Origin of the sequence: Streptomyces cellostaticus (assembly GCF_001513965.1) — a bacterium.
Taxonomy (GTDB): domain Bacteria; phylum Actinomycetota; class Actinomycetes; order Streptomycetales; family Streptomycetaceae; genus Streptomyces; species Streptomyces cellostaticus.
Map to the genome: position 1 here is coordinate 111,446 of NZ_KQ948029.1, position 57,671 is coordinate 169,116.

The following is a 57,671-nucleotide window of genomic DNA, read 5'->3' on the forward strand; positions in this document are numbered from 1 at the left end:
GTCTTCGGTACGACGGTGATGATCGCCGTGTCACCCTTGGGGTTGGTGGCCGCGGGGCTCACCATCGCGACGTTCTTGACCTTGGCGAGCTGCTTGCCGACCTGGCTCGCCGCGGCGGCCGTGTCCTTGCCCTGGACCGTGACGGTCAGCGGGCCGTTGAAGCCGGCTCCGAAGGAGTCGGACAGCAGGTCGTACGCCTTGCGCTGGGTGGTGTCCTTCGCGTACGTGCCCTCGCTCGGCAGACCGAGCTGCATGTCGGCCGCGGGGAGGGCGAGGGCGCCGAGGCCCGCGACACCGACGAGCAGGACGGCCAGCGGGCGGCGGACGACGAACGCGGCCCAGCGGCTGCCGAGGTTCGGCTTCTGGCGCGCGGCCTGCTTCTCCGCCTTGCGCTGCTGACGGGCACTCAGCGGCTTGCCGTAGAACCCGTTGCGCTCGGCACGGGGCATGACCTTGATCGGTGCGAAGCCGAGCAGGGCGGGGACGAAGGTGATGGCGACGAGGACCGCGATGGCGACCGTGCCGGCCGCGGTGAGGCCCATCTTGGTGAGCATCGGCACGTTGACCACGGCGAGGCCCGCCAGGGCGATGATCACGGTGAGGCCGGCGAAGACGACGGCGGTGCCGGCGGTGCCGACGGCGCGTGCGGCGGCGTCCTGGCGCTCGCGGCCCTCGGACAGTTCGGAGCGGTAGCGGGAGATGACGAACAGGGCGTAGTCGATGCCGACCGCGAGGCCGATCATCATCGCCAGCGTGGTGGTGGTGCTCGACAGGCCCAGGGTGGAGCCGAGCGCGGTGATCGCGGAGGTGCCGATGGCGACGCCGATGATCGCGGTCAGCAGGGGCATGCCCGCGGCGATCATCGAGCCGAAGGTGAGGATCAGGACGAGGGCGGAGACCAGGATGCCGATGCCCTCGGCGCCGCTGCTCGCGCCCGCGTCCAGCTTGACCGCGTCACCGCCGGCCTCGACGGTCAGGCCGCTCTTGCGGGAGCGGTCCAGGGCGTCGGTGAGGGCGTCGTGCGCCTTGTCGTCCAGCTTGGTGGCGGCGACCTTGTAGGTGGCGACCGCGTAGGCGGTGGTGCCGTCCTTGCTGAGGGCGTTCGCCTTGAACGGGTCGGACACGGCGACCACTTCGGGTGCCTTGCCGAGCCGGGCGACCAGGTCCTCGACCTTGGCCTTCTCCTCCGGTTCGGCGAGCTTGTGGCCCTGGGGGGCGCGCAGCACCACGCGGGCGGTGGCGCCGTCCGCGCTCGCCGCCGGGAACTTCTCCTTGAGCAGATCGAAGGCCTTCTGGGACTCGGTGCCCGGCATGGAGAACGTGTCGGTGGGCGGCGTGGGCGCGGACGAGGCGGCGATGCCGATTCCGACGAGGACGGCGAGCCACAGCAGGGTCACCAGGCCGCGTCGCCGGAAGGCGAAGCGGCCCACTGAGGAGAGGAAGGTGGCCATACAGACTCCTGCTCTTGCGCGGATTGTGAGGGGATGGGTGGTGCTGCTGCGACCGGTCGCCGGTCACGTCCAGGGGGTGGGGGCGGAGGAGACGTCGTCGAGTTCGTGCGTGTGCACGGTGAGGGTCTCGGGGGTGATCGAGGCCTCCGCCGGGGCGGTGAGGAGGGCCTGTAAGGTCGCGTTGCCGCCGTCGCCGGGGATGTCCACGGTCGGACGGCCGGGGTTCCGGCGCGGCGGCCCGAAGCCGAAGCCGGTGCCGCGCAGGACGGCGGTGGGGGCACACCGGGCCGCGTCGGGGAAACGCAGCCGGACGAAGCCGCAGGCGGCCGGGCGCAGCAGGCCGTCCACCGGAGGATCCGGGTACGGAAGGTCCATCACCGCTGATCGCCTCCGGGTGGTCGGGCCGAGGGGCTGCCGTGGCTCGTGGCATCCATCGTCGGCGGGAGCGCTTGAGGCGTATTTGAAAGATGCTCGATCCGAGCCCCAGAGACTGTCCGTACCGAGTCCGGATTCCCCGGAGTGCTCCGGGATCCCCTCGGCGTCCCTCACCACCCCAAGGACACGGACCGGGCGGAGGCTGAGATCATGACCGTCGAGCTGGTGGGCACCGCCGAACGCACGCTGCAGAGCCAGAGGTTCGCCGCCCTGTACGCGGAGGCACAGCAGTTCTACGCGCACCAGATGCAGATCCTGGACACGCACGACACCGAGCGCTGGGCGGGCACCTTCACCGAGGACGCCGTCATCGAACTGCCTTTCCTGCCCGGGCCGGTGCGTGCCCGCACCGGGCTCGCCCGCTACGTGCGCGCCGGCGCGGCACGGCAGCGGCGGGCCGGCAGCCGCCTCGACCACTGGGTCGGCATGCTCGACGTACAGCCCCAGACGGACGGGTCGCTGCACACCCGCTGCTCGGCCCTGGTGTACGTCACGCCGTGCGGAGGCAGTTCCAAGGTCCTGTACGTGTGCGTCATGGAGGACGTCCTGGTCCGCACCCGCGGCCAGTGGCGCACCGCGCACCGCCGGGTGACCCGCGACGACCTGGCCTGAGCACTCGTGCGAGGCCGGCGGGGCCGAAGACGGTCCCGCCCGAAGATCAGGGCAGGCTGGTGAATGCGGCGAAGATGTCGTCGAGTTCGCGTGTGTGCACGGTGAGCGACACGGCCGTGATCGCTGCCGCGTCGAGGACCGCGAGCACGGCCCGGAGGGTCTCGATGCCGGCGTCGCCTGGGATCTGGAGGGTGAGCGTCGCGGGGTCGCTCAGCGCGTCGCCGAGGCCCGGGGCTGATCCGGCGCCGAAGGCGTCGCCGGCACGTTCGAGCGCGATCGCATCGGCGAACCGCAGGCGGATGAGACCGTCGGGCGGATCGTTCCGGGGCGCCCGCCAGAACTCGGGATCGTCGGATTCGGGGTCGCCGGAATCGGGGTCGCCGGCCGGTCGGTCCGGCCCGGGCTCCTGGTACGCCGGCACGATGCTCAGGCCGGTCCCGGGCCCGGTGGGGCGGTCGGACCTGTGCACGGCGGGGCGGTCGTTCTCGGGCAACGCGTCGGCTTCGATCAGGGCGCTCAGCAGTACGAGCCGGGCCTCGGGCGAGAGGGAGGCGGCGAGACGGCGGGCGAGTCCGCGGGCCTCGTCCCCGTCCCTTTCGGCTGCGACGGTCAGCTCGTGGGCGCGGGCCACCAGCTGCCGGATGAAGTCGGCCGATCCTCGGGCAGGTTGATCCGCCGCACCGGATGACCCCGGGACGAGCGGCATGCGGTGGACGCGGCCGTCGGCCGAGGCAGGAGGCCAGGGGGTGTGTGTCACGGGCACTGCCCTCGCCTTCGCTCGCGTGTCGTCGTCCGGGGGCCGGTGAGCCGGGACCGGCCGCCGCGGGGCCATGCCGAGCCGGTGGTCTGCCCTTGCCGTTGCCGTTGCTCGATCACGGCAGGACCTCCGACTCGTCCGGGTCCGGCACGATCACCGTGCCGACCCCGTCGCTGGTGAACATCTCCAGAAGGACCGAGTGCGGGATCCGTCCGTCGATCACCCGGGCCGCGCCCACGCCGCCCCGTACGGCGTGCAGGCAGCCGGTCATCTTGGGCACCATGCCGTCGCTCAGCTCCGGCAGGAGCTTCTCCAGCTCGCCGGCCGTGAGCCGCTGGATGACCTCGTCACTGTGCGGCCAGCCCGCGTACAGACCCGCGACGTCCGTCAGCATGACGAGCGCCTCGGCGCGCAGCGCGGTCGCGAGCGCTGCCGCCACGGTGTCGGCGTTGACGTTGTAGACCAGGCCGTCCTCGGCGCTGCGGGCGAGCGGCGAGACCACCGGGATCCGGCCGTCCGCCAGCAGGCTGTCCAGGGCACCGGTGTCCACGCCGGCGATGTCGCCGACCCTGCCGATGTCCACCGGCTCCCCGTCGATCCACGGCACGTGCCGCACCGCGGTGAGGGTGTCCGCGTCCTCGCCGGTCATGCCGACGGCGAGGGGGCCGTAGCGGTTGATCAGCCCGACCAGCTCGCGCTGCACCTGCCCGGCGAGGACCATCCGCACCACGTCCATCGCGGGCGGCGAGGTGACTCTGAGCCCGGCTTTGAACTCGCGCTCCAGACCGCGCCGCGCGAGCTCGGCATCGATCTGGGGGCCTCCTCCGTGCACCACCACGGGCCGCAGCCCGGCGTAGCGCAGGAAGACGACATCGCGGGCGAAGGCCGCCGTGAGGTCCTCGTCGACCATGGCGTGTCCGCCCAGCTTGATGACGACCGTCCGCCCCTGGTGGCGGGCCAGCCACGGCAGGGCGTCGCCGATGGACCGGGCCTTGGCCAGGGCCGGGTGCACACGGACGGTCATGAGAACCTCGCACGCCGGGGGACGAGGCCGCCGACCGGGCAGTTGGCGCTCATAGGCACGACTCCTTCTGTGGAGGGTGAATACCTGTCGGCCCGAGCTGTGCTTGCGCCACAATCGTCGCGCGCGGACGCGGGCCGACGAAAGTCGATTCCCGTCAACTTGGATTACGGAAATCAAGGGGAAATGCGTCCCGCAGGCCATGGATGACGATTCGTTTTCCGCTCGAAAATGAATCGAGGACGGCTTGAACGGGAGCGGAATGGGCCCCGGTGCTGCAGCCACAGCACCGGGGCCCACCCCACGGTGTGCCGCCTCAGGCGGCCGAGGGCGCGACCTCCACGGGGCAGGCACTGCCCAGCTCCCGCTCGGTGCGCCGCAGCACGATCGAATCGGCGATCTCGCCGCTGCGTATCGCGATGTTCGACAGCAGGGCCGACGACAGGCCGTGGGTGTGCTCGGTGCCGCCCTGGAGGTAGACGCCGCAGGTCAGTCCCGATGCGGTGACGAGGCGGTAGTCGCGTTCCACCCGGTGCCTGCCCGTCGCGTCGCGCAGGAAGTGCCGGTCGAAGTCGCCGAGCAGGCGGGCTGGGTCCAGGCCGTCGTAGCCGCTGGCGAACACCAGCGCGTCGACGGCCAGTTCCTCCGTCCGCTCGTCGAGCAGCGAGCGCAGGACCACGCGGGTCCTGCTCCCGGCGCGTTCGACCTCGGCGACCCGGGTGAGGTTGCGGAAGTGCAGCCGCCGGCTGCCGCGCACCTGCTCGTCGTAGGAACGCTGGTACAGGTCCCGGATGACGTCGGCGTCGACCACCGAGTAGTTGGTGTTGCGGTGATAGCGCCAGAACGCGTCCCGTGCCCGCTCGGTGCCGAAGTAGTACTCGTCCACCGCGCCGGGGTCGAACACCTGGTTGGCGAACGGGGTGTCGTCGGCGATGGAGTAGCCGTAGGACGGGATGACCGCGCTGACCTGGGCGTGCGGCAGCGAGTCGTGGAGGAACCGGGTGATCTCGGCCGCGCTCTGCCCGGCGCCGACCACCGCCACGCTCTTGAGGTCGTCCGGGGCCTGCGCGTTGAACCTGCTCAGGAACTCCGAGCTGTGCCACACCCGTTCGTCGGACGTCACGCCCTCGGGCAGGCGCGGCACCAGGCCCGTCGAGATGGCCACGTTGCGTGCGGTGACCACGCTGGTGGTGCCGTCGCTGTCGCGCACCTCGATCTCGAGGAGGTCGGGCGTGCGCGACCCGGCCTCGGTGGCGGGCCGGATCGAGGTGACCTCGGCGCCGTAGGTGACCCGGTCGCTCAGGCCGGCCGCCGCCCACTCCAGGTACTGGTGGAACTCCTGCCGGGTCGGGAAGAAGTCCTGGTTGTTCACGAACTGCACCAGCCGGTTCGAGGCGTGCAGATACGAGATGAAGCTGAACCGGGACAGCGGATTCCTGAAGGTCGCCAGGTCCTTGAGGAATGAAATCTGCATCGTCGTCGACGGCAGCAGCATGTTCCGGTGCCAGCCGAATGTGGGCTGCCGCTCGAAGAAATGAGTCCTGACCGGATGCTGCGGAGCACTCGCACCGTGCTCCTCCAAGGCGATCGCGAGTGACAGGTTGGACGGGCCGAACCCGATACCGACCACGTCGTAGATCTCTTGGCTGCGCCTGCCCGTTATGCCCATAGGAAATGCTCCCCCTTGCGTCTGGAAAACTCGGCCGGTGGCTCGAGAGACCGTTCTGCAGTGTGCTCTGGAGGATGTCTCGAAGGCAACTCGAATGTGGCATGAAGGCCGCTTGAGAGCTCCTCGAGGCGCTTGCTGTCCGAAGGCGTTGTCCTGTCGACGGGACGGCAGTATGGTCGGCGCGAATTCTCAGAATCTCCGTGTGGCGCGGCCGATGACGTAGGCGCCCGGAGTAATGCGATCAGTCATGCCCTGAGCCAGAGCCATGCCCTGAGCCGATTACCGAAAGGGTGGATCCGGATGTTCGTGCCCAGCTTCTACCGTGAACCGGACAGTTCGTGGATGGTGGACCTGATCCGTGGTAATCCATTGGCGCTTGCGGTGGCCAACGGAAGCCCCGAGGACGGTCCGTTCGCCACGCATCTGCCGGTCATCTTCGACCCCGAGACATCCGGCGACTGGTCCGGCGAGCTGCCGGGGGCCACGCTGCTCGGGCACATGAACCGGGCGAATCCGCACTGGGCGGCGCTGGAGACGGGCAGCGTCCTGCTGCTGACGTTCACCGGTCCGCATTCCTATGTGTCGCCCACGGTGTACGAGAAGACTCCGGCCGCCCCGACCTGGAACTTCACCGCGGTGCATGTCCGGGGCGTGGTGGAGAAGATCGACTCGATGGAGGAGACGCTGGGCGTGGTGCAGTCCACCGTGCGCGCCTTCGAGGGGGCGTTCGGCAACGGCTGGGACATGACCGAGTCGCTCGACTACTTCCGCAAGATCGCGCCCGGCGTGGGGGCCTTCCGGTTCACGGTGACCGGGGCCGAGGGCATGTTCAAGCTCAGCCAGGAGCAACCGGGCGAGGTGCGCGAGCGGGTACGGGAGTCGTTCGGGCAGAGCGCGTGCGCGTACAAGCGCGAGACCGCCGGGCTGATGAGCCGCCTGCCGTGACGTGCCGGTGGCCCCGGCACCGGGGCCTCAGGCGCTGATGGCCACCGGCCGGGTCCGCTCGGCGAGGCCCTCGGGCCGCGCGTTCTCCTCGGCGACGCCTGCGGCCGGCGCCTTGATGCCCTTGAGCTCGGGGATCTCCTTGTGCTCCTCCACGTTGCCGAGGTCCTCCAGGGCGCTCGCGGCCGCGCTGTCCAGGGTGCTCATCACCCACTGCTCGAAGTCGATGCCCAGCTGCTCCGCGGCCTTGTGCCACCACTGAAGACGGCTGCCGGGGACCTCCAGGCGGCGGCTCGGCTCGGTGGACGTGCGCGGCTGCTGCTCGCTCTGGCGCGCGGCGCGGATGGCGCCGCGCAGCTGCTTGGTGGTCCACTGCCGCTGCTCGGCGCGGTCGAGCCAGAGGTCCTGTTCCTCTACCGGCATGGAGGCCAGCTCGGCGTGGTGCTGGAAGCTCAGGGCGGGACGGCGCCGGGTGAGGTCGAAGCGTCGTGAGACCCACGCGTAGTTGCGCAGGGTCTGGTACGAGAGGCCGGCGGCGCGTATCCCGCGCTGGTACCGGTCGGTGTAGTGGTCCTTGCCGTATACGAGCCAGTCGCCCAGCCACCAGGAGGACGAGTCGAGGACGTCGGAGAGCTGGCGCCCGGCCCGCTCCCACTCGTCGTAGGCCATCTGGGCCGGCATCTGCAGGCCCACCTTGGTCGTGAGCACCTGGCCCCGGCGCGGCGCGGCCCCCGCAGTACGCGGCTGCCGTGGTGGGGGCTGTGGGAGAGCGGTTGTCGGGTCGTCGCACGACCCCGCGGTCTGATCGGCCTGACGTGCCATGTTGCCTCCATAAGAAGGGTGCACATAACCGGCGAGAAGTCTCGCCGGGCGGGCTGGAGCGGCGCCGTAGCGACGCCGTAGTGGCGCCGTAGTGGCGCTCGAACTGCTGTACGGCGAACGCCTTGGTGGCACGGCACCGGTCGACCGGTGGCATCATCAGACCCAGTGGCCGGGATCGTTCAGGTGACCGCCCGGGGGAGTTGTCCCGTCGACGGGACGGCACACGTCCGCCAGGGCCGCCGTGCGCTGAGCGCCTTTTTCCTTCACCGCCTCCTGGCCGGAGGGCATATTCAATTTCCTTTCCCGCCCTTTCCGAGCCCCCCGGTGTGCGTGAATCGGCCGCCTGAACCTCGGAAAAGGAACCGGTGGAAAGGTAGGAGGAGGGTCCTGTGATGGGTCTTCAACTGGTCACGGCTGACGGCATCCCGGCTCCGGTCGACGCGGTCGCCGCCGTCGCCGCGGGGGAAGCGGCCGGAAGGCGGCGGGCCACGGTGCCCGTGGACTCGCTGCTGGACTCCGACTCTCCGAGGATCAACGGCGAGAACAGCGAGCGCATCCAGCTGCTCGCGGGGCTCGAGTTCCCGCTGCCGCCGATCCTGGTGCACCGCGAGACGATGCGGGTCATCGACGGGATGCACCGGCTCAAGGCGGTGCGGCTGCGCGGCGACGACACCATCGACGTGGAGTTCTTCGAAGGCGGGGAAACGGAGGCCTTCGCCCTGGCGGTGCGGCTCAACATCACCCACGGGCTGCCGCTGTCGCAGGCCGACCGGACGGCCGCGGCGCAGCGGATCCTGCGGGCCCGCCCGTACTGGTCGGACCGGCGGATCGCCGCGGGCGTCGGGCTCGCGGCCGGCACCGTCGCCTCCCTCCGGCGTCGTTCGACCGGCCAGAACGAACAGTTGAACGCGCGCGTGGGCCGGGACGGGCGCATCAGGCCGCTGCACGCGACCGAAGGGCGGCTGCGGGCGAGCCAGGTGATCGCCGCCAACCCCGGCGCATCGCTGCGGGAGATAGCCGAGCAGGCGGGCATCGCCACGGCGACCGCCAAGGACGTGCGGGACCGCATACGTCAGGGGCAGGACCCCCTTCCGTCCAAAAGACAGCCGGTAAAGGAGAGTTCGGCCGCGCTCGAGGCGCTTCCGCAGCCGGTCGGCGGCCGGACGGCGACGCGCACCTCCGCGGCCGCCATCGCGCTGCTCCTGCCGACCCTGCGCAAGGACCCGTCCCTGCGCACGGATGCCGGCCGGATGCTGCTGCAGATGCTCAGCGCCCACTCGATCGGCGACGACGCACAGTGGCTCCGGCTCGCACGGAGCGTGCCCGGACACCGCGCGGATCTTCTCGCGCAGGCCGCGCGCCGCTGCGCCGACCACTGGTTGCGCTTGGCCAACGAGCTTGAGTCCCGGGGGATGTGACTGCTGGCGCTGTGCTTGAGTCGGGCACATTGTCCGGTGCACTCGGGACGGGACCGGGCGGCGGGGTCAGGTTGCCGTCGGCGCTTCGCGGAGCGTGCCCGGGCACCTTGCGGACCTTCTTGGGCAGGCGGCGCGCCGTTGCGCTGACCACTGGTTGTGCTTGGCCAATGAGCTTGAGTCCCGGGGGATGTGACTGCTGGCGCTGTGCTTGAGTCGGGCACATTGTCCGGTGCACTCGGGACGGGGCTGCGCGGCGGGGTCAGGCTGCCGTCGGCGTCTCGCGGAGCGTGCCCGGGCGCCGGGCGGACCTTCTTGGGCAGGCCGCGCGCCGTTGCGCCGACCACTGGTTGTGCTTGGCCAATGAGCTCGAGTCCCGGGGGATGTGACTGCGGGCGCTGTGCCTGAGTCGGGCACACTGTCCGGCGTACCCGGGACGGGGCTGCGCGGCGGGGTCAGGCTGCCGTTGGCGTCTCGCGGAGCGTGCCCGGGCGCCGGGCGGACCTTCTTGCGCAGGCGGCGCGCCGTTGCGCTGACCACTGGTTGTGCTTGGCCAATGAGCTTGAGTCCCGGGGGATGTGACTGCTGGCCCTGTGCCTGAGTCGGGCACACTGTCGGGCGCACTCGGGACGGGGCCGCGCGGCGGGTCAGGCCGCCGTCAGCCCCTCGTGGAGCGTGCCCAGGCACCTTGCGGACTTTCTTGCGCAGGCCGCGCGCCGCTCGGGCACACTGTCCGGCGTACCCGGGACGGGGCTGCGCGGCGGGGTCAGGTTGCCGTCGGCGTCTCGCGGAGCGTGCCCGGGCGCCGGGCGGACCTTTTTGCGCAGGCCGCGCGCCGTTGCGCCGACCACTGGTTGTGCTTGGCCAATGAGCTCGAGTTCCGAGGGGTGTGACTGCTGGCCCTGTGCTTGAGCCGGGCACATTGTCCGGTGCACTCGGGACGGGGCCGCGTGGCGGGGTCAGGCTGCCGTCAGTGCCTCGCCGAGGGTCTCGGACAGGGCCGCCCGGAAGCAGTCGAGGAACGTGTCCACCTCATGGTCCGACACGATCAGCGGTGGGGCGAGCCGGATGACGTCCGGCGTCACCGCGTTCACCAGGACACCCCTGTCCTGGGCCGCCTGCTGCACTCGCGCCGCGAGGTCTCCTTCGAGCACGACGCCCAACAGCAGGCCGGCGCCGCGGACTTCGCGCACCAGCGGGTGGCCCAGGGTCTTCAGGCCGCGCCGCAGCCGTTCCCCCGCCCGGGTCACGTGGTCGAGGATGTCCGCCCGCTCGATGGTGTCCAACACGGCGAGGGCGGCCGCGCACACCACGGGGTTGCCGCTGAAGGTGGAGCCGTGTGCGCCGGGCGTGAGCAGCTCCGCGGCCGCGCCGAAGGCGAGCGTCGCGCCGATGGGCAGTCCGCCGCCCAGGCCCTTGGCCAGGGTGACGACGTCTGCCTCGACGCCTTCGGCCTGGGCCGCGAACCAGCGGCCCGTGCGCCCGATGCCGGTCTGGATCTCGTCCAGGACGAGGAGGGTTCCGGTCGCCGCGGTGATCTCGCGGGCGGCCCGCAGGTAGCCGGGCGGAGGCACGACCACGCCGTTCTCCCCCTGGAGGGGCTCCAGCATCACCAGCGCGGTGTGCGGGGTGACGGCGGCGCGCAGGGCCTCGACGTCCCCGTACGGCACGTGGCTGACGTCGCCCGGCAGTGGCTGGAAGGGGCGCTGTTTGGCGGGCTGGCCGGTGAGGGCCAGGGCCCCCATGGTGCGGCCGTGGAAGCCGCCGGTGGCCGACACCATGTGCCTGCGGCCGGTGAGTCTGCCGATCTTGAAGGCCGCCTCGTTGGCCTCGGCGCCGGAGTTGGAGAAGTAGACCCGGCCCGGGCGCCCGGCGAGCTCCAGCAGGCGCTCGGCGAGGCGCACGGTCGGTTCGGCGATGAACAGGTTCGAGACGTGTCCGAGTGAGGCGACCTGCTCGGAGACGGCCCGTACGACCGCGGGATGCGCGTGGCCGAGCGAGTTGACCGCGATGCCGCCGACGAAGTCGAGGTACTCGTTGCCCTCCGCGTCCCGGACCCGGGTGCCCTGGCCTTTGACCAGAGGCAGCCGGGGGGTGCCGAAGTTGTCCATCATGACGCCCTGCCAGCGGCGGGTCAGCGCCGCGTTGCCCGCCCCGGTGTTGTCCGCGTCGTCGCTCATGCCGTCGCTCCCTCGAAGCTGACCTCGTCGTCCGGCACGACCACCGTGCCGACGCCGTCCTCGGTGAAGATCTGCAACAGGATGGAATGCTTGATCCGGCCGTCGATGACGCGGGCGGTGCGCACCCCGTTGTTCACGGCGTGCAGGCAGGCCTCCATCTTGGGGATCATCCCGGAGGCCAACCGGGGCAGCAGCGCGGCCAGTTCGGCGGCGGTCAGGCGGGGGATCACCTCGTCGCTGTGCGGCCAGTTCGCGTACAGGCCCTCGACGTCGGTCAGGATCAGCAGCGCCTCGGCGCGGAGCGCGGCGGCGAGGGCCGCGGCCGCGGTGTCGGCGTTGACATTGAGCACACCGCCCCCGGCGGCGTCCTTGTCGTCCTCGGGCCGGGCGATGGAGGAGATGACGGGGATGCGTCCGTGGTCGATGAGGTCCTGCACGACCCCGGCGTCGACGTGGGCGACCTCGCCGACGCGGCCGATGTCCACGGACCTGCCGTCGGTCTGCGCGTAGCGTTTGACGGCGGTCATCAGGCGGGCGTCCTCACCCGTCATGCCCACCGCGTGCGGGCCGTGCTCGTTGAGCAGCCCGACGAGCTCGCGCTGCACCTGCCCGGCGAGGACCATGCGTACGACGTCCATGGTCTCGTCGGTGGTCACCCGCAGGCCGCCCTCGAACCGGGACTCAAGGCCCAGGCGCCCGAGCTGTGCGCTGATCTGCGGGCCGCCGCCGTGCACCACGACGGGGTTCAGGCCCGCGTGCCGCAGAAAGAGGATGTCCTTGGCGAAGGCCGCCTTCAGGTCGTCGTCGACCATCGCGTTGCCGCCGAACTTGATGACGACGGTCTTGCCGTGGTGGCGCGCCATCCAGGGCAGCGCCTCGATGAGGGCACGGGCCTTGGGCAGGGCCGCGTGCCCGCCTAAGCGGTCGGGGCCGGATGGTCGAGGGGCTGGTCGAGGAGACGGAGAAGCGCTCATGAGGCGTACTCGCTGTTCTCGTGGACGTAGTCGGCGGTGAGGTCGTTGGCCCAGATGACGGCGGAGTCCGCGCCCGCGGCGAGGTCCACGGTGATCCGGACTTCGCGGCCGGTCATGTCCACCAGCTCGCGGTCCTCGCCCACCGATCCGTGTCTGCAGACCCACACGTCGTTGATGGCGACGCCCAGCCGGTCGGGTTCGAAGGCGGCGGAGGTGGTGCCGATGGCGGACAGGACGCGGCCCCAGTTGGGGTCCTCGCCGTGGATCGCGCACTTGAGGAGGTTGTTGCGGGCGACGGAGCGGCCCACCTCGACGGCGTCGTCCTCACTCGCGGCGCCCACGACCTCGATGCGGATCTCCTTGCTGGCGCCCTCGGCGTCCCCGATGAGCTGCCGGGCCAGGTCGGCGCAGACCGCACGGACCGCCTCGGCGAACTCTTCGTGTTCCGGGGTGACTTGGGAAGCCCCGGAGGAAAGCAGCAGCACGGTGTCGTTGGTGGACATGCAGCCGTCGGAGTCGACCCGGTCGAAGGTGACACGGGTGGCGTCCCGCAGCGCCCGGTCCAAGGCCTTGCTGTCCACGTCGGCGTCCGTGGTGAGCACCACGAGCATGGTGGCGAGGCCGGGGGCGAGCATGCCCGCGCCCTTGGCCATGCCGCCGACGGTCCACGTGCCCCGGGTGACGGAGGCCGTCTTGTGCACCGTGTCGGTGGTCATGACGGCGACGGCCGCGTCCTCGCCGCCGGACCCGGACAGCCGGGTGACGGCGCTCTCGACGCCGGCCAGGATCCGGTCCATGGGCAGCGGCACGCCGATCAGCCCGGTGGAACAGACCGCCACGTCCGCCGCGTTCACGCCGAGCCGCTCGGCGGCCTTCTCGGCGGTGGCGCAGGTGTCCTCAAGGCCCTGCGGCCCGGTACAGGCGTTGGCGCCACCGGAGTTGAGCACGACCGCGCGGATCTCGCCGTCCGCGAGTACCTGCCGGGACCACCGGACGGGGGCGGCCTGCACGCGGTTGGAGGTGAAGACGCCCGCCGCGGCACAGCGCGGCCCGTTGTTGACGACGAGAGCCAGGTCCCGGTTGCCGTTCTGCTTGATTCCTGCGGCGATGCCCGCCGCCGTGAAGCCTCGTGCTGCGGTGACGCTCACGGTGCGACTCCGATCGTGGAAAGCCCCAGTCCCTCGGGGAGGCCGAGGGCGGCGTTCATGCTCTGGACGGCCCCGCCCGCGGTGCCCTTGGTGAGGTTGTCGATGGCGCTGATCGCGATGATCCGGCCGACCGCCGGGTCGAGGGCCACCTGGATCTGCGCGGTGTTCGATCCGTACACGGCCGCGGTGCTCGGCCACTGTCCCTCGGGCAGCAGCCGTACGAACGGCTCGTCGCCCAGCGCCTTCTCGTACGCGGCCCGTACGTCGTCCGCGCCGACCCCGGGCCGTGCCGCGGCGGAGCAGGTGGCGAGGATGCCGCGTGGCATCGGGGCCAGGGTCGGGGTGAAGGAGACGGCGACCCGGCGGCCCGCCACGGCGCTGAGGTGCTGCACCATCTCGGGCGTGTGCCGGTGGCCACCGCCCACGCCGTACGGCCGCATGGAGCCCATGACCTCGGCTCCGAGCAGGTCCGCCCTGGGCGTCTTGCCGGCGCCGGACGTGCCGGACGCCGCGACGACCACCGCCTCGGGTTCGGCCAGCCCCGCCGCGTACGCGGGAAAGAGGGCCAGCAGGACCGCGGTCGGGTAGCAGCCCGGCACCGCGATGCGTCTGGAGCCCGCCAACACGGCGCGGGCGCCGGGCAGTTCGGGCAGTCCGTAGGGCCAGGTGCCGGCGTGCGGCGAGCCGTAGAACGTCTTCCAGTCCCTGGCGTCCGCGAGGCGGAAATCCGCACCGCAGTCGAGGACGAGCGTTTCGTCGCCCCACTGCTGTGCGACGGCGGCGGACCGGCCGTGCGGCAGGGCGAGGAAGACGACGTCGTGCCCCTGGAGGACGTCGGCGGTGGTGGGCTGTACCTCCCGCCCGGCCAGCGGAGTCAGATGCGGCTGTAGTGTGCCGAGGCGCTCTCCCGCGCTGGACTGCCCGGTCAGGGCCCCGATCTCCACTTCAGGATGGGCCAGAAGCAGGCGGAGGAGCTCGCCCCCCGCATATCCACTCGCTCCCGCCACGGCTGCTCGCACGGTCATGAACCCTCCCCGTTGACAGACATGTCGTTCTAACGCGATCCGGGCCCTGTCATCAATCACGTACAACATGGGCATGACAATCCTCGGAACGGCCGCGCACCCTCGGAGTTCGGCGGGGGCACGGGCCGGCGTCACCTCAGCGTGAGCGGGAAGGCGGGTCGCAGTACTCGGCGTTCAGAACGGGGAGGATGGTCTCTGCTCCCCAGGTGCTGTTGTAGTTGAACGTGAGCTGGTGGCGGCCGTCCTCGGTGAAGGCGGCCAAGGAGATCCACCCGAACGTGCCTCCGTCGTGATACCAGAGCGTGGTGCCGCAGCTCAGCGTGAGCCGTTCGATGCCGAGTCCGTAGGACGAGCCCGGGAGACCGGGGTCGTCGACGGTCGTCTTCATCTCCTTCAGCTGCCGCGGTGGCAGCAGCTTCCCGCGCATCAGGGCCCCGTAGAACCGGTTCAGATCGGCTGCGCTGGAGATGATGTCGCCGTCGCCCCAGCCCTGTGATCCGTTCATCTCGGTGACGTCGTCGATCCGGTCCGGCTGCGCGCCGAAGAGCTTGGAGTAGCCGTGACTGCTCGGCCGGGGCAGGCGGATGCTGTTGCCGGGGTTGGACGTCGCCTTGAGCCCCAAGGGCTCGATGATGCGGTCGCGCACCTCGTCCTCGTACGACCTGCCGCCGATCTTCTCCACGATCAGCGCGGCCAGGACGTCGTTGGTGTGGGAGAACGAGTACCTGGCACCGGGCTCGAACAGCGGCGCGTGGGTGAGGGCCGCCTTCACGCGCTGCTCGGGCGTCAGGGTGTCGTACCGGTGCCGGAGGAAGCCGTCGCCCAGCACATACGTGTCGTCGTACCCCTGGTCGGCGAAGTAGTCGAACAGCCCGCTGGTGTGGTGGAGGAGCTGCCGTACGGTGATCTTGCGGCCGTCGTTGCCGTTGCCCGTCACCACGCCGGGCAGATAGCGCTCGACGGTGTCGTCGAGACCGAGCTTCTTCTCCGCCTCCATCTGGAGGAGGACCGTCGCCACGAAGGTGTCGGTGATGCTGCCGACGCGGAACCGGTCGTTCTTGCCGCGCGGCGCACCCGTCTTCAGGTCGCCCACGCCCGATGCCGACTTCCAGACTCCGCCGGCATCGCGTGCTTCGGCGGTGATGCCGGGCACACCGGCCGCAACGGCCGCGTCGATCGCGCGCTGCGTCGCCTGGTGGCCGGCCGCCGCGGGAGCCGTCTCCCGTGCTGCCTGGGCAGGAACCGTGAAGGCGGCGGCCGTGATCGCGAGCGCCGCCAGACCGACCACGCCGGCCCTGGGTCTCTTCCGTATCGTCATTCCCCGCTCCTGAGAGTCGTCTGTACTTGGCTGATGCCGTGTGTGGGGTGTGCGGTGCCCGCTGTCAGGAGTGCGTCACACCCGCCGCGTCGAGCGCCGTGGTCGCGTCCCGTTCGATCTGCCGCAGCAGTGGCCCGGGATCGTCCTGGAAGTAGAAGTGACCGCCGTCGAAGACCCGCAGGCCCAGGAAGTGCTCGGTGTGCTCTTCCCAGCCGGTCATCCGCGGCGGTGAAGCGGAGTGGTCCTCGCCGCCCGCGTAGGCGGACAGCGTCACCGGCAGCGGACCGGTGTCGGGAGCGGGGCGCCAGTTCTCCACCAGGCGCAGGTCGGCCCGGATGATGGGGTTGAACAGCGCCCACAGGTCGGGGTCGGCGAAGACTTCGTCGGGCGTGCCGCCGAGCCGCTTGAGACGAGTCCGCAGCTCGGCGTCGGGCATCTCGTGGTACCCGCTCCTGTGCCCCGTCAGCTGAGGGGCGGATCGTGCGGAGACACCGACCCACACCGGCAGCGGCAGGCCCTGGTCGACGACCCGCCGGGTGATCTCGTACGCCACGAGGGCACCCATGCTGTGCCCGAAAAGGGCGTAGGGACACGTCAGTTCGGGCTCGATGCTGCGCAGCAGGAAGTCGGCGAGACGGCCGGCGTCGGTGATCCGCGGCTGGTCGAGGAGGAGGCCGTGGCCCGGGGCGTCGAGCAGCCGCACGTCCCACGTGTCCGGCAGCTCGGCCGGCCAGTTGCGGTACAGCAGATGTGAGCCCCCCGCGTGGTGCAGGACGAACAGGCGCAGGGCAGGTCGGGTGCTGTCCATCGGTCTCCCTTGGTGTGGCAGCTCTGGGGCGATCCTCAGGTGGCTCGCGGCGCGGACATGGGGCGGCAGCCATCGGGAAGAGAGCGGGGCACACGTCGGGGATCTGCCCTGGAATCCCGCGCGTGAGGGATTGACTGAACCCGAACCGAGCAGGCCCCTGACAGGCCCGTCCACGGGCACAGGTCGGCATCGTGGCACAGGAACCCGGCGGGGTACAGAGGAACCCGGCGGGGCGCAGACCCGGGAGGACGACCGGGACGCCGGCGAGCCTGCCGCCCTTGTAGCGCTGACGGTCGAGTCCTTACGGTCGTGGCAACGCCGGGGTCGCTACCGATGCCGGGTGTCCTGTCGATGGGCCCCGAGTGTCCTGTCGACCGGACAGCCGAGTGTCCTGTCGACCGGACGACCCCGATCGGCGAACCCGTGCCCGGTGCTGTCTCGCACCCGGCCTGGCGATTTCCAATCCCGAGTCATCCCATGACGGTTAAGGACGGTGCCAGTTGAGCGCGAACCCCTTCGATGACGAGGACGGCCGCTTCTACGTGGTGGTCAACGACGAGGACCAGCACTCCCTGTGGCCGGTGTTCGCCGAGGTGCCCGCAGGCTGGCGGGTGGTCTTCGGCGAGGCGGCCAGGGCCGAGTGCCTGGAGTACGTCGAGCGGAACTGGACCGACCTGCGCCCCAGGAGCCTGCGGGAGGCCATGGCGGCGGACTGAACGCCGCCCGGGTTCTCGGCACGTTGATGCGGCGGCAGCCGTCGGCACTGCTCGTGACCGACGGTGGTGATCGGTCTATGCCCAGGAAAACACTCTGAGTGGGGAGATGAAGGCTGTGACGGGGGCTGTGAGAACTGCGAGTGGTTACCAGGCGAGAAGGCTGGACAACAGCGGTGAGCCGACGCAGCGCGATGTGGTCCTGTCCTTCGTCGGGACACAGGCCAAGGTGCAGAAGTCGGGGATGATCTTCCCGCAGAACCTGTCGGAGCGGTCCTGGGAGCGCATCGGGACCAACCTGCGCGAGCTCGTGAACTCCTCGGCGTGGTGGCTCGCCGACTGGCTGATCTACGGGGAGGCCACCTACGGGTGGCGGCGGTACAAGGAGGCGATCGAGCGGACCGGGCTCGACTACCAGACCTTGCGCAACTACGCGTGGGTGGCCAGGCGGTTCGAGCACCACCGCAGGCGGGACAGCCTCAGCTTCGCCCACCACGCCGAGGTCACCCGCCTGTCGCCACCGGAGCAGGACTACTGGCTGCGCAAGGCCGAACAGCAGAAGTGGTCGCGCAACGAACTCCGCAAGGCGGTTCGCGCCAGCCTGGCCGTGCAGAACGACACGACCGGCATCCCCCCGGGCAGCGGCGACGAAAAGCAAGAGGTGCCCCAGCTGGCCACGTCGGCGGCCGCTGAAAAGCGCCGGCAGAAGGTCACCACGCTCACCATCGAGCTGTCCGCCGGCCAACTGGAGTACTACTCGAAACTGGCTGCCGCGCACGGTCTGCCCGTCGACAAGTGGGTGACCCAGATGCTCGACACCGCCGATCGCCGCACCGCTTAGAGGCGCTCCGCCCGAAGGTGCCGGCAAGCCCGTTCCCCGTGGTGCGCCGGTGGCTCGTCCGACCGGACACCTCTCACATCGGAGTCAGTTGATGATCCTTCAGGGAAAGCGGGTTGCCCTGCCCCCGGCGCCCGTCGTCCACCAGCAGTTCGAGGCGCACGCGGAGGCCACCCCCGACGCCGTTGCCGTCTTCTGCGCAGGTGAGCGGGTGACGTACGCGGAACTGAACGCGAAGGCGAACCGGTTCGCGCACTTCCTCGCCGCGCGCGGACACGGCCGGGGTGCGAAGGTCGGCGTCTGCCTCGACTACTCGGTCGACCTGCTCGTCGCCATCCTCGGCACGCTGAAGGCAGGCGCGGCCTACGTACCGTTCGACCCGGCCTACCCGGCGGCGAGACTCCAGCTGCTGCTGGGCCAGGTCCCCGATCTCGCCCTGATCGTGGCCTCCCCGGCGACGGCCGGCATGGTCGAGTCGGCGGCCGTCGAGGTCATCGATGCCGAGCAGCTGTCCGGTCACCTGGCGAGTCTCCCGGTGACCGATCCCGACGTCCCGGTCACCGGGGACGACGTGTGCTACGCGGTCTTCACGTCCGGGTCGACCGGTACGCCGAAGCTGACCGCGGTGCGGCACGAGGGCTGGTTCAATCTGATGAACTGGCTGAAGCTCGAGTACGGCCTGCACCGCGGGTCGAACAACCTGGTCGTCAGCGCGTTCGGGTTCGACCTCTCCCAGCGCGCCCTGATGACACCGCTGTTCTGCGGCGCCACCCAGTACCTGATGGCGAGCCGGAACTTCGACGCCATGCTGGCCTACCGCCTGCTGACCGACCATGAGATACGCACGGTGCACTGCGCCTCGAGCACGCTGTACCTGTTGGTGGACTGGGAGAGGGCACGTGGCGGTGACGCGCTCACCCGGCTCGACTACGTGCTGTTCGGCGGGGAGCCGCTGAAGGTCGAACGGATCGCGGACTGGGCGCGGCGCGAGGGCAACAACTGCACCCTCCTGCACCAGTACGGCGTCGCCGAGTGCACGGATGTCGCGACGTCGTACGACCTCGCCGGGCACCAGCCCGGCGAACAGGACATCGCACCGGTCGGCAGGCCGGCCTACAACACCGACATCCACCTCCTCGACGAGCAGTTGCGCGGTGTCGGCGCGGGGGAGTACGGCGAGATCTGCATCTCCGGGGCGAGCGTCGGCGCGGGCTACCTCAACGGCACGGGCCCCGAGAACGAGAAGTTCACGACGATCGTGGTCGACGGTGCGCCGCGCAGGCTGTACCGCACGGGCGACCGCGGCTACGTGACCGAGGCAGGCGAGCTCGTCGTCGCCGGCCGGATGGACGCGCAGGTGAAGGTGCGGGGCATGCGCATCGATCCCACCGACATCGAGCGCGCGCTCGGCCGGCTGGCCGGAGTCCGGGAGGCCGCCGTGGTGGTCACCTACACCGTCTCCGGCGAGGCGGAGCTGAGCGCGTTCATCGTCCCGGCCGGGGACGATCTCACCGCGGACGACGTGCGCACCCGCCTCCTCAAGACGCTGCCGCGGAACATGGTTCCGGCCAGGTTCATGAATATCCCGCGGATTCCGCTGAGCCCGCACGGGAAAGTCGACCGCGCGGCGCTGGCCGGCAGAGCTTGATGACAACCGGGAGGAACATGATGATCGCCGACCGCGTGCGCGCCATTTGGTGCCGGGAATTCCAGCGCGATGACATATCCGTCGATGACGATTTCTTCACCCTGGGCGGCCAGTCTTTGATCATGGTCAGGATTCAGGGTGCCTTCATCGAGGAGTTGGGCGTCGAGGTCACGATGGACCAGATGTTCCTCAACCCGACGGTGACATCCATTTCTGCGTACATCGAATCCCTGGCCGCGTCGGGTCAGAAAACTACCTGGTAGGAGAGGCGCCATGTACGACGTGATTGTCATAGGTGCCCGTTGTGCGGGTTCGCCGACGGCCATGCTCTTCGCGCAGCAGGGTTATCGCGTCCTGCTCCTGGAGAAAGCGCGGTTCCCGCAGGACACGTTGTCCTCGCACTACATCCACCAGCAGGGCGTGGCGCTGCTCAACCGGTGGGGGCTGCTCGACAAGCTCCGTGAAGCGGGCTGCCGGCCGATCGACCACCAGAGCTACGAGGCGCCCGGCGTCCGCATCGACGGCTTCTCCCTGCCGATCGACGGCCTGCGGACCACGTACGCGCCGCGGCGCTACGTGCTCGACCCGATCCTCGCAGACGGTGCCGTGGCGGCCGGCGTGGAGTTCAGGGAGGGCTGCGCGGTCAACGATCTGGTGTTCGAGGGTGACCGGGTCGTCGGCGTGCGGTACACGACGCCCGGCGGCGCCGAGGCGACGGACCGGGCGCGCCTGGTCGTCGGCGCGGACGGCATGCGGTCGCTGGTGGCCCGCAAGGCCGGCGCGCAGAACGTCATCGAGCACCCGCGGATGACCTGCACCTACTACAGCTACTGGGCCGGGGTCCCCGCACACTTCGAGCTGTACGAGCGGCCGGGGCGCTGGATCGGTGTCCTGCCCACCAACGACGACCTCACGCTGCTCATGGCCTACTTCCCGCAGGAGGACTTCTCCGAGGTCCGCAAGGCGGTGGAACCCGCCTACCTCGATGCCTTCCGCACGACGGCGCCCGAGCTGTACGAGCGGATGCAGTCGGGCGAGCGCGTGGAGCAGCTGTACGGCACGGGGCACCAGGAGAACTACTTCCGCAAGGCCTACGGGCCCGGGTGGGCGCTGGTCGGTGACGCGGTCAACCACAAGGACTCCATCACCGCCCGCGGTATCACCGAAGCCTTCGTCCAGGCCCAGTCGCTCACCGGACACATCGGGGAGCGGTTGCACGACGACGCCGCGCTCAAGGCGGCACTGAGGCGCTACGAGAACGACCTGGGCAACGAGGCCCTCAACCACTACCAGGGCGCCCTCAACGTGGCCGAGCTCAAGCCCGAGGGGCGGGCCGAGATGCTGCGGAAACTGGTCGGCCACCAGGACCTGATCGACCGGTACTTCTCGACGCTGTCAGGGGCGTGCTCCATCGACGACTTCTACAACGACGAACTCTTGACCCTGCTCGATCAGAGCTGAGTGACGACTTGCTCCCTGGTTCCGCCGATTTGGAGACACAATGATCCCGTTGTCGTTCGCGCAGCGTCGGCTGTGGTTCGTGGACCGGTTCGAAGGCCCTTCGCCGACCTACAACGGCGCTTTCGCCCTGCGGCTGACCGGTGAGCTGAACGTGGGTGCGCTTCGGTCGGCGCTCCGCGATGTCATCGACCGGCACGAGGTCCTGCGCACGGTGATCGTGGAGGGCGACGACGGCGTCCCGCACCAGCAGGTGCTGCCGTCCGGGGAGAAGCCGTTCGACCTGCCGGTGGTCGAGGTCACGCAGGAGGAACGGGCGGCGGCCGTCGACAAGGAAGCCAGGCAGACCTTCGACCTGGCCGCCGACGTGCCCATCCGCGCCAGGTTGGTGCGGACCGGAGCGCGCGAACACACCCTGGTCCTGGTGGTGCACCACATCGCCCTGGACGGGGAATCCCTCGGCCCGCTGCTGCGCGATCTCACCACGGCGTACTCGGCCCGCAAGCAGGACAGGGCCCCGGTGTGGGAGCCGCTCCCGGTGCAGTACGCGGACTACACGCTGTGGCAGCAGGACGTGCTCGGTGACGAGTCCGATCCGGACAGCCTGGCCGCCCGGCAACTGGCGTACTGGCGCGAGGCCTTGGCCGATCTGGCGCAGCCGCTGGCGCTGCCGACGGATCACCCGCGCCCGAGGACGACGAGCTCCCGCGGCGATCTGGTCCAGTTCCCGATCGGCCCCGACCTGCTCGCGGCCGTGGAGAAGCTGGCCGCGGAGCAGGACATCACCGTGTCGATGGTCATGCATGCGGCGCTGGCGGTGCTCCTGCACCACCTCGGGTGCGGTGACGACGTGCCCATCGGCGCGCCGATCGCGGGTCGCACCGACGAGGAACTGCGGGACCTCGTCGGGTTCTTCGTCAACACCTGGGTGCTGCGCGTCGACCTCTCCGGGAACCCGACCTTCCGCCGGCTGCTCCAGCGGGTGCGGGACCGGTCCCTCGCCGCGTACGACAACCAGGACATGCCGTTCGAGCGGCTGGTGGAGCTGCTGAACCCGGACCGGTCCACCGCCTACCACCCGTTCTTCCAGGTGATGCTCGCCTGGCAGGAGCCCCTGGGGGAGCTGGAGTTCGCCGGCCTCGATGTCGAGGCCGAGACCCTCGAGACCAGGACGGCCAAGTTCGACCTGTTCTTCAACATGATCCCGAACGGCTCAGGCGGGGCGGGAGTCCGGCTGGAGTACGCCACCGACTTGTTCGACAGGGACACGGTCGAGGACCTCGCGGACCGGTTCGTACGCGTACTGGGCCGGCTCGTGGCCGACTCGGGGCGCAGCATCGGCGGCATCGACGTGCTCGACGCGGCCGAGCGGGACCGTCTGCTCACCCGGTTCAACGACACCGCCACAGCGGTGCCCGAGCTGACGATCCCGGAGCTGTTCGAAAGCCAGGTGGCCAGGACGCCGGGCGCCCCGGCGATCGTGTGCGAGGACCGGACGCTGACCTACCAGGAACTCGACGACCGGGCGAACAGCGTCGCCCGGGAGCTGGTCCGGCGCGGTGCCGGGCCGGAAGACCTGGTGGTGCTGGCGCTGCCCCGCACCGAGGACCTGGTCGTCGGCCTGCTCGGGATCCTCAAGTCCGGTGCCGGGTACGTGCCGTTGGACCCGCAGTACCTCGGCGGACGGGCGCAGAGTGTGCTGTCCGAGGCACGCCCGCGTTTCGTGGTCACCGACACCGCAACGTCAAAGGACCTGCCGCAGAACGACATGGCGAGCATCAACCTCGACCACCGCGCGCAATGGGACTCGCCCGAGGGGGCGCCGGACGGCGCCGGCCGGATCGTGCCGCCCGGTCCGGACAACCTGGCGTACGTGATGTACACGTCCGGCACCACGGGCAAGCCGAAGGGTGCGGCGATCACCCACCGCAACGTCGTCAACGGGGTGCGGGAACTGGTGCGCGTCCTCGACGCGCCGCCCGGGTGGCGGATGCTGGCCGGCACCTCGGTCAACTTCGACGTCTCGGTCTTCGAGCTGCTGACCACCCTGTCCACCGGCGGCACGGCCGAGGTGGTGCCGAACGCGCTGGCGCTCGGCGAACGGGACAGCTGGGACGGCCACGTGATCAGCGCGGTTCCCTCGGTGCTCGGGGAACTGGTGGGGCACCTGGAGAAGACGACCGACGTGCGCACGGTCGTGTTCGCGGGCGACGTGCTCCCGGCCCGACTGGTGCGACAGGTGCGCGAGGCCCTGCCCGGCGTGCAGGTCGTGAACTCCTACGGGCAGAGCGAGAGCTTCTACGCCACCACGTTCTCCCTCGCGGCGTCCGAGGAGTGGGCGCAGAGCGACGTCGCGCCCATCGGTACCCCGCTGGGGAACATGCGTGCCTACGTGCTGGGACCGGGACTCGCCCCGGTGCCGCAGGGCGTGATCGGTGAGCTGTATGTGGTCGGGACCTGCCTGGGCCGCGGCTACCACGGCCGCCCGGGCCTGACCGCCGAGCGCTACGTGGCGAACCCGTTCGGCCCCGCGGGCGAGCGGATGTACCGCACGGGCGACCTGGCCCGCTGGAACGCGCAGGGGCAGCTGGAGTGCGTCGGCCGCGGCGACGGCCAGGTCAAGGTGCGCGGCTTCCGCATCGAGACGGCCGAGGTCGAAGCCGCGCTCACCGCGCACCCCGGGATCAGCGAGGCCGTGGTGATCAGCCGGGAGGTGCCCTCGGGCGGGCGGCGGCTCGTCGCGTACGTGGTGCACACCGGCGAGGGAGCCGTCGGTGACGACGGCGCCGGTGGTATCGGCGATGTGGATGTGCAGTCCGGAGCTTCGGCAGCCGAGCTGCGCAAGTTCGTCGCGGCACGGCTGCCCGACTACATGGTGCCGTCGGCCTTCGTGGCCCTCGGCCGGCTGCCGCTCGGGCCGACCGGCAAGCTGGACCGCTCGGCGCTGCCCGAACCCGAGTTCCTGGGCGAGGCCTACCGGGAGCCGCGCACCGAGGCCGAGGCGATCATCACCGCGGCGTACGCGGACGTGCTCGGTGTGGACCGGGTCGGTGTCGACGACGACTTCTTCGCGGTGGGCGGGGACAGCCTGCGGTCGATCCAGGTGGTGGCGCGGGCCCGGGCCCGGGGCCTGGTGCTCGGCACGCGGGAGATCTTCGAGTGCCGTACGGCGGCCCGGCTGGCCGAGGTGGCCTCCGCCCGCCGGGACCAGGTGCCCACGCTCACGGAGCCGGCGGGCGGCGGCGTCGGACCGATGCCGCTGCAGCCGGTGGCACGGCATGTGTTCGAACACGGCGGCGGGACCGACCGGTTCGCCATGTCGATGGTGCTGGAGCTGCCCGCGGGCATCGACGCGAGCGGCCTCGCCGCCACCTTGGACGCCGTGCTCGACCGGCACGACCTCCTGCGCGCGCAGCTGGTGCGCGGCGACGAACTCTCCCTCCTCGTGCGTGAGCAGGGCACCGTGCGGGCGGCGGACCTGATCCGCCGGGTCGACTGCGACGGCCGGTGGGACGAGCCGTCCTCGCTCCGGGCGGCGAAGGCGGAGCTGGACGACGCGGTCGGGCGGCTCGACCCGGAAGCCGGGACCATGGCGGACTTCGTCTGGTTCGCCGCGGACTCGGGTGCGGGCAGGCTGCTCGTGGTGCTGCACCACCTGGTAGTGGACGGTGTCTCCTGGCGCATCCTCATGGCGGACTTCGCCGAGGCGTGGCAGCAGGTCCGCTCCGGCAAGGCGCCCGAGCTGCCCGCGGTCGGCACGTCGGCGCGCCGCTGGGCGTCGGCGCTGGCGGACGAGGCGCTCTCCCCGGAGCGGGAAGCGGAACTGACGTACTGGCGGGACCTGCTCGAGGCACCGAACCCCCCGCTGGGCACGCGGGCGTTCGACCCGGCGGTGGACGTGTGGTCCACGGTCGACACCGTGCGGGTGGAACTGCCCGCCGAGGTCACCGAGGCGGTGCTGACCAGGCTTCCCGCGGCCTTCAAGGGCACCGGGACCGATGTGCTGCTCGCCGCCCTCGCCCTCGCGGTGAACCGGTGGCGCGGTGCGGACCGCTCGACCCTGGTCCGGCTGGAGGGACACGGCCGCGAGGAGGACGTCGTCCCCGGGGCCGACCTCTCCCGGACCGTCGGATGGTTCACCGGCATGTACCCGGCCCGGGTCGACGTGCAGGGCGTGGACCTGGCCGACGTGTTCGCGGGCGGCCCCGCGGCCGGCCAGGCGATCAAGCTGGTCAAGGAGCAGCTGCGCGGGGTCCCGGACAAGGGCGTCGGGTACGGACTGCTGCGCTGGCTGAACCCGGAGACCGCCGGACAGCTCGCCGACCTCCCGGTGCCGCAGATCGGGTTCAACTACCTCGGCCGGATCTCCGACGCCGACGTACCCGAGCACCTGCGCGCGGACGGGTGGGGACCGGCGTCCTGGACCGCCGAGCTGATCCCGGCGCCCGACCCGGACCTGCCCGCGCTGTCCGCGCTGGAGGTCAACTCGGTCGCCACGGACACCGCCGACGGCACCCGGTTGCAGGCCGCCTTCATGTTCCCCACCGGGGTGCTGTCCCGCGAGCGGACCGCCGAACTGGCCGAGCTGTGGGTCGAGGTGCTGCACGGCATGGCCGCGCACGCCGCACGCCCTCGGATCGGCGGGCTCACGCCCTCGGACGCCCCGCTGGTCTCGGTGCGGCAGGACGAGATCGAGACCTGGCAGGAGCGCTACGGCCGGCTGGCCGAGGTGTGGCCCCAGGCCCCGGGGCAGTCCGGCATCCAGTTCCAGGCCGCGCTCGCCGACGGCACCTTCGACGTCTACCACATGCAGTTCGTGCTGCACCTGTCCGGGCACGTGGACCCGGCGCGCATGCGGTCGGCCGGGCAGGCGCTCCTCGACCGGTATCCGAACCTGCGCTCCGCGTTCCTCGCCGCAGCCGGCGGCGATCCGGTGCAGGTCGTGGCGGAGCACGTTGCCCTGCCCTGGCGGCACATCGACATGACCGGTTGCGGCGAGGCCGAGCAGGACGCGGCGCTCGACCAGGCCCTCGCCGACGACCGGGCCGACCAGCTCGACCCCACCCGGCCGCCGCTGATCCGCCTGGCCCTGCTCACCTGCGGGCCGCAGCAGGCGAAACTCATCATCACGGCGCATCACACCCTGTTCGACGGCTGGTCGTCACCGTTGGTGATCACGGATCTGATCCGGCTGTACGCCGGGACCCGCGAGCTCGCTCCGGTCCGAAGCTACGGTGACTACCTGGCCTGGCTGTCCACGCAGGACCGGGAGGCGTCGGCTGCCCGGTGGAAGGCCGAGCTCGCCGGATTCGACCAGCCGACCCTCGTGGCCGCGGACACCCCCCTCAAGGGGGAGGCGTCCGCCCTCGGGCGGGTCGAGGTACCGCTGTCGATCGACAAGGGGCGGGAACTCGCCCGGCGCGCCGCGGAACTCGGGGTCACGCTGAACACGCTCCTGCAGGGCGCGTGGGCGATCCTGCTGGCGAAGCTGACCGGGCAGCAGGACGTGGTGTTCGGCGCCGCCGTCAACGGCCGCCCGGCGGACCTGCCCGGCTCCGACGAGATGGTCGGCCTGTTCGTCAACACCCTGCCGATCAGGGTGTTCTGCCGGCCGGACCACAGCGTGGGCGGCGTCATCACCGAGCTGCAGGACCGGCAGATCGCACTGCTCGACCACCACTACTACGGGCTGGCCGACATCCAGCGCGGCGTGGGGCTGCCCGCCCTGTTCGACACGATCGTCGTCTTCGAGAACTACCCGATCGACCGTGAGGGCATCGTCGAGGCGAACACCTCGGCGGGCTTCACGATCGACGCCATCCGTCCGTTCGCCGGCTCGCACTACCCGCTCACCCTCAACTCCTCCGACCCCTACCTGCGGCTCTCCCTCGACTACCAGAACAACCTCTACGACCGCGACGCGGCCGAGGTGATCGCCGCCCGGCTCGTCCGGGTGCTGGACCAGGTGCTCGAGGACCCGACGACGCCCGTCGGCGCCATGGATGTGCTGTCGGAGCAGGAGCGGGACTGGCTGGTGCGGGGGGTCAACGACACGGCGCACCCGGTGGCCGCGGACACCCTGCCGGGCGCGTTCGAGGCCCAGGTGGAGCGTGACCCCGACCGTGTGGCGCTGATCGGTGAGCAGGAGACGCTGACCTACGGGGAGTTCAACCGGCGTGCCAATCAGCTGGCGCACTGGCTGGCCGAACAGGGCGCGGGCCCCGAGCAGTTGGTCGCGGTGAAGATCCCTCGCTCCGTGGATCTGATGGTCGCGATCTACGCGGTGGTGAAGGCCGGTGCAGCCTATCTGCCGGTGGACCCCGAGCTGCCCGAGGACCGGGTGCGGCACGTGCTGGACAGTGCGCAGCCGCTGCTCGTGCTGGACGAAACACTTCCGGATGTGTCCGGGTACGCGGAGGCGAACCCCGAGCGCGCACTGTCGCCGGACAACGCCGCGTACGTCATCTACACCTCGGGCTCCACCGGTGGTCCCAAGGGTGTGCAGGTGGAGCACCGGTCGATCATGAACCGGCTGAAGTGGGGTCTGGCGCACTTCGACGTCGGTTTCGAGGACCGGGTGCTGCTGAGCACGACGGCGAGCTTCGATGTGTCGGTGCCGGAGCTGTTCGCGCCGCTCCAGGCCGGTGCTGCTGTTGTCATCGCGCGCCCGGACGGGCGCCGGGATCCGGCCTACCTCGCCGACCTGATCCAGCGGGAGCGGGTGACCGGCGCGGACTTCGTGCCCTCCCTGCTGGAGGCGTTCGTCACCGAGCCCTCGGCCAAGGAGTGCAGCAGCCTGCGCTGGATCGAGGTCGCAGGTGAGGCGTTCCCGCCCGCCCTGGCCAACAAGGTCGTCGACCTGCTGCCGGACTGCGGGGTGCACAACCTCTACGGGCCCACCGAGGCATCGGTGGAGGTCACGGCGTGGCAGCACGTGCCGGGTGCCGACCGGGTGCCGATCGGCGCACCGGTGTGGAACACCCAGGTGTACGTGCTGGATGCGGCGCTGCGCCCGGTCGCGCCCGGGGTCGTCGGTGAGCTGTACCTCGCCGGTACCGGGCTCGCCAGGGGCTACCTGGGACAGACGGGGCTGACCGCGAACCGGTTCGTCGCCTGCCCCTTCGGCGAGCCGGGAACCCGGATGTACCGCACCGGCGATGTCGTGCGGTGGAACCAGGACGGACAGGTCGAGTACATCGGGCGGTCCGACTTCCAGGTCAAGGTCCGCGGGTTCCGCATCGAGCTGGGCGAGATCGAGCAGGCGCTGACCGTGCACCCGGAGGTCGAGAGCGCGGTGGTCGTGGTGCGGGAGGACCGCGCCGATGACCAGCGTCTGGTCGCGTACGTGGTCCCGGCGGGCGGCAAGGCGGAGACGAGCGAGCTGGACCTCACGGCCCTGACGGACCTGGTCCGCGAGCACCTGCCGGAGTACATGGTCCCCTCGGCGATCGTGCCGCTCGCCCAGTTCCCCACGACACCGAGCGGGAAACTCGACCGGGGTGCGCTCCCCGCACCGGACCACACCGAAGCCGCGACCGGACGAGGGCCGCGCAACCACAACGAGGAAGTTCTCTGCCGGCTGTTCGCCGAGTTGCTCGGGGTGGAGGAGGTCGGCATCGACGTCGACTTCTTCGACTTCGGTGGGCATTCGCTGCTGGCCACCCGGCTGATCGGCCGCATACGCAACGAGCTCAACGTCGACGTGAAGGTCACCACGGTGTTCCGCAGTCCGACGGTCGCCCAGCTGGCGGCCCGGATCGAGGAGCTGGCCACGTCGAACCGCCCCCGGCTGCGCCCCCAGCTGCGCCCGATGAACGTGTAGGAGTGCGTCGATGATCCCGTTGTCCTTCGCTCAGCGTCGGCTGTGGTTCCTCCACCGTCTGGAAGGCCCGTCCGCGACCTACAACATCCCGTTCGTGCTGCGCCTGGACGGGCCGCTGGACACGGCGGCCCTGGCCGCGGCGGTGACGGACGTCGTCACCCGGCACGAGAGCCTGCGCACCCTGGTCGCCGAGAACGCGGACGGCACGCCGGAGCAGCGGATCCTGCCCCCGCAGGAGGCGGCCCTCCGGTTCCGGGTGGTCGACGTGGCCGCGGACGCGGTGGACGCCGCGCTGCACGAGGCCGCGTGCGAGGGCTTCGACCTGGACACGGAACTCCCCCTGCGGACCACCGTCCTCCGCGTCGGCCCGCAGGAGCACGTGCTGGTGTTCGTCTTCCACCACATCGCCGCGGACGGGGCGTCGATGGCGCCGTTCATGCGGGACCTGCTGTCGGCGTACTCGGCACGCCACCAGGGGAGTGCGCCGAAGTGGGCTCCGCTCGCGGTGCAGTACAAGGACTACACGCTGTGGCAGCGGCAGCTGCTGGGCGACGAAGAGGATCCGGAGAGCATCGCCGCGGCGCAGCTGGGCTATTGGCGCAAGGAACTGGCCGGGGTACCGCAGCCGGTGCAGCTGCCGCTGGACAGGCCGCGGCCGACGGCGGCCGGCCACCACGGCGGCCATGTCGACTTCGAGCTGGACGCGGACCTGCTCACCGGAATCGGGAAGCTGGCCGCGGAGCGCGGCGCCACGGCGCCGATGGTCGCCCAGGCCGTGCTCGCGGTGCTCCTGCACCACCTCGGCGCCGGCAACGACCTGACGATCGGCAGCCCGATCGAGGGGCGCGCCGATGAGCAACTCGACGATCTGATCGGGTTCTTCGCCAACACCTGGGTGCTGCGCGTCGACCTGTCGGAGAACCCTTCGTTCGGTGATCTGCTGGAGCAGGTGCGGGAGCGGGCCCTTGCCGCGTACGACAACCAGGACGTTCCGTTCGAGCGCCTGGTGGAGCTGCTGAGTGCGGACCGCACCACTGCGTACCAGCCGCTGTTCCAGGTGATGCTGGCCTGGCAGTTCGAGTGGTCGCAGGTCGAGATACCGGGTCTGCGGGTCACCCCCGTCCCGGCGGGCACCGGTACCGCGAAGTTCGACCTGTTCTTCAACATCGTCCCGGCCCCGTCCGGGGGTGCGTACGGGCGGCTGGAGTACGCGACGGAACTGTTCGACCACGCCACGGCCGAGAGTCTCGTCGACCGCTACCTGCGCGTGCTGCGGCAGGTGGTCGCCGACTCCGGGACGCGGCTGGGTGAGGTGGACGTGCTCACCGACGCCGAACGGGACTGGCTGACACAGCTGAACGAGACGACGGCACCGGTGCGAGGAGCGACCGTACCCGAGCTGGTCGCCGCCCAGGTGACGCGGACACCGGACGCGACCGCGGTGGTGTCCGGGCAGACCGAGTTGTCGTACCGGGAGCTGGACGCCCGCGCCAACCGGCTGGCTGCGGTACTGCGGGACCGCGGTGTCGGGCCGGACGTCCTGGTCGCCGTCGCACTGCCGCGATCGGCGGACCTGGTGGTCGCGCTGCTCGCGGTGCTCAAGGCCGGCGGCGCCTACCTGCCGGTCGACCCCGACTACCCGGCCGCGCGAGTCGACCTCCTGCTCACCACAGCCGATCCCGCACTGGTACTGACCGACTACGAAGCGGCGGCGACCGTGGCCACGTGCCGGCAGCCCGTCCTTCACCTCGATGACCTGTGCCTCGAGAGCCCCGCTCGCGAAGCCCCGGACGTCCGTATCGGGCCGGACAACCTGGCCTATGTGATGTTCACTTCGGGATCGACCGGGACGCCCAAGGGTGTCGCCGTCACCCATGCCGCCGTGGTCAACGGTGTGCGGGATCTGCGCCGGACCGTGCAGGTCGGGGCGGGGTCCCGGATGCTCGCCGCGACCTCGGTGAACTTCGACGTCTCCGTGTTCGAGATATTCACCGCGCTCACCACCGGAGCGAGCGTCGACATCGTCCGTGACGTACTCGAACTCGCGGAGCGCGGCAGCTGGTCGGGCACCACCATCAGTGCCGTACCCGCGGTGTTCTCCGCGCTGCTGGACCAGGACGTCGAACTCGACGTGCGAACCGTCGTCTTCGCCGGTGAAGCACTCTCGGCCGACCTGGTCCACAAGGTGCACAAGACCTTCCCCGACGTCCGTGTCGTCAACGCCTACGGGCAGACCGAGAGCTTCTACGCCTCTGCCTTCACGCTCCCGCAGCAGTGGACCGAAACCGGCGCGATTCCGGTCGGACAGCCCCTGGCCAACATGCGCACCTACGTTCTGGGGCCGGAGCTGACTCCGGTCCCGCCGGGTGTGGTCGGCGAACTGTACGTCGCCGGCCTGCTTGCCCGCGGCTACCACCAAAACGGCGGGGCGACCGCGGAGCGGTTCGTCCCCTGCCCCTTCGGCCCCGCCGGCACACGGATGTACCGCACCGGCGACCTGGCCCAGTGGGACGGCAACGGCCGGCTGAAATACGCGGGACGGGCCGACACCCAGGCGAAGATCAACGGCATTCGCCTCGATCCGACCGAGATCGAGACCGTCCTCGCCCAGCATCCCGCGATCGGCCAGGCAGCGGTCATGGTGCGCGAGGACCACGCCGGCAGCAATCGACTCGTCGGCTATGTGGCGCCGGTGGGTCACGCCGGTGTTCCGGCGGCGGATCTGCGGCGGTTCGTGGCGGGGCGGCTGCCGGACTACATGGTGCCCGCCCTGTTCGTGGTGCTGGACCGGCTGCCGCTGAACGCGAACGGCAAGCTGGACCGGGCCGCGCTGCCCGAACCGGAGTTCGCCGGCGCCGAGTACCGGGCGCCGCGCAGCGAGGCGGAGCGGGTCCTGGCCGAGGTGTACGCGGACGTGCTCGGCGCCGCGCAGGTGGGCATCGACGACGACTTCTTCACCAGCGGCGGGGACAGCATTCGTTCGATCCAGGTCGTCGCGCGGGCCAAGACGCGCGGTGTGCTGGTCAGCACGCGGGAGATCTTCGAGCACCGCACGGTCGCCCGGCTCGCGGAACTGGTCGAAGGCCGGGAAGAAGAGGAGCGCGTGAGCCTGGCCGAGCTGCCGGGTGGCGGCGTGGGCTGGGCTCCGCTGCCGCCGACCGCCGCGCACGTTCTCGCACTGGGCGGGGGCATCGGCCGGTTCTGCATGTCCGCGATGCTGACCCTGCCCGAGGACATCGGCCGTGCGGGGCTGCTCGCGACCGTGCAGGCCGTACTGGACCGGCACGACGCCTTGCGTTCCCGGCTCGACCGGGCGAAGCCGGGCCTGTGGATGGAGCCGGCCGGCCGTGTGGACGCCGGCCCGCTGGTGCGGGAAGTCCCCTACGCCGACGCCGATGTGCAGGCCGAGCTGGACGCGGCCGCGGACCGGCTGGACCCGGACGCGGGCGTCATGGCGCAGTTCGTGTGGTTCACCTCCGACACGGATGCGGACCGGTTGCTGATCGTGCTGCACCACCTGGTCGTGGACGGGGTGTCGTGGCGGATCCTGGTGCCGGACCTGGTGTCCGCCTGGCAGCAGCTCCGCGACGGTCACACCTCGGCCCAGGCAGGGGTGGGTACCTCGCTGCGCCGGTGGGCGCACGCCCTGGCGGACGAGGCGGCCACCCCCGGGCGGGTGGCGGAACTGCCCGTGTGGCAGGAGATCCTGTGCGCGCAAGACCCTGTGCTGGGAGCACGGGAACTGGACCCCGCGCGCGATGTCGCGGCCACCGTGGACACGGTCCGCGTCCAGGTGCCGGCAGACGTCACGGAGACCCTGCTGAACACGGTGCCCGCGGTCTTCCGCGGCGGCGCCGACGACGGGCTGCTGGCCGGGCTGGCGCTGGCGCTGGCGCGCTGGCGTCGCAAGAGGGGAGTGTCCGGGGCCTCGACGCTGGTGCGGCTCGAAGGGCACGGCCGGGAGGAGCACGTGGTGCCCGGCGCGGACCTGTCGGGCACGATCGGATGGTTCACCGCGATGTTCCCGGTGAGGCTGGACCTGGCGGGCATCGACGTGGCGGACGCGTTCGCCGGCGGTCCGGCCGCCGGACGGGCGATCAAGGCCGTCAAGGAGCAACTGCGGGCGGTGCCGGACAACGGTATGGGCTACGGCCTGCTGCGCCACCTCAACACGGAGACCTCCGCCGCGCTCGCCGGGCAGCCGGAACCGCAGATCGGGTTCAACTACCTGGGCAGGTCCTCCCGTGCGGACATCCCCGAGGAACTGCGTGGCCTGGGCTGGGCACCGGACACCACGCACCGGGGCCTGATCGCCGCGCCCGACGAGGACATGCCGGTGCTGTCGGCGCTGGAGATCAACGCGGTGGCCACCCACACCCTCGCCGGTGACGAGCTGACCGCCTTCTTCGGCTTCCCGACCGGTGTGCTCTCCCGCGGCGAGGTGAGCGAGCTGGCCGGGCTGTGGATCGAGGCGCTGACCGCCCTCGCCCGGCACGCCGTGACACCCGATGCCGGCGGGCTGACCCCGAGCGACGCGCCCCTGGTCGAGGTGGGCCAGGAGGAGATCGACACCTGGGAGGCCCGGTTCGGCAAGCTGGCCAAGGTGTGGCCGACGACACCGGTGCAGTCCGGGATGTTGTTCCACACGATGCTGGCCGGATCCTCGTTCGACGCCTACCACATGCAGCTGGTGTTCCACCTGTCCGGCGAGGTCGACCCGGAGCGGATGCGCCGGGCCGCGCAGGCACTGCTGGGGCGCCATGCCAGCCTCCGCGCGGCGTTCGTCAACCGCGCGGACGGCGATGTGGTGCAGGTGGTGCCGGAGACGGTGTCCCTGCCCTGGCAGCACCTCGACCTGACCGCGGCCGGCGAGGCGGAGCGGACCGAGACGTTCGAGCGGTTCCTCACCCAGGACCGGGCCACCCACTTCGACGTGGGCACCGCACCGCTGATCCGGCTGGCACTCGTCCTCCTCGAGCCCGGCCGGGCCGAACTCGTGCTGACCGCCCACCACGTGCTGATCGACGGCTGGTCCACACCCCTGCTGATGCGGGACCTGCTGCTGCTCTACGCGTCCGACGGCGACCCGACGGGGCTGCCCGGGACCCGCGACTTCGGCGAGTTCCTGTCCTGGCGCGCCCGGCAGGACGAGGAGGAGTCCGCACGGGTGTGGGCGGCCGAGCTCGACGGCATCGAGGAGCCGACCCTGCTCGCTCCCGGCTCCGAGGGCGCGGGCGACAAGGGCGTCGACCAGGTCGACGTCGCGCTCCCGCCCGACGAGGCGCGCGCCCTGGGCCGGCGTGCCGCCGAGCTGGGCGTCACCGTCAACACCCTCGTCCAGAGTGCCTGGGCGCTGCTGCTCGGCCAGCTCACCGGCCGCCGGGACGTGGTGTTCGGTGCCACCGTCTCCGGGCGCCCGCCTGCGGTGACGGACGTCGACTCGATGGTCGGGATGTTCATCAACACCCTTCCCGTACGCGTCGAGTACGCGCCCGGCGACACCCTCGCCGAGGTCCTCACCCGGCTGCAGAGCCGGCAGGCCGGTCTTCTGGACCACCACTACTACGGGCTCACCGAGATCCAGCAGTCCGTCGGCCTGCCGTCCCTCTTCGACACGCTGGTGGTCTTCGAGTCGTACCCGGTCGACCGGGACGCTCTCAGCGCCGCCACCGACGCCGCGGACGGGATCGCCTTCACCGGCCTGCGCCCGTCCACGGCCACCAACTACCCGCTGACCCTGATGGCGGCGGTCGACCCGCACCTCCAGCTCATCCTCCAGTACGCGCAGGGTGTCTTCGACCGGGACACGGTGGAGGTGTTCGCGGCCCGCCTGGTGCGCGTCCTGCGGCAGCTGGCGGCCACCCCCGAGCTGAAGGTCGCGCAGGTCGACGTCCTGGATCCGGCCGAACGCGACCGGCTGCTCGGCGAGTTCAACGACACGGCCGTGCCGACTGCGGACGTCACGGTCAACGGGCTCTTCGAGGCACAGGCGGCGCGGACCCCGGACGAGGCCGCCGTGGTCGCCGAGGGAGAGTCCCTCACGTACCGCGAGGTGAACGCCCGGGCCAACCGCCTGGCGCGCGCACTGGCCGGACACGGGGTGGGCCCGGAGTCGGTGGTCGCGGTGTCGCTGGCGCGGTCGGCGGACCTGGTGGTCGCACTGCTCGCGGTCCTGAAGGCGGGCGGCGCGTATCTGCCGGTCGACCCCAAGTACCCGAGCCAGCGCCTCGAGGCCATCCTCGGGGAGGCGCGGCCGCGCCTCGTCCTGACGGACTCCGCGACGGCCGCGGTGCTGCCGGAGCACGACGCCCCGGACGTCTTCCTCGACGCGCTCGACCTGTCCGGAGACGACACCGGCCTCGAACTGCCGCTCCATGCCGATCAGTTGGCGTACGTGATGTACACCTCCGGCTCCACGGGCAAGCCCAAGGGCGTCGCCATCACCCACGGATGCGTGGTCAACGGCGTGCTGCGGCTCGCCTCCCGTGTGGGCATGGAGCCGGGCAAGCGGCTCCTTGCGGGCACGTCCGTCAACTTCGACGTCTCGGCGTTCGAGATCTTCACGACCCTCGCCACCGGCGGCACCGTCGAAGTGGTCCGGGACGTCCTGGTCCTGGGCGAGCGCAAGGGGGGCTGGAGTGGCAGCGTCATCTCCACCGTGCCGTCCGCCTTCGCCGAACTCGTCGACGAGATCTCCGGTCGCACCAGCGTGGAGACGGTCGTCTTCGCCGGCGAGGCCCTGCCCGCCTCGCTCGTCGAGAAGACGCGGGACGCCTTCCCGGGCGTACGGATCGTCAACGCCTACGGGCAGAGCGAGTCGTTCTACGCCACCGCCTTCACCGTCTGCGGCGACACGCAGGGCTGGGCGGGCAGCGCGCCCGTCGGCACCCCGCTCGGCAACATGCGGGCCTACGTCCTCGGCCCCGGCCTCGCTCCGGTGCCGCCGGGCGTGGTCGGCGAGCTGTACGTCGGCGGGAAGGTGGGCCGCGGTTACCACGGCCGCGCCGAGCTGACCGCCGAGCGCTTCGTCGCCGACCCGTTCGGCCCGTCCGGCTCGCGCATGTACCGCACCGGTGACCTGGCCCGCTGGAACGGCGAGGGCCGGCTGGAGTACGCGGGCCGGGGAGACGCGCAGGTCAAGGTGCGCGGCTTCCGCGTCGAGCCCGGCGAGGTCGAGGCCGTGCTCACCGCACACCCCGGGGTCGCGCAGGCCGCCGTCATCGCCCGCGACGGGCGCGGCAGCAGCACCGGCAAGCAACTGGTCGCGTATGTCGTGCCCGCTGTCACCGGCAACGACCCGACGACCGCCGACCGCCCCGGCCTGGAGCCGAAGGAGCTGCACGGCTTTGTCTGGGAGCGGCTGCCGGACTTCATGGTGCCGTCCGCCTTCATGGTCCTCGACCGGCTGCCGCTCACCCCGAACGGCAAGCTGGACCGGGCCGCGCTGCCCGACCCGCAGTACACCGGCGCCGCCTACCGGGCGCCCCGCACCACCCGCGAGGAGACCCTGGCCAAGCTGTTCGCCGAGGTGCTCGGCGTGGACCGGGTCGGCATCGACGACGGCTTCTTCGACCGCGGCGGGCACTCCCTGCTCGCCACCCGGCTGATCAGCCGCGCCCGCGCCGAGATGGGGATCGAGATACCCATCCGCAAGATCTTCGACCTGCCGACAGTGGCCGCGCTCGCCGCCTGGTCGGAGGAATCGGCTGCTCCCCGTCGCCCCAGTCTGCGCCAGATGTTCGTAAAGGAGTGAAGCAATGATTCCGCTGTCATTCGCACAACGCCGTATGTGGCTTCTGCACCAACTGGAGGGCGGGGCGGCGACCTACAACATCTCGGCGGCGTTCCGGCTGACCGGGTCCCTGGACCAGGCCGCCCTCGTCGCGGCGATCCGCGACGTGGTCGACCGGCACGAGATCCTGCGCACCACGTACGCGACGGACGACGGCGGTGAGCCCTGCTCGCGGATCCTGGCGACGGCGGAGGCGGATCCGCAGGTGCGGGTGGTCGAGGTGGCGCCCGAAGACGTGGCCGGCGCGATCGGCGAGGCCGTTGCGCACCGGTTCGATCTGGCAGCCGAACTCCCGTTGCGGGCAAGCCTGTTGCGCTGCTCGCTCCGGGAACATGTGCTGGTCATGGTCGTCCACCACATCGCCTCGGACGGCAGCTCGAGCGCGCCGATGATGCGGGACCTGATCGACGCCTACACCGCCCGCCAGGACGGCCGGGCGCCGCAGTGGGAGCCGCTGCCGGTGCAGTACAAGGAGTACGCGCAGTGGCAGCGCGAGGTGCTCGGCGACGTGGCCGACCCGGAAAGCCTCGCCGCGGCGCAGGTCGAGTACTGGCGCAAGGAGCTGGCCGGGGTGCCGCAGCCGCTGAGCCTGCCGCTGGACCGCCCGCGGCCCGCGGAAGCGAACTCGCACGGCGACACGGTCCCCCTGGTGGTGGCAGCGGAGGTGGCGGCCGGGCTGCAGAAGCTGGCCGACGAGCGCGGGTCGACCATGTCGATGGTCCTGCAAGCCGCGCTGGCGGTGCTGCTGCGCAAGCTCGGCGGCGGAGACGATGTGACGATCGGCAGTCCGATCGCCGGGCGGACCGACGAAGCCCTGGCCGATCTGATCGGCTTCTTCGTCAACACCCAGGTGCTGCGGGCGGACCTCTCCGGAAATCCGTCGTTCACCCAACTGCTCGCGCAGGTGCGGGACAAGGCGCTGACGGCCTACGAGCACCAGGATGTGCCGTTCGATCTGCTGGTCGAGGCCATCAACCCCGAACGCTCCGCGGCGTACCAGCCGCTGTTCCAGGTGATGTTCGCCTGGCAGAGCTACCAGAAGCCGGACCTCGACATTCCCGGGCTCGAGGTGAGGTTCGAGCAGGCCATCCCGTCGACCGCCATGGTCGACCTGTTCTTCAGCCTGACCGTGGACGAAGCGGGGGCGCTGCGGGGCGACCTCCAGTACGCGACCCAGCTGTTCGACCGCGACTCGGCCGAGGTGATCGCCGCCCGGCTCGCCCGGGTGCTGGAGCAGCTGGCCGCTGATCCGGGTATGTGCGTCGGGGACGTCGACGTGCTCAGTGCAGGGGAGCGGGAGCGACTGGTCACGGAGGTGAACGACGCCGGGAACGACATTCCCGAGGCCACCCTGGTCGAGTTGTTCGAGCGGCAGGCGGCGCAGCGGGCGGACGCGGTCGCGGTGGTCCACGACGGCGCCACGCTCACGTACGGGGAGGTGAACGCCCGGGCCAACCGGCTCGCGCGGCACCTCGTCGCCCGCGGAGTGGGTCCCGAGTCCCTGGTCGGGGTCTGCCTGGAGCGCTCGGCCGATCTGGTCGTCGCACTGCTCGCGGTGCTCAAGGCGGGCGGTGCCTATCTGCCGATCGACCCCGACTCCCCGGCCGACCGCATCGCCTACATGGTCCAGGACGCCCAGCCGGTCCTGCTGGTCACCACCAGCACGACCGGCGCCGCGCAGGACCTGGCCGAGGCCCTTCCCCTGGTCCACCTCGACGGGGCCGGGGCCTTCGCCGAGGAGACGGCCACCGACCTCACCGACGCCGAGCGCCGTACGGTCCTGCGCCCCGGGCACCCGGCGTATGTCATCTACACCTCCGGGTCGACCGGCCGCCCCAAGGGCGTGCTGATCCCGCACCGCAACGTGGTCGGCCTCTTCACCGCCACCGAGGACTTCGCCTTCGGTGCCGACGACGTGTGGACCCTCTTCCACTCCTACGCCTTCGACTTCTCGGTGTGGGAGCTGTGGGGGCCGCTGCTCCACGGCGGACGCCTGGTCGTGGTCCCCTTCGACGTCTCCCGCTCCCCGGCCGACTTCCTCCGACTCCTCGCCCGCGAGCAGGTCACCGTCCTCAACCAGACGCCCTCGGCCTTCTACCAGCTCGTCCAGGCCGACGCCCAGGCTCCCGGCCAGGACCTGGCGCTGCGGTACGTGGTGTTCGGCGGCGAGGCCCTCGACCTGAACCGCCTTGCGGACTGGTACGCGCGCCACGCACCCGATGCGCCGGTGCTGGTGAACATGTACGGCATCACCGAGACCACCGTGCACGTCACCCGCATCGACCTGGACGAGCACTCCGCCGCCCGCCACCGCGGGGCCAGCGTGATCGGCCGGGCCGTCCCGGGCCTGCGCGCCTACGTCCTGGACAGCAACCTCAGGCCGACGCCCACCGGCGTGACCGGGGAGCTGTATGTGGCGGGCTACGGTCAGGCCCGCGGTTACCACGGCCGGCCGGAACTGACCGCGGGACGGTTCCTCGCGTGCCCCTTCGGCGAGCCGGGCGAGCGGATGTACCGCACCGGCGATCTGGTCCGCTGGAGCAAGGACGGTCAACTGGAGTATGCGGGGCGAGCCGATTCCCAGGTGAAGATCCGGGGTTTCCGGATCGAGCTGGGTGAGATCGAGCAGACGCTGGCCGGGCATCCGGGTGTGGCGCAGGCGGTGGTCGTGGTCCGCGAGAACCAGGAGGGCGACAAGCGCCTCGTGGGTTATGTGGTGCCCGAGCCCGATGCCGCGGCGGCCGATGCCGGTGAGCTGTCCGAGTACCTGCGGGGGCGTCTGCCCGACTACATGGTGCCGTCCACGGTGATCTCGCTGCCGGAGATTCCGCTGACCTCGAACGGGAAGCTCGACCGACGAGCACTGCCCTCCGAGGACACGGACACCGTGGTCGGCCGAGAGCCGCGCAACGCCTACGAGGAAAAGCTGTGTGCCCTCTTCGGCGAGCTGCTCGGCCGGGAGAAGGTCGGTATCGACGACGGCTTCTTCGCGCTCGGCGGGCACTCACTCCTGGCCACCCGGCTCAGCGTCCGCATCCGCAAGCAGTTCGACATCGACATTCCCATCAGGACGATCATCAAGTACCCCACGGTGGCCGAGCTGGCCGCGCTGATGCTCGCCGGCGGCGTTCCCGCCGACGACGCCGACACGTTCGCGGTCGTACTGCCGTTGAACAGCGATCCCGGCACGGGGAAGCCGCCGGTGTGGTTCTTCCACGGCGGGGGCGGGCTGGGCTGGGCTTACTACAGCTTCGTGCTGCACCTGCAGGACCGGCCGGCCTACGCCCTGCAGTCCCGCGGCTCCGACGGCGTGGAGCCGCGGGCCGGCTCCGTCAAGGAGATGATCGACGACTACGTCACCCAGATCCTGAAGATCCAGCCGGAAGGGCCCTTCAACCTGATCGGCTGGTCCTACGGCGGCACCGTCGTGCAGGCCGTCGCCGACGCGCTCGACCGGCGTGGCCACGAGGTCGCCCTGGTGGCCGTCCTGGACGCCCAGCCGGGGGGCCACGGGTTCACGCAGGTGCACGCCGGCAAGGAGTCGTCGGACTACCGGGCGGAGCTCGAGGACGACTTCAGCCAGTACATACGCATGGGCAACCGGCAGGGCTTCCTGGACACCATGTCGAAGGTCCTGGCCAACAACACGGCGCTCATGATGGATTTCGAATCGCCGGTCTACCGCGGCGATGTGCTGTATTTCAACGCGACGCTGGAGGACCAGTCGTACGCGCACCTGTGGCGGCCGTACGTCCTCGGTTCCCTCGAGGTGCACGACGTGCACGCCACGCACCACGAAATGCACATGCCCGCGCCCGTGGCCGAATTCTTCGAGATCGTGGGCCGCAGGCTGGCGTAGCGACGGCCGGACATCTTTTTCCCGGAACCGGTTCGGCGCATTCCTGGAACCGGTTCGACAGACGATCGAATGGATGATGGGGGTTGGTCGGGGTGACAGAACCCGGCGTGTCCGCGGAACACGGGGATCAGACCACGCTGTTGTGCGTGCCGTTCGCGGGAGCAGGTCCTTCTTTCTTCCACCCGTGGCGGGAGCTGTCCGCCGGCCGGTGGCGAGTGACCTCGGTCGAACTGCCGGGCAGGGAACGGCGGATCCTCGAGACGCCGTACCGGAATGTCGTCGAAGCGGCCAAGGAGTCGGTGGACGACATCGTCGCGGACCTCGGCGCAGGGGCGCGGACCGTGCTGTTCGGGCACAGCCTGGGCGCGGTGCTCGCGTACGAGCTGGTGCACCTGCTGAGCACGCGCGGTGTGCACGTCGAGCGGCTGGTCGTCAGTGGTTCGCCGGGGCCGTGGACACAGCGCGAGAGGCGGGCGGCGGGGCTCCCGGACGAGGAGTTCCTCGCCAGGGTCGAGGAGTTCGCGGGGTTCCGGCACGAGGCCCTCGACCACCCGGAGATGCGTGAACTGATTCTCCCCGCACTGCAGGCCGACTGCGAGATGCACGAGAGCTACGTACCGAGCACCGACGAACCGGTGTCGGTGCCGATCTGCTCGCTGCGGGGCAGCTCCGACGGCCTGGTCACCGCGGAAGAGGCTCAGCAGTGGCGGACGGCGACCACGGGTGAATTCAGCTATGCGGAATTCCCGGGCGATCACATGTACCTGGTCGATCACGGCCGCGAGGTGCTGGACATGATCGAAGCGGAGAGGAAAGCGGAGGCATGAGAAGTTCAGCGATCGCAGTTTCAGGGCTGCGCAAGGCATATGGCGACAAAGTCGTGCTCGACGGCATCGGCTTCGATGTCGCCGCGGGATCGATCTTCTCCCTGCTCGGCCCGAACGGGGCCGGCAAGACGACGACGGTGAACGTCCTGACGACGTTGATGAAGGCCGACGCCGGGACGGTGCGGGTCGCCGGTCACGATGTAGTGACCGCGACCAAGCAGGTGCGCGCGGCCATCGGTGTGACCGGTCAGTTCGCCGCGGTGGACGATCTGCTGTCGGGCCGGGAAAACCTGCAGCTGATGGCGGACCTGAAGCGCGTGCGCTCCGGTGACCCGGTCGTCACGCGGCTGCTGGAGCGCTTCGACCTGGTGGAGTCGGCGGACAAGCCGGCGGCGACCTACTCCGGCGGTATGCGCCGGAAGCTGGACCTGGCGATGACGCTGGTCGGCAATCCGCAGATCATCTTCCTGGACGAGCCGACGACGGGTCTCGACCCGCGCAGCAGGCGCGCGATGTGGGGGATCGTCCGCGAGTTGGTGGCCGAGGGCACCACCATCTTCCTGACCACCCAGTACCTCGAGGAAGCCGACCAGCTCGCCGACCAGGTCGCGGTGCTCAACCAGGGCCGCCTGGTCGCCCAGGGCACCCCCGAGGAGCTCAAGCGCCAGATCCCCGGCACCCACGTCCGATTCCGGTTCGCCGACCTCTACGAACTCGACGCGGCGGCACGGGTCCTGGCCGGATCCGCGCGCGACGACGAGGAGCTGACCCTGCGGGTGCCCAGCAACGGTGAGTCGAGGTCGCTGCTGGCCCTGCTGAGCCGGCTGGAGGAGCACACGATCAACGCCCAGGAGTTCTCCGTGCACACGCCGGACCTCGACGACGTCTTCCTGGCCCTGACCGACCCCACGAGCACCGACCCCACGAGCACCGAGCACACGAGCATGGAGGTGATCGCACAGTGAGCACTGTCCCGACGCCGTTGGCCGATTCGTCGATCATGTTGCGCCGCAACCTGAAGCACACCGTGCGCAACCCCGTCACGGTGTTCCAGGCGGTCCTGTTCCCCATAGTGATCATGCTCATGTTCGTCAAGGTGTTCGGTGGTGCGTTCAGCGTCGGCGACGACTACATCGACTACGCGACGCCGGGGCTGCTCGTGATGGCCATCAGCTACGGGCTGGGGGCCACCGCGACGGCCGTGAACTCCGACATGACCAAGGGCGTCATCAACCGGTTCAAGGTCATGGACGTCTCCCGCGGTTCCGTGCTGACCGGGCACGTCATCGTGACCACGCTGCGCTGCCTGGTGGCCTGCGCGGCCATCATCGGCGTGGCCTTCGCGATGGGGTTCGACCCGGCTGCGAGCGCCCTCGACTGGCTCGGCGCGATCGGTGTCATCGTGCTGCTCAGCTTCGCGGCCGGCTGGCTCACCGTCGCCCTGGGGCTGGCCGCGAAGACCGCGGAGTCGGCGGGCATGGCCACCGTTCCGCTGATCATGCTGCCGTTCCTGAGCAGCGCGTTCGTGCCCGCGGACACGATGGGGGCCGGCATGCGGCAGTTCGCGGAGTACCAGCCCTTCACCCCGATCATCGAGACGCTGCGCGGGCTGCTCGCGGGCAACCCGTCGAGCGGCGACGCGATCGTGGCCGTCGCCTGGTGCGCCGGGTTCGCCCTCCTCGGCTACGTGTGGGCGGTCTCCACGTTCAAGAAGCGAGCGTGACCTCGACCAGCCCAGACCAACTGGTCACTCTCCCCTCCCGAGCCGCCTCGGCGAACCACATGCCGCCGAGGCGGCACTGCGACTTCGAGTCCGTCGGCGAGGTGACCGAGCGGGTCGTGCGTCACCGCGCGGATATTCGCCCGCTCCGCTTCGTCGGCTAGCGCGCCACGCGGTAGCGGAGGTAGACGACTCCCGAGCTGAAGGTGCGGGTCTCGACGAGTTCGAGATCCACCCGGCGCTCGCGCCGGGGAAAGAACGGAATGCCACCGCCGACCAGCACCGGGTAGACCCTGGCCCGGTACTCGTCGATCAGGCCCGACGCGGCGGCCTCGGCGGCGAGAGTCGCGCCGCCGATCGCGATGCCGCCCTCCCCCGGCTCGGCTCGCAACCGCTCGATCTCCTTCGCCAGGCCGCCGGAGGCCAGGCGGGCATTGCCCCGCACCGCCGACAGCGTGGTGGAGAACACCACCTTCGGGAGCCGCTTCCAGATCGCGGCAAACTCGAGCATGGAGTCGTCGAGCGATGGATCCTGGTCGGTGGTCTCCCAGTACAGCATCGTCTCGTACAGCCGTCGTCCCAACAGGTGGACGCCGAGCGCTCGTACCTCGTCGGTGGCAAAGCGAAAGACCTCCTCGTCGGGCGCCGTCCAGTCGAAGTCGCCGTCCGGCCCGACGATGTAGCCGTCAAGTGAGACGCCCATCGAATAGGTCACGCTGCGCATCAGAAGTCCTCTCGGTAACGGGTTCGACAGTACGACCGCAGTGATCAGGAGCGTCCTGACCTGCGGCGGAGCGAGGCGGGCCACTCGGCGAAGCCTGAGCCCATGGCCGACACTCCGCCCCACATTGACGAAACGTAACCACGCCAAAGCACAGAGTCACCATTGATCGGGTAGTGACAAAAGCCGCAAATATCAGTGAATGCTTTGCTCTGGTCGGACATTCGGTCATCGTCGTGGGGACCCGTCGTTGCCATTTCGACATGGCCAGCAACGCCAGGAGCAAGTACAGAATGCCGAACCCGAAGTCCGTCCGCCTGCTGCGCCGTGCGGCTCTCGGCTGCACGGTGGCCGTCTCGTTCGCCCTGGCCGGCATCGGTACGAGCGCAAGCGCCGCATCCGACGTCAGCGCAAAGGCCGCTCCTGCCCACTCCCCAAGCGCTTCGATCGCCTACAAAGCGGCGACGGGCGGCCGGACCGTGGCACTCACCTTCGACGACGGCCCAGGGCCGGCCACCGGTCAGATCCTGGACTTGCTCGCGCAGTACCACGCCCAGGCGACCTTCTGCCAGATCGGCAAACAGGCCGCCGCCAACCCTGCCCTGGTCAAGCGCATCATTGCCGACGGCCACCGGCTGTGCGACCACACCGTGGACCACCCCCAGCCGATGCACACCCTCCCGCACGATCAGCAGGTCCACGAGATCACCGCAGCCAAGGACATGATCAGCAAGGCTGGTGGGCCAGACACTCGGATCACGTGGTTCCGTGCCCCCGGCGGCGACTTCAGCCCCGAAAACCGCCAGATAGCCGTGCAAGCCGGTCTGCGCCCGCTGGGCTGGACCGTCGACACCCGCGACTGGACGCACCCCGGCGCCGCCTCGATCCTTGCCACCGCGAAACGGGAACTGCGTCCCGGCGGCATCATCCTCATGCATGACGGCGGCGGCGATCGCAGCCAGACCGTGGCAGCCCTGCGCAAGCTGCTCCCCTGGCTGACCGAGCAGGGCTACAGGTTCAGCCTTCCCACAAGCTGACGCGGCGGGACGCTTTCGCCTGACGTCACCTTAAGGCGTGCGTGTACGCGTCGCGGGGGTGCCCCTCGACCCGAGACCGGTCCTGGTCACGAGAGTGGTCCCAGGATCTCCTGGGACTCGATGAGTCCCTGCTCGCTGGGGGCCTCACCGTCGCCGAAGACGCGTGCGGCCTGCCGGGCCCGGAATGCGAGGTGTGCTTCGGCGGGCTTGGCGTAGCCGTGGCGGGCGCGGGCTTCTGCGGGGGTCAGTACTTCCTCCTTACGGGGAGGAATGCCGAGCTTGACCGGCGCAATCACCGCGACCGTGGAGGGCGAGATCCTGCCCAGCAGGCGCAGTTCGACCTCGGGGTTGAGGTGGGCGAGCGCGAAGGCCGTCTTCATGACGGGCACGATGAGCAGGTCGAGGAGGCGTGACTGCCGGATCCCTGCCATGTCGCGCATCCAGCGCGGCATGGTGGCGATCGTGGCGATCCGCTGTGCCTTCGCGACAGCCAGACTCGCCGGCTTCGCCCAGCGCGGCGTCGGCGGCAGGACGAGCTCGCTCCTGAGCAGGTGGTTCATGGCCTGCCGGGCGATCGGGCTGGCGGCCAGCTGCGGGCGCATCCGTTCGAAGTACGCCCGGACGCCTTCACGGCTGCGGGGTATGTCGTCGGGGGAGCACGTCTGCAGTTCCGCGGCGAGCGCGCATGCCTCCCAGTACTCCTTCTCCTCCTGCGCGGAGAGCTTCCCGGGCCCGTACTTCTCGTATGCGTAGAGGATCGAGTGCCAGCCGGTGAGCTGGATCCACAGCTGCGAGGCGGGGTCGTTGGCATCGTAGGTCCCGCCGCCGTAGGGTAGCCGGCCGATCGCCTTGGAATGGACCTTGACCAGGACGTCCGCGGCCTTGCACACCTCCCGCGAACCGGCGAAGGCCACCATCGCGAAGTACCTCAGGGTCCGGTCGTAGCGAGTGCGGGAGCGCTGGTAGATGCCCTGGGTCGCGTGGACGGCGGCCACCAGCGGCGGGTCGAGTTCCTCCACCACCACGGCTCGTTGGAAACCCACCGTCGGCGCCGTCGGATAGCTCCAGACCTTCCACACCACCGAGCCCGGACCGAAGAAGCCGTAGTCCTCGTGCGGTTCGATCTCACCGCGCTTCAGCTTCGCCATGGAGCCGCTCCTCGTGCGTCCGCGGCGTACGCCGCCCTCAATTACGACACTGCTGTCTTAAATTAAGACACGCATGTCGTAAACTGCCAAGGTGTCTGCGTCCCCCTCTTCGTCCGCCTCGTCCTCCGCCTCTTCGGAAGACCGGCCACGCAAGCGGCGCCCCTACGCCCCGCGCGTCCCGATCGAGCAACGCCGCGAGCAGCTGCTCGACGCCGCCCTCGCCGTGATCGTGAACGAGGGCTACGACCGGGTCTCCATCGATGCCATCGCGAAGAGGGCCGAGGTCGCACGGTCGGTGGTCTACGGCGCCTACGAGAATCTCGACGCCCTGCTGAGCGCCCTGCTCGACCGGCAGCAGGCACGCGCCTTCGAACGGCTTCTCCAGACGATTCCCGACCTGCACGGCCCGCGCGACCCGGCCGCGTTCGTCTCCGAGGCGGTGCGCAGGATGTCCGCGATGCTCCGCGAGGACCCGGACACGTGGCGGCTGATCCTGCTGCCCCCGGGCAACATGCCCACGGTCGTCCGCGACCGCATCGAGGCGGACAGGGAACGGTTCCGGCTCCGGGTCGAAGCATGGATCTCCCTCGCCCTGGCCGACCGGAGCGGCCCGACGCCCGGCCCGCAGCTCGATGCGCAAGTCCTCGCCCACGCGCTCGTCGCCTGCGCGGAACACTTCGGCCGCCTCGCGCTCACCGATCCCGGCAGGTTCGACCCATCGCGCCTGATCGGCCAGCTACAGGTGATCCTCGGCGCCGTCTTGCCGCGGATGCGTTGACGGCAGCCGGGCGCGGCTTCCCGGCAGCGGCTTCGGTCCTGCCGCAACGGCGGCCCGTCGAGTGGGCCGCCGTTGGTGTGCGGCTGGTCGGTTCTTGTCGTGCAGGCGGCCGTCAAGACCACAACCAGGTCTTGACGGCCGCCGTCACGCGAGCCCCGGATTGACCAACCGGTCCCGTGGACCGGTCACTTGGGGCGGCGTCTCACCCCCGCGGGGCCGGACCGCACCAGGTGGCGAGGGCGGTTCGGAGCGCGGAGGTGTCGGGCGTGCCGTCGGTGGCGGCCGCCCAGGCGACATGGCCGTCGGGGCGGATGAGGAGCGCGGCGGGAGCGGGGATCTCGCCGAGGGCCGGGACGAGCCAGTGGTCGTCCTCGCTCTGCGCCTCTACGAGGCCGACGCGATCGGCCCAGCCCGCGACGGCGGCCGCCACCTCGGTGCTGTCGCGCAGGTTGAGCAGTACGGGGCGGCCGGCGTGCAGCAGCTCGTAGACGCGGGTGGCGCCGTCAGCCGTCTTGAGGTCGGCGTCGGGGACCCGGCGGCCCGCCAGCGGGTGGCTGCCGTCCACCGGGTACCGGATGTCCAGTGCGGTGAGCATGCCGCGCAGATACCGGTTGACGTCGTCGAACACCATGAGGGAGCTGAACACGTCGCGCAGCGCGTCCGTCTGGGGGCCGGGGCGGACCAGGGCCGACTGCGCCCGGGTGTTGTGCAGAACGCGCTCCGCGACGGGGTGGCGCTCGGCGTGGTAGCTGTCCAGCAGGCTCTCCGGCGCCTGGCCGCGCACCACCGAGGCGAGCTTCCAGCCGAGGTTGACCGCGTCCTGCACCCCCATGTTCAGCCCTTGCCCGCCGGCCGGGAAGTGGATGTGCGCCGCGTCGCCCGCGAGCAGCACCCGGCCCTGCCGGTACCGGGCGGCCTGCCGTGCGGCGTCGTTGAACCGGGAGACCCACCGGGGGTTGCGCATGCCGAAGTCGGTGCCCGCGACCCTGACCAGGGACTCCCTCAGCCGCTCGAACGTCGGGGTTTCGTCGCGGTCCGCGACGCGGTCGAACTCGGATGTGATCACCCGGTGCCAGCCCGGCTCGAAGGCGATCGCCGAGTAGTCGCCGCCCGGAGTACGCCGCACCCAGACGTAGTCCTCGGGCAGATCGGGGAGTTCGACGTCGCCGATCAGCGCGGTCATCGTCGCCTCGGTGCCGGGGAAGTCGATGCCCGACAGCTTGCGCACCGTGCTGCGCCCGCCGTCGCAGCCCACGAGGTAGCGGGCGCGCAGCGTCGCAGGCGTCGCCTCCTCGGTACGCAGCTCGACCGTCACGCCGGACCCGTCCTGGCGGATCCCGCTCACCTCGGACGACCTGCGCACCCGCACGCCGAGCTCGGCGGCCCACTCCTCCAGCAGCCGCTCGATGTCGGACTGCAGGATCATCAGCGGGTAAGGGTGCCTGGACTCGAACTCGTCGAATTCCAGATAGAGGCCGGAGAAGTGGCCCACCGGCTGCAGTTCGCCGATCGCCAGGAAGCGATCCAGGATTCCGCGCTGGTCGAGCACCTCCAGGGTGCGGGAGTGCATCCCGCCGGCCCGCGACTCGCCCGTGCGCTCCGCGAGCCGCTCGACCACGACCACGTCGACGCCCGCCAGCCGCAGCTCGCAGGCGAGCATCAGGCCCGTCGGCCCGGCGCCCGCGATCACCACGTCCGCGTCCATGCCGGTGTGTCCCACGTCGTTCCCCCTCACTCCACTGGTCTCCAACGTCGTCAGACCACCTGTCCCGCCGGCGGGACGCTCCTACGGGGAGCGGATGTTCCGAGGGCGTCAGCATGCAGGCCCGCCGGGCCGCTCTCAACCCCACCGGCCGGCGAGCACCGCACACCACCAACACGGTGTGAACGGACGCGAATTCACGCGACACTCCATTCGGCCATTCAAAGAATTTGTCTCGCCGGCGGGACAGCGTAAGTGGCCCCCAGTGGTCGTAAAGGCGGTGACGGTCCGAAGACAGGGCCGGAAACGACGCGAGCGGGCATTCCCGGTCGGCGGAGGAAGGAAAGACTGGCAATGGAATCGTCGCAAGCCGCGCCTTCGAGCGCGCCGGTGTCGCTGGTACAGGAAATTGCGGAGCTGTGGGGGGAACACCTCAACGGCCGCGAGGTCGGGGCGGATGACGACTTCTTCGCGCTCGGCGGCAATTCGCTGACCGGAATCAAGATCATCGACCGGGTGTCGCAGGACTACGGCGTCCGGCTGTCCGTGCGCGACTTCTACCTGGCGCAGACCCCCGCCCGGGTCGCCGAGCTGATCGAGCAGGGGAGGGCGGCGGCGTGAGGTTGACGCCTGGTCCCGGGCGCGACATCGACCTCGACAGCGTCGACCTGTTCGACCTGGACCTCTACACATCGGGCGACCCGCACCCGATCTGGGACGTGATGCGGGTCAAGGCGCCCCTGCACCACCAAGTCCTGCCGGACGGCCGGGAGTTCTGGTCGGTGACCCGCTACGAGGACGTCTGCCGCGTGCTCGGCGACCACCGGGAGTTCACCTCGGAGCGCGGCACGGTGGTCACCCACCTCGGGCAGGACGACGTCGCGGCGGGCAAGCTGCTGACGTCCACCGACCCGCCGCGGCACACCGAGGTCCGCAGGCCGATCGGCGCCAAGCTCACCGCGCGGGCGGTGAAGTCCTGGGAGGACCGCATCCGGCGGTCGATCGTGCGCTTCCTCGAACCGGCGCTCGACGGTGACACCTTCGACCTGGCCGAGCGGGCGCTGCTCCTCCCGGCCATCGTCACGGGCCCGCTGCTGGGGATCCCGGAGAAGGACTGGGAAGAACTCGTCCAGCTGACCGCGATGGTGACGGCTCCCTCGGACCCGCACTTCCAGCACGGCAGCGAAGCCGCGACGCTGGCCATCTCCCACCACGAGCTCGTCACCTACGTCACCGAGTGGGTCAGGCGGCGGCGGGCGGCCGGAGGTGAGGACGACAGCCTGCTCGACCACCTCATGAGCGTCCGCGCGGGAGACGCGCCGCTGACCGACGAGGAGATCGCCCTCGACGGCTACAGCATTCTCCTGGGCGCCAACGTGACGACGCCGCACACCGTCTCGGGCACGGTGCACGCGCTCATCGAGCGGCCCGAGCAGTTCGAGAAGGCGCAGGCCGACCTGTCGCTGGTCCCGAACCTGGTCGAGGAAGGGCTGCGCTGGACGTCGGCCGCGTGCAACTTCATGCGGTACGCGGTGGACGACGTGCAGATCGGCGGGGGCACGATCCCGGCCGGTGGCGCGGTCGTGGCGTGGATCGGGTCGGCCAACCGGGACGAGTCCCAGTTCCCCGATCCGCACACCTTCGACATCACGCGCAGCGGTGCGAAGCGCCAGGTCGCGTTCGGGTTCGGGCCGCACTTCTGCATCGGGGCACCGCTGGCCCGGATGACGCTGCGCATCTTCTTCGAGGAACTGCTCCAGCGGTTCGGACCGATCGAGCTCGCCGGCGAACCGCAGCACCTGCGGTCGTACTTCATCGCCGGGATGACCCACCTCCCCATCGTCGCCCAGAAACGACAGACGCCATGACATCCGGCTCCACCACCGCCACCTCGCCGTGGTTCGTCCGGCCGCAGTCCACCGGGCACCCCGCCCGGATCTTCTGCTTCCCCTTCTCCGGGTCCGGGGCGTCGGCCTTCAGCGCCTGGCCGGCCGCGATCGACGACGCCGAGGTCTGCCCGGTGCAGTTCCCCGGCCGCGAGAACCGGCTGGCCCATCCCCACTACGGCACCTACGAGAACCTTGCCGCCGCCCTGGTCGAACCACTGGTGCCGCTGCTCGACCGGCCGTATGCGTTCTTCGGGCACTGCGCGGGCGCGCTGCCCGCGTACGAGACCGTGGTCCGGCTCGCCGCACTCGGCCTGCCCGGGCCGGGCTGCCTCTTCGTGTCGGGCCAGCCGGCCCCGCACGACGCCTCGCGCGACCGGATGCTCACCATGACCGAGCCCGAACTGCGCGCCGAGCTGGAGTCGTTCATCCGCAGCCGCGGGATCGAGCCGCGGCCCGACATGATCGACATGGGCCTGGCCGTGCTGCTCCGCGATCACGCCGCCGCGGGCGCGTACCGGCGCGAGGAGCCGGTCGCGGTGCCCTGCCCCATCGTCGTACTGCACTGGCGGGACGACCCCGACGTGAGCCTCGACGAGCTTCAGGGGTGGCGTCAGTACTCGGATTCGGTCGAATTCCGGGTGGTCGACGGCGGCCACTACGACTTCATGGATGCGCCGGAGGAACTGCGGAAGCTGTTGACCTGTTGGCGGTGAAAGCAGTGCAGCCCGTAAGAGCCGTACGCCGAGGGAACCGGAAGGGGTTCGTATGAGTGGCGCAGCCACTGATATTGCCGTCATCGGGATGTCGTGCCGCTTCCCCGGTGTGCACAACCCGGGTGAGTTCTGGCGCTTGCTGCTGGACGGGAAGTCGACCATCGGAACGTTTCCCGGGCATCGGGCGGCCGGCTCGGACCACATGTCTCACCCGGACGCCGCCACGGTGAACTCGGGTTCGTTCCTCGATTCCATCGACGGGTTCGACGCGGAGTTCTTCGGAACGCCTTCGGCGGAGGCGGCCGCCATGGACCCCGTGCAGCGGCTCGGGCTGGAGCTCGCCTGGGAGGCCGTCGAAGACGCCCGTGTTCCGGCGGCCGCGCTCGCGGGCCGCGAGATCGATGTCGTGGTCGGCGCCGCGCCCTCCGGGTACGAGCTGCTGCGCAAGCTGTCCGGCAGCGACCAGGACGACCCCTACGCCGCGCTCGGCTCGAGCGGTGCGTTGATCGCGAACCGGATCTCGAGCCTGTTCGACGTCCGCGGCATGAGTTTCTGCGCGGACTCGGGCCAGTCCTCCTCACTCGTGTCGCTGGCGCTGACCTGCGAACGGATCCGGAGCGGCGCGGTCGACATGGCGATCGCGGGCGGTGTGCACCTGATCGTCGATCCGGAAGCGGGACTCGGCCTGGCGAACCTGGGCGCCTTGTCGCCCGACGGCCGCTGCTTCCCCTTCGACGAACGGGCCAACGGCTTCGTCCGGGGAGAGGGCGGGGCGTTCGTCCTGCTGAAGCGGCTCGACCTCGCCGTCGCCGAGGGTGATCACATCTACGCGGTGGTGCGCGGCTGGGGCGTCGGCAGTGGTGGTGCGTCCTCCCGGATGCCGGACCCCAGCCCCGGCGGGCAGGCGGCAGCCGTGCTGTCCGCTCTCCAGCGCGCGGCTGTCGCGTTCGACGGTGTCGACTACGTCGAGGCCCACGGCACCGGCACCCGGCTCGGCGACCCGGCCGAGATATCCGGTCTGCGCGAGGTGTTCCGGGAAACCGGTCGCAGCCGCCCCCTGACGATCGGCTCGGTGAAGGCGAACGTCGGGCACCTGGAGCCGGCCGCGGGCATCGTCGGCTTCGTGAAGGCAGCGCTCTGCCTGGATCGCGCCCACCTGGTTCCGAATCCGGACTTCCGGACTCCGAACCCCGCCGTCCCCGACTTCCAGGAGGACTTCGAAGTGCTCCGGGCCGCGCGGCCCTGGCCGAGCGCGCCGGGCCGGCCGCGGCGGGCCGGGGTGTCGTCGGTCGGGATGGGCGGCACCAACGCGCACGTGATCCTCGAACAGGCACCCGAGGCGCGGACGGAACCCCGTGCCGCGGATGAGGACCTGGCCTGCGCGGGCGGGTCCGGGACGGTGCCGTGGGTGCTGTCGGCGCGGACGGAGCCGGCACTGCGGGAGCAGGCGGCGCGGTTGCGGGATCTCGTGGCCGCGGACGCGACGCTGTCGGCAGCCGACGTGGGGCATTCGCTGGTGTCGACGCGGTCCTCGTTCGAGCACCGGGCGGTGGTGCTGAGCGGTGGCCGCAAGGAGGCGCTGGCCGGTCTCGATCTGCTGGCGGCGGGCGGTGATTCGGCGCGGGCGGTTCGCGGGGTGGCCGCGGGACCGGTGGGTCCGGTCGTCTTCGTGTTCCCCGGCCAGGGGTCGCAGTGGCTGGGCATGGGGAGGCAGCTGTACGCGGAGTCGGAGGTCTTCGCGCACGCGATCGACGAGTGCGCGCGTGCTCTGGAGCCGTGGCTGGACTGGTCGTTGGTCGACCTGGTGACCGGTGCGCCGTCGGCGCCGTCGCTGGAGCGCGGGGATGCCGTGGTCCAGCCGGCGCTGTTCGCGATGATGGTGTCCCTGGCGCAGGTGTGGCGGTCGCTGGGCGTGGTCCCCGACGCGGTGGTGGGGCACTCGCAGGGAGAGATCGCCGCGGCCTGCGTGTCGGGTGCGCTCTCCCTCGAGGACGCGGCGCGGGTTGTCGCCCTGCGCAGCCAGGCCTTGACCGAGCTGGCCGCCCTGGGCGGGATGAACGCGGTGGCCGCGCCCCTCGCATGGGTCGAGGACCGGTTGGGGCAGTGGTCCGGGCGGCTCTCCGTGGCGGCGGTCAACGGGCCGGCTTCCGTGGTGATCTCCGGGGACCTCGAGGCACTGGACGAGTTCGCCGCGCGGGCGGCCGGTGACGGTGTCCGGGTGCGCCGGGTCAGAATCGAGTACGCGTCCCACTCCCACCAGGTCGAACGCATCCGTGATCGTGTGCTCGAGGCCGCCGCGGGTGTCTCGCCCAGGGAAACAGCGGTGGCGTTCCACTCCACGGTCACCGGGGGGCTGCTCGACACGCGCCTGCTCGACAGCTCGTACTGGTACGACAACCTGCGCTCGACGGTGCGGTTCGGCGAGGTCGTCCAGGACCTGATGCGTGAGCGCGGTGGTGTGTTCGTGGAAGTCAGTCCGCATCCCGTGCTCCAGGTCGCGATGGAGGAGACCGCCGACGCGCTGGCGGCCGGGCCGGTGGTGGTGAGCACCCTGCACAAGCGCGACGGGAGTGCGGGCAGGGTCCTGGCATCGCTGGCCGAACTGCACGTGCGTGGTGTGCCGGTGAACTGGAAGGCGGTGTTCGCCGCGGACCGGCCGCGCCGGATCGACCTGCCGACCTACGCGTTCCAGCGGCAGCGGTACTGGCTGACAGCACCCGAGGACACCGACACCACGCACCCGGGTACCTGCGCGCATGCGAGCGGACCAGGCATGAGCACCAGGGCAGCGGACCTGGATTCGGAAGCATCGGTCCTCACGCTCGTGTGCGCCGAAACGGCAGCGCTGCTGAGCGCGAAGGACGCGGATCTGACGGGCGCCGATCTCGCGCCCAGGTCGGCCGAGACCTTCAAGGACCTGGGCTTCGACTCCTCGATGGCCGTGCGGCTGCGCAACCGGCTCACCGCGGCGGCCGGGGTGCGGCTCCCGGCCACCGTCGCGTTCACCTACCCCACTCCACAAAAACTCGGTCGCCACCTCTTCTCCCTCCTCGAACCGGAGGCGCCCGACGCCCCGGAAACGGTGGCGGAAACGAGCCTGGAAAGCCGTAGTGATGATGATTTGTACGAATTGATCGACCGCGGATACGTGTAGCAACACCGTTCGTCTAAGCAACCGTTGGGGGAGGCCCTGGTGGAGGATGTCGACAAGCTCCGGTCCTACTTGCGACGCGCCGTCGGCGACGCGCAGCAGCTGCGCGAGCGCGTGCGCGAGCTGGAGGAGTCCGCTCGCGAGCCCATCGCGGTCGTGGGTGTGGGGTGTCGCTTCCCGGGTGGGGTGACGTCCCCCGAAGGGCTGTGGGGAGTCGTTTCCGACGGTGTGGACGCGATCGGCGACTTCCCGCAGGACCGTGGGTGGGACCTGGAGGCGCTGTACGACCCGGACCCCGAGGCGCACGGCAAGACGTACACGCGCTCGGGTGGATTCCTGGCTGATCTCGCGGAGTTCGACGCGCCGTTCTTCGGCATCAGCCCGCGCGAGGCGCTGGCGATGGATCCGCAGCAGCGGTTGATGCTGGAGACGTCGTGGGAAGCGCTGGAACGGGCGGGCATCGACCCGGCCGGGTTGCGAGGTTCGGCCACCGGGGTGTTCACCGGGATCTACGCCGTCGACTACGGCCCGCGCATGGGCGGCGGAGCAGCCGGCGAAGCAGAGGGTTTCGCGAGCACGGGGACGTACACCAGCGTGGCCTCGGGCCGGGTGGCGTACGTGCTGGGTCTGGAGGGCCCGGCGGTGTCGACCGACACCGCGTGCTCGTCGTCGCTCGTCGCCGTCCACCAGGCCATGCGGTCCCTGCGTTCCGGGGAGTGCACGCTGGCGTTGGCCGGCGGGGTGTCGACACTGTCGACCCCGGGGCTGTTGGTGGAGTTCTCGCGGCAGCGGGGCCTGTCGGCGGACGGCCGGTGCAAGGCGTTCGCCGATGCGGCGGACGGCACCGGCTTCTCCGAGGGCGCGGGCGTGCTGGTCCTTGAGCGGCTCTCGGATGCGCGGCGCAAGGGGCGTCGGATCTGGGCGGTGATCCGGGGCTCGGCGATCAACCAGGACGGGGCGTCCAACGGGCTGACCGCGCCGAACGAACTGGCGCAGCGAAGGGTCATCCGGGCAGCCCTGGCCGATGCCGGGCTGTCGTCCGGCGAGGTGGACGCGGTGGAGGCGCACGGGACCGGCACGGCGCTGGGCGACCCCATGGAGGCGGAGGCGCTGCTGGCCACCTACGGGCAGGACCGGGAGCCGGGCGGCCCGCTGTGGCTGGGGTCGCTGAAGTCGAACATCGGGCACACGCAGGCGGCCGCGGGTGTCGGCGGGATCATCAAGATGATCATGGCGATGCGCCACGGGGTGCTGCCCAGGACGTTGCACGTGGACCGTCCGTCGACGCACGTGGACTGGTCGGCCGGGGCGGTGGAGCTGCTGACCGAGCCCAGGGAATGGACCAGCGTACCGGGACGGCCCCGGCGCGCGGGGGTGTCGTCCTTCGGCATCAGCGGCACGAACGCGCACCTGATTCTTGAGCAGGCACCCGAGACCCTCGCGCAGGCACCCGAGGGGGAGGAGACCCCGGCCCGTCCAGCCGTGGACTCCACCACCGGCCAGGCGTCCACCGGCCTCCCCGGGGCGGTGCCGTGGGTGCTGTCGGCGCGGTCGGAGCAGGCGCTGCGGGAGCAGGCGCTGCGGCTGCGGGAGTACGTGGCCGCGGACGCGGACCTGCCGGTCGCGGGCGTGGGGTATGCGCTGCTGACGACGCGCTCACTGTTCGAGCACCGTCAGGTGGTGATCGGCGCCGACCGGGACGAACTGCTCGCCGGCCTGGCCGCCGTTGCCACGGGTGGCGAGAGCGGTCCCGCCGCTGTGGTGTCCGCAGTCGCGAATCCGGTGGGCAAGACGGTGTTCGTGTTCCCGGGCCAGGGGTCGCAGTGGGCCGGGATGGGGCGGGAGCTGTGGGAGACCTCCCCGGTGTTCGCGCAGCGGATGCGTGAGTGCGCCGACGCGCTGTCGCCGTACGTGGACTGGTCCCTCTTCGACGTGCTCGGGGATGCCGAGGCGTTGGAGCGGGTGGATGTCGTGCAGCCGGTGCTGTGGGCTGTGATGGTGTCGTTGGCCGAGGTATGGCGCTCGTACGGGGTGCAGCCTGAGGCTGTTGTGGGCCACTCGCAGGGGGAGATCGCCGCCGCGTGTGTCGCGGGTGCCCTGTCGATCGAGGACGCCGCGCGCGTGGTCGCGCTTCGGTCGAAGGTGATCCTGGCGCTGTCGGGACGCGGCGGCATGGTGTCGGTCGCGCTGCCGGTGGAGGACGTACGTGCGCGTCTGACCGGCGGGTTGTCGGTTGCGACGGTCAACGGGCCCACGTCCGTGGTGGTTTCGGGTGACGTGGCCGAGCTGGACGCGCTGCTGGCCGCCTGCGAGGCGGACGAGGTGCGGGCTCGCCGTATCCCGGTGGACTACGCCTCCCACTGCGCGCACGTGGAGGCCGTCCACGACGAACTGGTGCGTGTTCTTGCTGGACTTGAGCCGCGTACGGCCGAGATCCCGTTCTTCTCGACGGTGACGGCCGACTGGCTGGACACGACGGAACTCGACGCCGAGTACTGGTACGCCAACCTGCGCCGGACGGTCCGCTTCGAGGAGGCGACCCGGGCCCTGGCCGAGCAGGGCTTCCGGTTCTTCATCGAGGCCTCGCCCCACCCGGTACTGACGGTCGGTGTGGAACAGACCCTGGACAGCGCGGGGGTCGAGGCCGCCGTCGTGGGCACGCTGCGCCGCGGCGAGGGCGGCCTCGCACGCTGGTACCGGTCGGCGGCCGAGGCCTTCGTGGCGGGCGTCGCGGTCTCGTGGGAGGCGGCGTTCCCGGGCTGGGAGGGCCGGTGGGTCGAGCTGCCCACCTACGCCTTCCAGCGGCAGCGCTACTGGCTGAATGCGCCCGACGAGACAACGACCGGGAGCACCTCGGACCACCCGCTGCTCGATGCCGTGATCGATCTGCCCGATGACCAGGAGCGCGGTGGAGTGGCGGGCAGCGGGCGCTTGTCGCTGGAGCGCCACCCATGGCTCGCCGGCCATGTGGTCCACGGTGCCGTCCTGGTGCCGGCAACGGTGTTGCTGGAGCTGGCGGTGTGGGCGGCGCACAAGGCGGGATGCGACGTCGTCGACGAACTCACCCTGGAAACACCGCTGGTGCTGTCCCGAACCGCCGATCGCGAGATCCGCGTCGTGATCGACGGCAAGCGTGTGATCAGCGTGCACTCACGGGGTGAGGGCGAACCCGAGTGGACGCGGAACGCCGTCGGGGTCGTCGGATCCGACCCCGCCAGAACCCATGCGGAGGAAGGCCTCCTCTCGTGGCCTCCCGCGGGCGCGGTCAGCGTGCCGTT

37 protein-coding genes and 1 pseudogene (2 of these 38 running past the window's edge) are annotated in these 57,671 nt (G+C 70.7%); 22 read left to right on the forward strand and 16 right to left on the reverse strand.

The window, feature by feature from the left end; all coding sequences use genetic code 11:
• Together AQI88_RS26135 and AQI88_RS26140 are read right to left on the reverse strand one after the other, a co-directional pair.
• Window positions 1–1,451: the 5' portion of an MMPL family transporter gene (locus AQI88_RS26135; RefSeq protein WP_067003727.1), read on the reverse strand. The gene continues 796 nt to the left of window position 1, outside the view; the window shows 1,451 of its 2,247 coding nt (coding positions 1–1,451); it begins with the start codon at window positions 1,449–1,451; its stop codon lies off the left edge, out of view.
• 63 nt (window positions 1,452–1,514) lie between these two features.
• On the reverse strand, window positions 1,515–1,826 hold the full coding sequence (locus tag AQI88_RS26140; protein ID WP_067003729.1) for a hypothetical protein: 312 nt from the start codon (window positions 1,824–1,826) through the stop codon (window positions 1,515–1,517).
• 210 nt (window positions 1,827–2,036) lie between these two features.
• Here AQI88_RS26140 and AQI88_RS26145 point away from each other — a divergent pair, with 210 nt between their 5' ends.
• Window positions 2,037–2,498 (forward strand): nuclear transport factor 2 family protein, encoded by a 462-nt coding sequence (locus AQI88_RS26145; protein ID WP_067003857.1) that lies wholly within the window; start codon window positions 2,037–2,039, stop codon window positions 2,496–2,498.
• A 46-nt stretch (window positions 2,499–2,544) separates the two neighbouring features.
• Here AQI88_RS26145 and AQI88_RS26150 read toward each other — a convergent pair whose 3' ends face one another.
• The 3 genes from AQI88_RS26150 to AQI88_RS26160 form a co-directional block, all read right to left on the reverse strand.
• Window positions 2,545–3,255, reverse strand: coding sequence for a hypothetical protein (locus AQI88_RS26150; protein ID WP_159050396.1), 711 nt, complete (start codon window positions 3,253–3,255; stop codon window positions 2,545–2,547).
• A 115-nt stretch (window positions 3,256–3,370) separates the two neighbouring features.
• Complete coding sequence (gene argB, locus AQI88_RS26155; RefSeq protein WP_067003734.1) at window positions 3,371–4,279, reverse strand: acetylglutamate kinase; 909 nt, start codon at window positions 4,277–4,279, stop codon at window positions 3,371–3,373.
• A 313-nt stretch (window positions 4,280–4,592) separates the two neighbouring features.
• Entirely contained in the window at window positions 4,593–5,945 is a 1,353-nt protein-coding gene (locus AQI88_RS26160; RefSeq protein WP_067003736.1) for a lysine N(6)-hydroxylase/L-ornithine N(5)-oxygenase family protein, read from the reverse strand.
• Between the two features lie 300 nt (window positions 5,946–6,245).
• Here AQI88_RS26160 and AQI88_RS26165 point away from each other — a divergent pair, with 300 nt between their 5' ends.
• On the forward strand, window positions 6,246–6,890 hold the full coding sequence (locus AQI88_RS26165) for an FMN-binding negative transcriptional regulator (RefSeq protein WP_067003738.1): 645 nt from the start codon (window positions 6,246–6,248) through the stop codon (window positions 6,888–6,890).
• Between the two features lie 27 nt (window positions 6,891–6,917).
• On the opposite strand, the gene AQI88_RS26170 is transcribed toward AQI88_RS26165, so the two are convergent.
• Both AQI88_RS26170 and AQI88_RS48555 read right to left on the reverse strand, forming a co-directional pair.
• Complete coding sequence (locus AQI88_RS26170; RefSeq protein ID WP_244184311.1) at window positions 6,918–7,568, reverse strand: LmbU family transcriptional regulator; 651 nt, start codon at window positions 7,566–7,568, stop codon at window positions 6,918–6,920.
• A gap of 297 nt (window positions 7,569–7,865) precedes the next feature.
• Complete coding sequence (locus AQI88_RS48555) at window positions 7,866–7,997, reverse strand: hypothetical protein (protein ID WP_279616569.1); 132 nt, start codon at window positions 7,995–7,997, stop codon at window positions 7,866–7,868.
• 104 nt (window positions 7,998–8,101) lie between these two features.
• Between AQI88_RS48555 and AQI88_RS26175 the strand changes: the two genes are divergently transcribed.
• Window positions 8,102–9,127, forward strand: coding sequence for a ParB/RepB/Spo0J family partition protein (locus AQI88_RS26175; protein WP_079057803.1), 1,026 nt, complete (start codon window positions 8,102–8,104; stop codon window positions 9,125–9,127).
• 956 nt (window positions 9,128–10,083) lie between these two features.
• Here the strand turns inward: AQI88_RS26175 and AQI88_RS26180 are convergent.
• From AQI88_RS26180 to AQI88_RS26205, 6 genes are all read right to left on the reverse strand, one after another.
• Window positions 10,084–11,304, reverse strand: a complete 1,221-nt coding sequence (locus tag AQI88_RS26180) for an acetylornithine transaminase (RefSeq protein WP_067003740.1) — start codon at window positions 11,302–11,304, stop codon at window positions 10,084–10,086.
• Window positions 11,301–12,167 (reverse strand): acetylglutamate kinase, encoded by an 867-nt coding sequence (gene argB / locus AQI88_RS26185; RefSeq protein ID WP_244184312.1) that lies wholly within the window; start codon window positions 12,165–12,167, stop codon window positions 11,301–11,303. Before argB (AQI88_RS26185) ends, AQI88_RS26180 begins: the two co-directional genes overlap by 4 nt.
• Before the next feature lie 107 nt (window positions 12,168–12,274).
• The gene (gene argJ / locus AQI88_RS26190) at window positions 12,275–13,426 is read right to left on the reverse strand and encodes a bifunctional glutamate N-acetyltransferase/amino-acid acetyltransferase ArgJ (RefSeq protein WP_067003742.1); all 1,152 of its coding nucleotides are present in this window, start codon (window positions 13,424–13,426) and stop codon (window positions 12,275–12,277) included.
• A complete protein-coding gene (gene argC, locus AQI88_RS26195; protein WP_067003744.1) occupies window positions 13,423–14,451 on the reverse strand; it encodes an N-acetyl-gamma-glutamyl-phosphate reductase in 1,029 nt (342 codons plus the stop codon). The genes argJ and argC overlap by 4 nt, the downstream gene beginning before the upstream one ends.
• A 136-nt stretch (window positions 14,452–14,587) precedes the next feature.
• Window positions 14,588–15,769, reverse strand: a complete 1,182-nt coding sequence (locus tag AQI88_RS26200; protein WP_067003746.1) for a serine hydrolase domain-containing protein — start codon at window positions 15,767–15,769, stop codon at window positions 14,588–14,590.
• Window positions 15,770–15,833: 64 nt separating this feature from the next.
• Complete coding sequence (locus AQI88_RS26205; protein ID WP_067003748.1) at window positions 15,834–16,577, reverse strand: thioesterase II family protein; 744 nt, start codon at window positions 16,575–16,577, stop codon at window positions 15,834–15,836.
• A gap of 500 nt (window positions 16,578–17,077) precedes the next feature.
• Here AQI88_RS26205 and AQI88_RS26210 point away from each other — a divergent pair, with 500 nt between their 5' ends.
• From AQI88_RS26210 to AQI88_RS46080, 12 genes are all read left to right on the forward strand, one after another.
• Window positions 17,078–17,293 (forward strand): MbtH family protein, encoded by a 216-nt coding sequence (locus AQI88_RS26210; protein WP_067003750.1) that lies wholly within the window; start codon window positions 17,078–17,080, stop codon window positions 17,291–17,293.
• A 127-nt stretch (window positions 17,294–17,420) separates the two neighbouring features.
• Complete coding sequence (locus AQI88_RS26215) at window positions 17,421–18,131, forward strand: LmbU family transcriptional regulator (protein WP_067003863.1); 711 nt, start codon at window positions 17,421–17,423, stop codon at window positions 18,129–18,131.
• 91 nt (window positions 18,132–18,222) lie between these two features.
• Complete coding sequence (locus tag AQI88_RS26220) at window positions 18,223–19,776, forward strand: amino acid adenylation domain-containing protein (protein WP_067003752.1); 1,554 nt, start codon at window positions 18,223–18,225, stop codon at window positions 19,774–19,776.
• 17 nt (window positions 19,777–19,793) lie between these two features.
• Window positions 19,794–20,039, forward strand: coding sequence for a phosphopantetheine-binding protein (locus AQI88_RS26225; protein WP_079057814.1), 246 nt, complete (start codon window positions 19,794–19,796; stop codon window positions 20,037–20,039).
• A gap of 10 nt (window positions 20,040–20,049) precedes the next feature.
• On the forward strand, window positions 20,050–21,237 hold the full coding sequence (locus tag AQI88_RS26230; RefSeq protein ID WP_067003754.1) for an NAD(P)/FAD-dependent oxidoreductase: 1,188 nt from the start codon (window positions 20,050–20,052) through the stop codon (window positions 21,235–21,237).
• A gap of 40 nt (window positions 21,238–21,277) precedes the next feature.
• Window positions 21,278–29,056 carry a non-ribosomal peptide synthetase gene (locus tag AQI88_RS26235; protein ID WP_067003756.1) on the forward strand — a complete coding sequence of 2,593 codons (7,779 nt, stop codon included), beginning with the start codon at window positions 21,278–21,280 and terminating at the stop codon, window positions 29,054–29,056.
• Between the two features lie 10 nt (window positions 29,057–29,066).
• Window positions 29,067–36,809, forward strand: coding sequence for a non-ribosomal peptide synthetase (locus tag AQI88_RS26240; RefSeq protein WP_067003758.1), 7,743 nt, complete (start codon window positions 29,067–29,069; stop codon window positions 36,807–36,809).
• Between the two features lie 4 nt (window positions 36,810–36,813).
• Complete coding sequence (locus tag AQI88_RS26245) at window positions 36,814–40,707, forward strand: non-ribosomal peptide synthetase (RefSeq protein WP_067003760.1); 3,894 nt, start codon at window positions 36,814–36,816, stop codon at window positions 40,705–40,707.
• A gap of 107 nt (window positions 40,708–40,814) precedes the next feature.
• The gene (locus tag AQI88_RS26250; RefSeq protein WP_067003763.1) at window positions 40,815–41,534 is read left to right on the forward strand and encodes a thioesterase II family protein; all 720 of its coding nucleotides are present in this window, start codon (window positions 40,815–40,817) and stop codon (window positions 41,532–41,534) included.
• A complete protein-coding gene (locus AQI88_RS26255) occupies window positions 41,531–42,499 on the forward strand; it encodes an ATP-binding cassette domain-containing protein (RefSeq protein WP_067003765.1) in 969 nt (322 codons plus the stop codon). Before AQI88_RS26250 ends, AQI88_RS26255 begins: the two co-directional genes overlap by 4 nt.
• The gene (locus AQI88_RS26260) at window positions 42,496–43,257 is read left to right on the forward strand and encodes an ABC transporter permease (RefSeq protein ID WP_208615907.1); all 762 of its coding nucleotides are present in this window, start codon (window positions 42,496–42,498) and stop codon (window positions 43,255–43,257) included. Before AQI88_RS26255 ends, AQI88_RS26260 begins: the two co-directional genes overlap by 4 nt.
• On the forward strand, window positions 43,254–43,418 hold the full coding sequence (locus AQI88_RS46080) for a hypothetical protein (RefSeq protein WP_159050397.1): 165 nt from the start codon (window positions 43,254–43,256) through the stop codon (window positions 43,416–43,418). Before AQI88_RS26260 ends, AQI88_RS46080 begins: the two co-directional genes overlap by 4 nt.
• On the opposite strand, the gene AQI88_RS26265 is transcribed toward AQI88_RS46080, so the two are convergent.
• The gene (locus tag AQI88_RS26265; RefSeq protein WP_067003767.1) at window positions 43,415–43,978 is read right to left on the reverse strand and encodes a dihydrofolate reductase family protein; all 564 of its coding nucleotides are present in this window, start codon (window positions 43,976–43,978) and stop codon (window positions 43,415–43,417) included. The genes AQI88_RS46080 and AQI88_RS26265 overlap by 4 nt on opposite strands.
• Window positions 43,979–44,151: 173 nt before the next feature.
• Between AQI88_RS26265 and AQI88_RS26270 the strand changes: the two genes are divergently transcribed.
• Complete coding sequence (locus AQI88_RS26270) at window positions 44,152–45,012, forward strand: polysaccharide deacetylase family protein (RefSeq protein ID WP_244184314.1); 861 nt, start codon at window positions 44,152–44,154, stop codon at window positions 45,010–45,012.
• Window positions 45,013–45,098: 86 nt separating this feature from the next.
• Here the strand turns inward: AQI88_RS26270 and AQI88_RS26275 are convergent, their stop codons facing one another.
• Window positions 45,099–46,160: an oxygenase MpaB family protein gene (locus AQI88_RS26275; protein ID WP_067003768.1), complete on the reverse strand. Its 1,062-nt coding sequence runs from the start codon at window positions 46,158–46,160 to the stop codon at window positions 45,099–45,101.
• A gap of 91 nt (window positions 46,161–46,251) precedes the next feature.
• Between AQI88_RS26275 and AQI88_RS26280 the strand changes: the two genes are divergently transcribed.
• A complete protein-coding gene (locus AQI88_RS26280; protein WP_067003769.1) occupies window positions 46,252–46,938 on the forward strand; it encodes a TetR/AcrR family transcriptional regulator in 687 nt (228 codons plus the stop codon).
• Window positions 46,939–47,140: 202 nt separating this feature from the next.
• On the opposite strand, the gene AQI88_RS26285 is transcribed toward AQI88_RS26280, so the two are convergent.
• On the reverse strand, window positions 47,141–48,643 hold the full coding sequence (locus AQI88_RS26285; RefSeq protein ID WP_107118664.1) for an FAD-dependent monooxygenase: 1,503 nt from the start codon (window positions 48,641–48,643) through the stop codon (window positions 47,141–47,143).
• Between the two features lie 351 nt (window positions 48,644–48,994).
• Here AQI88_RS26285 and AQI88_RS26290 point away from each other — a divergent pair, with 351 nt between their 5' ends.
• The 5 genes and pseudogenes from AQI88_RS26290 to AQI88_RS26310 all read left to right on the forward strand — a co-directional run.
• Window positions 48,995–49,261, forward strand: coding sequence for a phosphopantetheine-binding protein (locus AQI88_RS26290; RefSeq protein WP_067003774.1), 267 nt, complete (start codon window positions 48,995–48,997; stop codon window positions 49,259–49,261).
• Entirely contained in the window at window positions 49,258–50,508 is a 1,251-nt protein-coding gene (locus AQI88_RS26295) for a cytochrome P450 (protein WP_067003776.1), read from the forward strand. Before AQI88_RS26290 ends, AQI88_RS26295 begins: the two co-directional genes overlap by 4 nt.
• Window positions 50,505–51,242, forward strand: coding sequence for a thioesterase II family protein (locus AQI88_RS26300; RefSeq protein ID WP_067003778.1), 738 nt, complete (start codon window positions 50,505–50,507; stop codon window positions 51,240–51,242). The genes AQI88_RS26295 and AQI88_RS26300 overlap by 4 nt, the downstream gene beginning before the upstream one ends.
• A gap of 52 nt (window positions 51,243–51,294) precedes the next feature.
• Complete coding sequence (locus tag AQI88_RS26305) at window positions 51,295–54,396, forward strand: type I polyketide synthase (RefSeq protein WP_079057806.1); 3,102 nt, start codon at window positions 51,295–51,297, stop codon at window positions 54,394–54,396.
• 84 nt (window positions 54,397–54,480) lie between these two features.
• A pseudogene (locus AQI88_RS26310) lies at window positions 54,481–57,671 on the forward strand (type I polyketide synthase) (its annotated part continues 2,368 nt past the right edge of the window); the annotation flags it as partial.

Excerpts from the sequence above, each read along its gene's own strand:
- AQI88_RS26140 (WP_067003729.1), bottom strand. The coding sequence starts at position 1,826 with ATGGACCTTCCGTACCCGGATCCTCCGGTGGACGGCCTGCTGCGCCCG.
- AQI88_RS26145 (WP_067003857.1), top strand. The coding sequence starts at position 2,037 with ATGACCGTCGAGCTGGTGGGCACCGCCGAACGCACGCTGCAGAGCCAG.
- argB (WP_067003734.1), bottom strand. The coding sequence starts at position 4,279 with ATGACCGTCCGTGTGCACCCGGCCCTGGCCAAGGCCCGGTCCATCGGC.
- AQI88_RS26160 (WP_067003736.1), bottom strand. The coding sequence starts at position 5,945 with ATGGGCATAACGGGCAGGCGCAGCCAAGAGATCTACGACGTGGTCGGT.
- AQI88_RS26165 (WP_067003738.1), top strand. The coding sequence starts at position 6,246 with ATGTTCGTGCCCAGCTTCTACCGTGAACCGGACAGTTCGTGGATGGTG.
- AQI88_RS26170 (WP_244184311.1), bottom strand. The coding sequence starts at position 7,568 with ATGCCGGCCCAGATGGCCTACGACGAGTGGGAGCGGGCCGGGCGCCAG.
- AQI88_RS48555 (WP_279616569.1), bottom strand. The coding sequence starts at position 7,997 with ATGCCCTCCGGCCAGGAGGCGGTGAAGGAAAAAGGCGCTCAGCGCACG.
- AQI88_RS26175 (WP_079057803.1), top strand. The coding sequence starts at position 8,102 with ATGGGTCTTCAACTGGTCACGGCTGACGGCATCCCGGCTCCGGTCGAC.
- AQI88_RS26180 (WP_067003740.1), bottom strand. The coding sequence starts at position 11,304 with ATGAGCGACGACGCGGACAACACCGGGGCGGGCAACGCGGCGCTGACC.
- argB (WP_244184312.1), bottom strand. The coding sequence starts at position 12,167 with ATGGCGCGCCACCACGGCAAGACCGTCGTCATCAAGTTCGGCGGCAAC.
- argC (WP_067003744.1), bottom strand. The coding sequence starts at position 14,451 with ATGACCGTGCGAGCAGCCGTGGCGGGAGCGAGTGGATATGCGGGGGGC.
- AQI88_RS26200 (WP_067003746.1), bottom strand. The coding sequence starts at position 15,769 with ATGACGATACGGAAGAGACCCAGGGCCGGCGTGGTCGGTCTGGCGGCG.
- AQI88_RS26205 (WP_067003748.1), bottom strand. The coding sequence starts at position 16,577 with ATGGACAGCACCCGACCTGCCCTGCGCCTGTTCGTCCTGCACCACGCG.
- AQI88_RS26220 (WP_067003752.1), top strand. The coding sequence starts at position 18,223 with ATGATCCTTCAGGGAAAGCGGGTTGCCCTGCCCCCGGCGCCCGTCGTC.
- AQI88_RS26225 (WP_079057814.1), top strand. The coding sequence starts at position 19,794 with ATGATGATCGCCGACCGCGTGCGCGCCATTTGGTGCCGGGAATTCCAG.
- AQI88_RS26230 (WP_067003754.1), top strand. The coding sequence starts at position 20,050 with ATGTACGACGTGATTGTCATAGGTGCCCGTTGTGCGGGTTCGCCGACG.
- AQI88_RS26235 (WP_067003756.1), top strand. The coding sequence starts at position 21,278 with ATGATCCCGTTGTCGTTCGCGCAGCGTCGGCTGTGGTTCGTGGACCGG.
- AQI88_RS26240 (WP_067003758.1), top strand. The coding sequence starts at position 29,067 with ATGATCCCGTTGTCCTTCGCTCAGCGTCGGCTGTGGTTCCTCCACCGT.
- AQI88_RS26245 (WP_067003760.1), top strand. The coding sequence starts at position 36,814 with ATGATTCCGCTGTCATTCGCACAACGCCGTATGTGGCTTCTGCACCAA.
- AQI88_RS26255 (WP_067003765.1), top strand. The coding sequence starts at position 41,531 with ATGAGAAGTTCAGCGATCGCAGTTTCAGGGCTGCGCAAGGCATATGGC.
- AQI88_RS26265 (WP_067003767.1), bottom strand. The coding sequence starts at position 43,978 with ATGCGCAGCGTGACCTATTCGATGGGCGTCTCACTTGACGGCTACATC.
- AQI88_RS26275 (WP_067003768.1), bottom strand. The coding sequence starts at position 46,160 with ATGGCGAAGCTGAAGCGCGGTGAGATCGAACCGCACGAGGACTACGGC.
- AQI88_RS26285 (WP_107118664.1), bottom strand. The coding sequence starts at position 48,643 with ATGGACGCGGACGTGGTGATCGCGGGCGCCGGGCCGACGGGCCTGATG.
- AQI88_RS26290 (WP_067003774.1), top strand. The coding sequence starts at position 48,995 with ATGGAATCGTCGCAAGCCGCGCCTTCGAGCGCGCCGGTGTCGCTGGTA.
- AQI88_RS26300 (WP_067003778.1), top strand. The coding sequence starts at position 50,505 with ATGACATCCGGCTCCACCACCGCCACCTCGCCGTGGTTCGTCCGGCCG.
- AQI88_RS26305 (WP_079057806.1), top strand. The coding sequence starts at position 51,295 with ATGAGTGGCGCAGCCACTGATATTGCCGTCATCGGGATGTCGTGCCGC.